Source organism: Allocoprococcus comes (assembly GCF_013300725.1).
GTDB lineage: Bacteria > Bacillota > Clostridia > Lachnospirales > Lachnospiraceae > Allocoprococcus > Allocoprococcus comes_A.
This window is the reverse complement of the sequence record NZ_JAAIMM010000001.1, coordinates 115,344-171,174: the sequence shown is the minus strand read 5'-3', so window position 1 is coordinate 171,174 and position 55,831 is coordinate 115,344. Positions and strand designations below refer to the sequence as shown.

The window sequence follows — 55,831 nt, the reverse complement described above, 5'->3', positions numbered from 1 at the left end:
GCGTGTCAGTTCCCGGTGTCTCTTCACCTCCCTGAGTTCACGGTTCAGCTGTGCGATCCGGTTCTTGATGAGTCTCCGGTCCATCTCCAGCTTCTTTTCTCCCGGTCCTCTGGTTCCGATTCCGCCTCCCAGACGTGACATCGCCCTTCCTGCCCCGGTAAGCTGTGACTGCCGGTACTTAAGCTGTGCCAGTTCTACCTGGATCTTTCCTTCACTTGTAGAAGCCCGTCCTGCAAAAATATCCAGAATGACCATCGTCCGGTCCATTACCTTCACATCCAGAATATCCGTCAGATTGTTCATCTGTGCCGGAGACAGCTCATCATCACAGACGATCCCGGTTGCGTCAAGCTCCCACAAAAGTTCCCGGATCTCCTCAATCTTGCCTTTTCCGACATAAGTTCCCGGATGGACAAGCTCTCTTTTCTGGATCACCCGTCCGACCGCTTCCGCACCTGCTGTCTTCACCAGATCCTTTAACTCATCCAGAGAATCTTCCGTGTCATCATTCTCCCTCGTACTGACACCGACCAGAATTACCCTTTCCTTTTCTTCTTTTATTTCATAAAGTGCCATATTATTCTCCCCTGCCAGATTTCTTTCCATCCCGCATCAGCTCTGCTCATCCGATCCGCTCTACTGCTGATTTCCTTCCGAAATCTGTGTATTTAAAAATTCCTGCTCTTTCAGCGCTTTTTTGTCATCCGGATTTGCTTTCAGATAACTTTCCAGCTTCTTTTTTGCAGTCTGGTAATCCCCTGCTTTTTCATAGGCAACTACCAGATTATATGCCATTTCTTTTAGCAGCTCTTTTCCTGCGCCAGAAAGCTCCTGCCCATTTTCAAAATAATAAACTGCTTTTTCCGGTTTATCCAGTTCCAGATCGCAGATTCCCAGAATATTATAAAGAGTTGCCGTCTCTTCCGTTCCATTCTTCAGTGCTTTTTCCAGTGCCTTCTCTGCCTTTTCATACTTTTTCTGTTCCCAGTAGCAGAGTCCGAGTCCGCGATAAGCCTCTCCCAGATTCTTCTTTTTGTCTACCGCATCCTGGAATTCCACCTCTGCATTTTTATAGTCTTTTTCTTCCAGATACTTCGTTCCTTTTTTTACGGAACCGGCGCATCCCGTTACTGTCATACAAAGTGCCACAAGGATCCCTATGATTACCTTTTTCTTTCTTCCTGCTGTCACTGTTATCGTTTCCTTCCTTCTATATTGATATATCGTCTGTTATTCCAGAATATGTTCCATTCCCTGGTTCATGATGGTCTGGATATGATCATCAGCAAGGGAATAGAACACCGTTTTTCCTTCCCGCCTGTTCTTCACAAGCTTCATCTGCTTGAGCAACCGGAGCTGATGGGAAATCGCGGACTGCGTCATTCCAAGAACTTCCGCCAGATCACAAACACACATCTCAGACTGAAAAAGAACACATAAGATCCGGATCCGTGTAGTATCCGCAAATACCTTAAAAAAATCAGCAAGGTCCTTCAAAACTTCTTCATCCGGTATATGCCCCTCTGCCTTATGTACAAGTTCTTCGTGTATACAAAATGTATCACAACATTCTACTTCTGTCTTTTTCATAGTTACCCCTTTCATATGAACAAGTATTCATATATCTATTATGCCAAATGATCTCTTTACGGTCAACTGTTTCCATTGATTCCGGCATGCAAAGTAAAAACAGACGTTACTGTTCACAGTACCTGTGACCAGCAACGCATCTCGCCATTTTAAATCGCCTTTGGCGATGGGCGAGATGCCATTCAGGATAAAAGTGCATCCTCCGTGCCAATCAGCGTAGTGATTGACACGGGAGTGAACAGAAACAAACAGACTGCAAATAAATCTTCACAGTCTGCCCGAAATCTCTATTTTTATTCTTTACAGTTCATCAATCTGCCAGTCAATCGGCTCTACACCATGCGCCTCAAGGAATTTATTGGTCTGGCTGAACGGTTTGCTTCCGAAAAATCCACGATACGCAGAAAGCGGACTCGGATGCGGTGCTTCCAGGATCAGATGGTTCGGATTGGTCAGCATTCTCTTTTTCATCTGTGCCGGTCTTCCCCACAGGATAAATACGATTGGTCTGTCCTGAGTATTAAGTACACGGATTGCTGCATCTGTAAATTCTTCCCAGCCAATTCCACGATGTGAATTAGCCTGATGCGCTCTTACCGTAAGAACCGTGTTGAGAAGAAGTACTCCCTGCTTCGCCCATTTCACCAGATTGCCATGGCTTGGGATCGTACATCCCAGATCATCATGCAGTTCCTGATAAATATTCACCAGTGACGGTGGAATATCAACCCCTGGTTTTACAGAAAAGCTTAAGCCCTCTGCCTGTCCATCTCCATGATATGGATCCTGACCGAGGATCACAACCTTGACATCCTTAAGCGGTGTCAGATGAAATGCATTGAAAATGTCATCTGCCGGAGGATATACCCGGTGTGTACGGTATTCCTGATTCACTGTCTCAAACAGTTTCTTATAGTATGGCTTGGAAAATTCACCTTTCAGTACATCCAGCCAGTCATTGTTAATTGCTGCCATATTCCCCACCTTTTCTCTACAGACGTACCGATACGCCTTTTTCTCTCAAATATTCTTTTACTTCTCTGATCTCCAGCTCTTTATAGTGGAACAGGGATGCCGCAAGCGCCGCGTCTGCCTTTCCCTCTTCACCAAGTGCTTCGTAGAAATGCTCCAGATTACCTGCTCCTCCAGATGCGATCACTGGAATTGATACATTTTCCGCGATCGTCCTTGTCAGCTCCAGATCGTATCCGGCCTTCGTGCCGTCACAGTCCATACTGGTCAAAAGAATCTCTCCTGCACCAAGCGCTTCTACTTTCTTCGCCCACTCGACCGCATCAATCCCCATATCAATGCGTCCGCCATTTTTATAAATATTCCAACCGCTGCCGTCTGCCCTTCTTTTCGCATCAATCGCGACAACCACGCACTGGCTTCCAAACTTCTCTGCTGCTTCCCGGATCAGTTCCGGTCGGTTGATCGCAGAAGAATTGATGGAAATCTTGTCCGCACCTTCCCGGAGCAATGCCTTAAAATCGTCAACGGTCCGGATTCCACCACCTACCGTAAATGGAATAAACACACACTCCGCAACTTTACGCACCATGTCAACCACCGTGCTTCTGTCGTCCGAAGATGCCGTGATATCCAGAAATACCAGTTCATCCGCACCTGCCTTATCATAAGCCTTCGCAATCTCAACCGGATCTCCTGCATCTTTGAGATCCACAAAATTCACACCTTTTACAACCCGTCCGTTCTTCACATCAAGGCATGGGATAATTCTCTTTGTAAACACTGCCTGCCCTCCTACAATTCTACAAAATTTTTCAGTATCTGAAGTCCTGTATCACTGCTCTTTTCCGGATGGAACTGGCAGGCAAATACATTCCCCTGTTCAACCGAAGCATGAATATGTGTGCTGTACTCGGTTGTCGCTTTTACAATACTTTCATCTGCTGCTTTTAAATAGTAGGAATGAACAAAATATACATACGGCTCTTCCGGAAGATTCTCAAACAGCCGACCATTGTTCTGGAGTTTCAGTGAATTCCATCCCATATGCGGGATCTTAAGGCCCGGACAGTCCGGAATTCTAAGGATCTCTCCTTTTAGAATACCAAGGCCTTCCACACCTGGCGTCTCGTCACTTCTTTCAAACAAAAGCTGAAGCCCAAGACAGATTCCAAGAAGCGGGATCTGTCTCTTTGCTACTTCACGAAGCACTTCATCCAGTCTATATTTTTTCAGATTATACATGGCATCGCCAAATGCGCCGACTCCCGGAAGGATCACTTTATCGGCAGAAAGTATTTCTTCTCTGTCCCTTGTGATAACCGCATCCTCACCGAGATATTTTAACGCTTTTTCTACACTTTTAATGTTTCCTGCATCATAATCAATAATCGCTATCATCCGCATACCCTCACGATTTTATATTCTTTTAGTTATTCAAAAGAGCTTTTGCCGCTCATTGCACAATCTTCTTCCCTGTGTCAGTCAGCAATCAGCTCTTTTATAATGTACCACGTTACAGTGTGAATTGCAAGATTCGCGTTTATTTCATGTCCAGTTCAAACCAGAACTCAACCCCATTGGTATGATTGATCGCACCGTATCCTTTTCCAAAGGAGTCCATGATCGCTTTCACAATGGAAAGCCCGATACCATTTCCACCGTATTCTCTGGTTCTTGCCTTATCGACCTTATAGAATTTCTCCCAGATATGTGGCAGATCTTCCTCCGGAATCGGCGTTCCGGTATTGAATACGGTAATTTTTGCCACATCATTTTCCTGGGTGATCTTGATCTCGATCACCTTCTCACCATCAACATGGTTCAGGGCATTATTGACATAGTTCCGGACAACCTGCTCAACCTTAAACTCATCTGCCCAGACATAAATCGGGTTCTTGTGTCGGAAAATCACCTGCGCTTCCTTCTGCTCGATCAGAATATCCAGACTCTGCAGGACACCCGAAATCAATGAAGTAATATCAAACCGTTCAAACTGTACATCATCCTCGCCAAATTCCAGCTGGTTCAGGGCAAGCAGATTCTTCACCATACGGTTCATCTTGCCTGCCTCGTCCATAATGACTTCACAGTAGAATTCCCGGCTCTCCGGATCATCATTGACGCCTTCTTTCAGACCTTCTGCATATCCCTGGATCAGGGCAATCGGCGTCTTCAGTTCATGGGAAACATTCCCCAGGAATTCGCTTCGCATATTTTCTCGTTTTTCTTTCTGCTCGATGTCTTTCTGCAATTTATAGTTGGCTTCTTTCAGATTGGAAATCGTCTGCTCAAGCCTCTCTGACATCCGATTAAAGTTCTCTCCCAGTACACCGATTTCGTTGCTTCCGCCACTGGTATATTTTGCATCAAAATCCAGATCGGCCATCTTCTGTGAAAGTGTTGCAAGCTCCTTGATCGGCTCCGTGATCCTTTTTGAGAAATACCACGCAAGCAATACACTCACAAGAATCACACATCCGCCGACGACTCCGATAAATCTGTTAAAAATCGTGACTGCCGAACGAATACTCTCCAGTGGGCTTCGCATGATAAAAATATCACCATTGTCAAAGTTTCCCCACATAGTCAGATACTCTGTATTGTTTTGCGGATCAACAGACTTGCAGATATCATAACTGTCTGTTTTTTCCAGAACCTCCTGATGATTCTTATCGTACAGATATCCGAAAAGCTGTACGACCATCATCTGTTTTTCTCTTACATTAGTATAAACCACATTGTATTCTGAATCGATGACTGCAATGGAAATATTATTTTTCTCTGTAAGTCTTCCCAGGTCTTTTTCCGGTGTCTCAGAACTGATTGTCCCGTTCTCCACACCTTCCTGCACCATTGTATAAACCTTTATAAATTCTGATTTCTTATTGGAAATATAATATTTCTCCAGAAAGCTTCCGTTGACGATCATAAATACAACGATCATAAACAGAATCAAACCTACAAAAACGGTCAGCATCTGTCTTTTTATTGAATGTTTCATGACTGTACCTCGAATTTATACCCCATCCCCCAGATAGTCTTGATATAATCTCCTTTATCACCAAGTTTACTTCTCAGCTTCTTTACATGGGTATCAATGGTTCTGGCATCCCCGAAATAATCGTAATTCCATACATTGTTAAGAATCTTCTCTCGCGATAAAGCGATCCCCTGATTCTCCACAAAATAAGTCAGAAGTTCAAACTCTTTGTAACTGAGTTCGATCGGCTTTCCATCGATCTTCACCATATGTGCTGCTTTATCAATCTCGATTCCGTCCGCATGAAGCAGATCATCCGAAGCAAGCGCATTGGTTCTGCGCAAAATCGCAGTAACTCTTGCAACCAGAATCTTCGGGCTGAACGGTTTGGAAATGTACTCATCCACACCGAGTTCAAATCCCTGAAGCTCGTCCCTCTCTTCACTTCTTGCGGTCAGCATAATGATCGGAACCTTGGATTCTTTACGGATCTCACGGCAGGTCTGCCAGCCATCCATATGCGGCATCATGACATCCAGGATGATCAGCGCAATATCTTTTTCCTCATAAAAAATGTCCATTGCTTCCATACCGTCTCCTGCTTCGAGTACAGCATATCCTTCTCTTTCCAGGAAATCGCGCACCAGTTTGCGCATACGGCTTTCATCATCTACTACAAGAATTTTCAGTTTATCCATAACTCTCACGGGCTCCTTTTTATCACTTTATTTTTAATTATACACCAGAATAGCAGATAATTGTGTTCTTTATGTGAAAGAGGAACAACAGGATCATAGTTTCGTATTTATTTTTATCCTAAAAAGCCAAGATGCTCTAACAAAATCTTCAGACCAAGAAGAATAAGGATGACCCCACCGACGATTTCGGCTTTGTTCTTATAGCGGGCTCCAAAGACGTTACCAATCTTTACTCCGGCAAAGGAAATGATGAAGGTCACGCTTCCGATAAAACAGACCGCCGGAATGATATTTACCTTAAGAAATGCAAAGGTAATTCCTATAGCGAGTGCATCAATGCTGGTTGCTACTGCGAGAAGGAACATGGTCTTCACATCCAGACTTGCATCAGCTTCCTCTTCGTCATCACCCAATGCTTCACGAATCATATTTCCACCAATCAGCGCAAGTAATACAAATGCGATCCAGTGATCTATAGAAGCAATTGCTTCCTGGAACTGCGCTCCTAAAATATAACCAATTGCCGGCATCAATGCCTGAAATCCGCCAAACCATAATCCAACAATAGCCGCCTTTTTGAAAGTGCACTTCGGCATAGCAAGTCCTTTACAGACAGAAACTGCAAATGCATCCATGGACAGCCCTACTGCAATCAAAAACAATTCAATTAAACCCATAATTTTTCTCCTTTTTAAAGCTAATCATCTTATCCAATGTGAAAATAATTGTCTGCGGCAGTGCTTTGCCTGCACTTGGCTCATCGTATCTAATCGAGCAGGCTGACTCCTACTCGATTTGTATACTTTGTACACCATCTCGCTTAACAGCTCGATGATGTACATTCGCCAAATGCAGATCCTTGTGCAAGCACAAATCTGCACCTGGCTCATCGTATACACAAAAAAAGACTTATTCGCAGCATAAAAATACTACGAATAAGTCTCATTATTTAAAGCTATGCCAGACAGCCATTGCCGTCAGTATGTTGACAAAGCTACGTCATCGCGCCAACTACTCCCTTATCGATAAAAATTATTATATCGGGCAGGTTCTTTTCTGTCAAGTCTGATTCTCTACAAATTCAGATCAGACTCATTCTCCAAAATCAGCTTTTGACCGCTATGCCATGATTGGCTTTAATGCTTCTGCGAATTTGTCTTTCTTTGCCTGTGCTTCTTCCAGATCTTTTCCAAGTGTTGTGTAATAGATCTTAATCTTCGGTTCTGTTCCTGAAGGACGAACAATAACAGTCTCGCCATCTTCCAGTTTATAGATCAGTACATTAGCAGAAGGAAGTCCGGTTTCTTCTGGTTTGGTGTAATCTGTAACAGATGCAACTTTGATTCCGGCTACTTCTGTGAGCGGATTCTTACGAAGATTTTCCATGATACTCGCCATCTTGTCCATTCCGCTAAGTCCCGGGAATTCAAAGCTGTCTACTTTGTTCAGATAACGTCCGTACTGCGCGTAAATTTCTTCCAGTCTCTGCTTCAGTGAGCTTCCGATGCTTCTGTAGTAAGCTGCCATTTCACAGATCAGCATAGATCCGATTACAGCATCTTTGTCACGTACATATGGTCCTGCAAGATATCCGTAGCTCTCTTCAAATCCGAAGATGAAACGATCTACTTCTCCGGCTTCTTCAAGCTGTGCGATCTGGTCACCGATCCATTTAAATCCGGTAAGTACGCTTCTGAGTTCTACACCGTAATGCTCTGCAACTGCATCTGCAAGCGGAGTAGATACGATTGATTTTACAGCAACTGCTTTCTCAGGCATGGTTCCTTTTTCAATACGTCCTGCACAGATGTAATCGAGAAGCAGAACACCGACTTCGTTACCACTTACCAGTTCGTAAGAACCATCCGGGCACTTCATTGCGATACCTACACGGTCTGCATCCGGGTCTGTTGCAAGCATCAGATCTGCGTCTGTCTCTTTTGCAAGGTTAAGTCCAAGCTCCAGAGCTGCAAAGATTTCCGGGTTCGGATAGCTGCAGGTTGTGAAGTATCCATTCGGATATTCCTGTTCCGGAACGATTGTGATATCTGTGATTCCGATATCTTTTAATACCTGTGTTACCGGTACAAGTCCTGAACCATTGAGCGGGCTGTATACAAGTTTCAGTCCTGCTGTCTTGCAAAGTCCCGGTCTTACCTGACGTGATTCAATTGCTTCATAGAGTGCCTTCTTGCAGTCATCTCCTACAAAACGGATCAGTCCTTTTTCTACACCTTCTGCGAAGGATATGTATTTTGCACCTGTGAGGACATCTGTCTTCTGGATCTCAGCATATACGATTGCTGCTGCATCATCTGTCATCTGGCATCCGTCCGGTCCATATGCTTTGTAACCATTGTATTTTGCCGGGTTGTGGGATGCAGTTACCATAACACCTGCATTACAGTTATAATAACGTGTCGCAAATGAAAGTGCCGGTACCGGCATCAGCGCGTCATAGATTCTGACATTGATTCCGTTTGCTGCCAGAACACCTGCTGCTGTCTTTGCAAATACATCACTCTTCAGACGGCTGTCGTAGCTGATCGCTACAGTCTGTGTGCCACCCTGTGTCTTAACCCAGTTCGCCAGTCCCTGTGTTGCCTGACGTACTACATAAATATTCATACGGTTCGTTCCTGCTCCGAGAACTCCACGAAGTCCTGCTGTTCCAAACTTCAGAGCTACAGCGAAACGATCTTTTATCTCTTCGTCATTTCCTTCAATTCTCGCTAATTCCGGACTCAGATCGGCATCTTCCAGATCTGCTTCCAGCCAACGTTTGTACTCTTCCTGATACATCTTGACCACTCCCTACTATAATTTGTTCTTATTTTTGTACATTTTGACAAAAATATACTTTAAATATACCATATCTTTGACTAACCCGCAATGATTTGGGCGAGAAAAGTCCGTTAAAGCACCGTTAAATTTCAGCTTGAACAATATGTCCAAAATTCATTTCATCTTTAAATAAATCGTACACATAGTCCGGGCTTTCCAAATACAATCCCGTTTCTTTATCTGTAAGTTTTTCGAAGACCTCTGAATTGTAAAATTTATTCATCGCTTCATCATATTCTATTTTTTGATCGGTACTAATCATATCAACAATATCCTGTATCAAATATTCCATTAACAGATCCTTTTTACACATCTTTACTCATCACCTTTCGCAAAAGTTTCACACTTTTTTCTGTATGAAAAGAATATTGTGAAGAAGTTTCTTTATAAATCATTCCTTTTACCAATGTCTCAAAATCTATAATTTCATTCTCATATTGCCGGAACAGTAAAGCCATATTATCATCTGCAACAGGTCCTATAACAATATCGTATTTATTGTCTTTATTACACAAAACATTTTTGATATCAGTAAATACTCTGCTCCTATTATTCATTACAAATCTTGCCCATTCTTCTGTTGTTTGTATCCCGAAATTTTTAATTTTAAGATCTTTGAGATCTTTGAAATCTTTGAAATCATCATCTATTTCATATATATTTACAATCGGCTTTTCCCCATAAATTCTTGCTACTCTTATTGCCATTTTTTCAGCCTGTTTTTCAATATCTGTCAGATAAAATCCCTGTCCAAAATCCTTGTATGGTCTGCACATTGCCAGATTTATATTATCAATCGCTATATTGCTCCCATGATACAATCTCATAATGTACCTCCATTTTTTTTGCATAAAATTCCCAAATCTTCTAATATTGTTTCAAAGTCCAGCGTATGTTCCACATCATAATTTTCTTTGATAAAAGCAATTCCTTTAAACTTGAAAAGATACTGAAATGCCTCTTTGCTACTTATCTGATATTTATGGGCAAATTCATTTACACATGCAATAGTAAAACCAATTTTTCTTTTCTGTTCACTCATCAAAACCACTCCCTTTCGGCATTAAATTTTGTGACACTCTTAATGTTTTACATTTCATCACACTTACCGATGAAATTGTTCTCTCACCATCATCAAAGCATATCCAAGTAAATTCTGACCTCTCCACTTATCCATATCAAATCTGTTCTCATCTTTCATGGATAGACCAATTCCCCATATCTGATCTTTTACTGCACATTCTGCAAGTACCGCATCTTCTGTAGCACTCAGTTTCTCTTTCAATTCTTCATTTTGAGAAAATTTTGCCTTAAGTCCTTCGTAAACAATAATCTGTCTTACTCCATTCCAAACATTTTCATTGTATCCACGAACTTCCCGTCCTAATTTTTTAATTTTTGCCACATCATCTGTACCCAATATTTTATATGCTGTCTCGACATCCTGAAAACAAAGTGCTTTCCGATACATCATGAATTGTTCCATTGATGAAAATTTAATTCCATCCACTTCAAACTCTGATAAATACCAATTTCCTAAATATCCATTTTCTTCATCTGGATTATGAAAACAAATAATCTCCATCACTGTTCACCCAACCTTTCACTACAATCATACCAGATTTACATCTTCCAAACCATCTCCACGCCAACTTTCATCACCCCGGCAAGCACCATCACCCAGATTGGATTCATCTTCACCTTCCTGAGCAAGATCACACATACTACAAATATCCCAACCATCAGCCAGTTGGTACCAGATATCACCATTTTCCCGGAAGATCCCCAGAATGCTGTCTGTAAAATGGAAATCCCCGCCGAACCGATCAGTGCAACCACCGCCGGTCTGATTCCTCCAAGTATTCCCTGCAGCATATCCATTTCCCGGTATTTTAAATACAGTTTTGCAATAATCGTCACAATCACGCAGGACAGTGTGATATATCCAAGTGTAGCCACAACCGCTCCCGGCATTCCGGTCAGTTTCATTCCAACAAAGGTTGCTGCATTGATCGCAATCGGTCCCGGTGTCATCTGGGAAATGGTGATCAGATCCGTAAATTCCGTCATACTGAGCCAGTGATGCACATTTACGACCTGCCCCTGGATCAGTGGAAGTGCCGCATATCCACCTCCAAAGCTGAACAAGCTGATCTGAAAAAAGCTTAAAAATAATTGTATATAAATCATACTCTTTTCCTCCGTCTGTTCCAGATTGTCCGGATTACACCAAAAACTCCACTTGCAATCACAATATAAATCACATTGATTCCCAATACACAGGCTGCTATAAATGCTGCAATCATAACAATCGTTGCCACATTATCTTTCTTTTTTACGATTCCGCATCCCATTTCATAAGTAACCGAGGCAATCACAGCTCCGACACCTGCCTGCATCCCTTCCAGCATCTGACTCACCAGATAATTATCCCGAAATGCATGATAAAAAGCAGATATCACAGAAATGATCACAAATGGCGGAATGATCGTTCCAATAATTGCAACCAGTGCGCCTGTAAAACCCGCAAGCTTATATCCAACCACAATTGCTCCATTTACCGCAATCGGTCCCGGTGATGACTGCGCAATTGCCACCAGATCCAGCATTTCATTCTCTTCAATCCAATGATAATCATCCACAAACTTTTTCTTCATCAGCGTGACGATCACATAACCGCCGCCAAATGTAAATGCACTTAGATATAATGTAGACAGAAAAAGTTTAACCAAAACTTCTCTTTTATTCTCCATAATTTTTCTCCTCCACCCATTAGTATATCTTTGCTTTATACAGATGTAAATTAAAATCCAGGTAAATTTCAAAACCTTTCCAATACAATTTTACAAAACCTTTCCAATACAATTTTACCTCTTGACTTTTCCAGCAATCCCATTTATCATATATAACATATCGATTTAGTAGGTTTATAAAAGGAGTGACACAAAATGAACATCTTATGCTTTGGCGATTCAAACACATATGGCTACAAACCGGACGGAACCGGCAGATTTGATACCGACACACGCTGGACCAGTCTGCTTCAGAAGAAACTTGGTGCTGACCACCGCGTGATTGAAGAAGGGCTGTGTGGAAGAACCACCGTATTTCAGGATGATCTTCGTGAGGGACGCCGTGGACTTGATCTGATCGGCATCACTATGGAAATGCATAATCCCATCGATCTCCTTATCCTTATGCTTGGGACCAACGACTGCAAATCCAGATACAACGCTTCCGCCGGAACCATTGCCAAAGGACTTGCACAGGTCATTCAGAAAGCCCGGAAAAATGCTTCCCAGCCATTTGACTTTCTCGTCATTTCACCGATCCATCTGGGCGAAGGTGTTGGCGAACCTGGTTTTGATCCGGAATTTGATGAGAAATCTGTAGAAGTGTCTAAAAGACTTGCAGAAGAATATCACAAGGTGGCACTTCTGCATCATGCAGCATTTCTGGATGCCTCCGCATTTGCCACTCCGAGCGCGACAGACCGGGAGCATCTGGACGCGGCCGGTCACGCTGCACTTGCTAATGCGATCTATGAAAAAATTATCGATATGCAAAAAGAACTGGAAAAAGCGGTATAGATCACCGATATGCTCCCTCTCAGGCAGACAAGTGAAATAATAAAACTTGTTGTCTGAAAGGGGCATATCACAATCTATACCGCTCTTCACATGCTTTCTTAAATATGAATTCTCATCACATTGATCACAAATCCAATCGCTCCAAGTGCCAGAAACACAAGCGCAGCTCCTGCTGCCTTTTTTCTTGTTTCAATCTTTTCCTGATCTTCAATGCTCATATTCTGAACCGGATAGTTTCTCCTTCCGATCAGATAAAGAATCAGTCCACTTGAATTATTTCCATTCATCGCCCAAAATCCCCAGAACTTCGGGTGCTTTAAGCCTCTTGCTTTTGCATCCAATACCGTCATCTGATAAATCTGCCATGCGGTGCAGATTGCGCCCACCAAAGCGATTGCTCCGCTTGCTACTGCTGCCATTTGATTCCATTCCATAATTATCTGTCTCCTAAATCCGTTTGATAATCTGATAGAGCAGCGCTGATGAGCTCATGATCACCACGCAAAATACAATTACCAGATAATAGGTCCCTTCCGGCAACAGCATATTCAGCGCGATCAAAAGTATCATCAATACAATATTTAAAATAATTGCTCCAGTCAGTTTTTTGTTGCTTTTTACAACGTTAGTACTTTCTGCCAGATGTTCTGTCATCTTCTGATCTCCTTTCAACAGTTCATCAAGACTTACGGAATAAAGATCACTAAGCGCAATGACACTGATAATATCCGGATAGGATTTTTCATTTTCCCAATTGGAAATCGTCTGGCGTGAAACATCGATTTCCTCTGCTGCCTTCTCCTGCGTAAACCCGGCCTTGATCCGTGCATTTTTTAGTTTCTTCCCTATTTCCATAATTCCTGTTTCCTCCTTTCACGGACATCATTCCATATAGAACACCAAAAGTCTATCAAACATCTTTTACAGGTGGCATTTTTGCATGTCAAAATCCTTTTACACCGGCAAATATACCTGTATCTTACCATCTGGTGGCGGTTGTATCAAGAAAACTATGGCACTTTCTCCCCGCATCTGTTAAAATAGGATTTCAGAAACGGAGGTTTTGAAATGCTAAAATCCTATGTCTGTTTTGACCTGGAAACAACCGGGCTTGACCCACTTTATAATGAAATTATTGAAATCGGAGCACTGAAAGTCCGTGACGGAAAGGTTGCCGAACGTTTTATGGAATTCATTCATCCGCAGGAAGAGATTTCCCCGATGATCACGAATCTCACCGGCATTACGAATGAAATGGTTGCAAATGCCAGACCTGCCGATGCTGTGATCAGTGATTTTCTTGAATTCTGTGAGGATGATGTCCTGATCGGTCACAATGTCGGCTTTGATTACAGCTTCATGAAATCAGGTGCTTCCAATTTAGGACTTACTTTTGAAAAATTTGGAATCGACACATTTAAAATCGCCCAACGCACCTTAAAATCACTTCCATCCAAAAGTCTCTCCAGTCTGTGTGAATACTACCAGATTGAAAATAAAGCTGCGCACCGCGCCTACTATGATGCGCTTGCCACAGCAAAACTGTATCAGACACTGGCACACTATTTCGAAAATGAGGATCCTTCTCTTTTCAAGCCACAGCAGCTTACATACAAAGTAAAAAAAGTGCAGCCTGCCACAGCAAAACAGGTCGCACTTTTGCAGAGACTGTGCAGCCAGAAGAAAAAAGCACCGGAATGGAATCCGGATACCATTACCCGAAGCGAAGCATCCCGGCTGATTGATTCTCTATTAAAAGCATAAATCCCAGTCATAGATTTCAATGATTCCAAAAATCAAAAAGATAGAATACGTTTTAAAGAATCTATTTCCTTCTTCTAAACGTACTCTATCTTTTTCTTATCCCAGATATGCGATTGCCTCTTCTCTCGAAAGCCAGACATGAATCCCGCCGCCGGAATCTACAAACCGGTCTGGATTGAAATTCTCTGCATATGCCATCTGCCCTACTCTGTAATAGAAATTTTCGTCCACGTAAGAGTGTGCCTCCGTATAATTTTCTTTGCCATCTATAGAATCAATCGTCAGTACCTTTGCCTTTTCGCAGCGGATCTCCTCTCTCGTTCCCGAAACGCGCCTTGCATCCTCTGGTATCAGAAGCAGGACGATCCGGCATCCATAACAGACCTTCCATCCAAGAAACGCTCCCTTTTCCGGACATGACATCCAGAAATGCTTTGTCGTCTCATCCGCCTGAATTCCAGTCAGATCCGCCTGATAAAAAGCGGCAGAATATACATCTGCTCCCCGGATATCCGCATCTCGCAGATCACAGCCTCTGAAATCTGCTGACTCGAGAATCGCATTTTGCAAATTGCATCCAGAAAGACTGGTTTTCATTTTGGAACCATCCGGGAGAATCAGTTCACCAAAAAGAGCATTCCGCGCCGTTATCCCGGAAAGGTCTGCCCCGTCAAATGTAATTCCTTTAAAATCGCAGTCATCGAAATTGATATTCTGCAGATTCCAGCCACCCAAATCCATATTTTCAAAGGAACACTGGTTTAAATCAAGTGTCTCTCCCGCTACTCTGCTCTCCAGCATACTTTTTAACTCTTCTTCTCTGATCTTTCTCATCTGACTTTACCTGCCCGAAAATAAACTCTCCAAAATCTTACTTATTTACTTTCCAGTTTTCCAGAAGTTTTAATTCTATTTTCGTTCCATTCGGTAATGAAAACCAGTGGTCATTGATTGCTTTTACCGGATAAGCTTTGATCTTTTCCATCGTCTCTTCTACAGAATCTACCGCAATCGAAATATGGTCGTATCCATTTTCTCCTTCTGTATTGATCTCTTCCATTTCGCAGAGCTGGATTCCTTCTTCGTACCAGCATTTTCTTCCCGGCTTTTCACCGATTTCTCTCCACATATGCATTTCAAATACATCTTCAAAAAATTTCTGTGCGTCCTCATAAGATGCAGTTCGGATCGCTGCATGATCGATTTTTGCCATAGTCTATATCCTCCTGTTTTCGCAGTTTGTGTTCTATTTTAGGATAATTCATTTTGTGGTAGGGTGCAAGGAAAATAATGGCATGAGGGAATAGATAAAAGTTATTGACGAATAAGGCTGTAACACCAGTCTTCATGAAACTGGCGTTCAAGGTTATTGGTTGTGGGGGCGATGTGTGGGGATGTTCGTTATTGTATATGTAGAAGCTTTAAGACGTTAGATAATGTAAAACTTTCTGCTATGTAAAAAAAGAAGCCCCACACAAGGACTCCTTCTTTAGTAGCGGGAACTGGATTTGAACCAGCGACACCGCGGGTATGAACCGCGTGCTCTAGCCAACTGAGCTATCCCGCCATATGAAATTTACAACTTATGTTGTAGTGGGACCAATAGGGCTCGAACCTATGACCCTCTGCTTGTAAGGCAGATGCTCTCCCAGCTGAGCTATGATCCCTCATCACATTTATGCGACTTGTTTATTCTACTATTATTTTCTACAAATGTCAATACTTTTTTCAGTTTTTTTACAGATTTTCTCTTTTTCCGTCAGCATATCTCCCCCTTACTTCCTGCTTTCCAGACCATTACCTGTAGATTTCTTCCCAATGCTCTTTTGTCATAACATTCGTATGATCGACCCGCACCTCATGTAAAAGCGGCACAGGAACTTCATTACAGGTATGATGATAAACAAATCCCAGCTTTTCCTGCACTCTTTTTGATTTCAGATTGCCATCATAATAAGCGCACCAGATTGTTGTCATGCCAAGATCTTCAAATCCATGTCTCAATAACTCTCTGGAAGCTTCCGGCATATAGCCTCTTCCCCAGAATGGCTGTCCAAGCCAATATCCAAGCTCGCACTCATCGTCACGCTTTGTTTTATTCGTGTATCCATTCAGTTTCAGTTCCACAGCACCTATCGCAATATTATTTTCCTTTTCACAGATTGCGTAGCACTCTGCTCCATCAAATACATTTTTGATGACAGCTCTGCTTTCCTCCACACTCTTATGCGGCGGCCATCCTGCAGCAGGTCCGATCTCCGGATCTTTTGCATATTCAAACAGACTTTCCGCATCTTCCTCTGTCCATTTTCTCAGTATTAATCTTTCGGTCTTCAGCATACTCTTCCACCTCAGTCTTTATATTTAAATTTTTAATAAATTTGTTTTCTTCAATTCCTATTCTATACGTTAATCTGTTGTTTCAGTATATCATAAGGATTTTATATCTTCAACATTCCACATTTGAATGGTTATACGTAAAACGTATTTCAATAATTCATTTTTTCTATATATCGTCCTAATTATAGTTATTTTACGCATTTCTTCATATGCATTGACTAACTCATTCGTCATTTTGTACAATATTTTATATAGTTAGCAGCAAAATATACAGACACTAACAAATCGTCATTGTATAAAAGGAGGAAATGGAAATGGCTGATTATGTAAAAATGTGGGAAAATCTTGGAATGGATGTCAAAAATCATGACAATCTCTGCCAGGTTCTTCCGACAGCAGTTGGGGATGTATTTATGACACAGGAGAACCGTCCGAAAGCAATGGATTTCTGGGATATGGTTATTGCTGAAGTTCACGGTATCCGCCCGGCTGAACTCATTGAGGAACAAAAAAAGGGACGTAAGGTATTCGGAACCTTCTGCGTATATGTACCGGACGAAGTGATCATTTCAGCAAACGGTATCGTAACAGGACTTTGCGGTGGATCCCAGTTCTGGGTTCCGGATGGCGAAAAAGTCCTTCCGAAAAATGTCTGTCCACTTGTAAAAGCTTCTGTAGGAGCAAGACTTGGACGCACCTGCCCATTCTTCCGTATCGCAGATATGTATGTCGGGGAAACTACCTGCGATGGCAAAAAGAAAGCTTACGAGATTCTCGGAAAAGACGTTCCAATGCATATTATGGACGTTCCACAGATGAAGCGTGAGAAAGATATTATCAAATGGAAAGAAGAAATTACAGATTTTGCAAAGATTGTAGAAGAATTCACCGGAAACAAAATTACACCGGAAAACCTTGCGGAAGCAATCAATATCTGCAATGAGAAGCGTAAAGCTCTTCAGAGAGTTTATGACTGCAGAAAATCAAAATGTCTGCCAATTTCCGGACGAGATGCTCTGCTCATGACCCAGATTTCTTTCTTCGATGATCCGGTACGTTGCGCCCAGATGTGTAACCGTCTGGCTGACGAACTGGAACAGCGAATCAAAGATGGCGTATCCGTTGTACCGGAAGGTACAAAACGTATCCTGATCACGGGAACACCGCTTGCAGTTCCGAACTGGAAATTACATAACATCATCGAGACAAGCGGCGCTGCTGTTGTCTGTGAAGAGATGTGTACAGGAACAAGATATTTTGAAAATCTTGTAGACGAATCCGGTGAAACGCTGGATGAACAGTTCATGAATCTGTCCAAACGTTACATGAAGACAAACTGCGCATGCTTCACACCAAATACCGGACGTATCGACGACATTCTCCGTATGGTAGACGAATATCAGGTAGATGGCGTCATCGACTGCAGTCTGATGTTCTGCTGCCTGTACGACACAGAAAAGCTTGCAGTTTCTGAAGCACTGAAGGCGAAAAATATTCCGGTACTCTCTCTGGAAACAGATTACACCGATAAAGATGCTGAACAGCTTCGTACAAGAATCGGTGCATTTGTGGAGATGCTGAATCAGTAAAATGGAAGAAAAAAATAAACATATCCGTTATTATATTCTCTTTGACAATCACACACAGGGCATGATGCTCCATGAGCTTCTGGATAAGCAAGGTCTTCCTAACCGGATCGCACCTGCCCCACGTGACACTGACGGCAAAGCAGCCTGCGGGATGGCGCTTCTGATCCATCCGGATGACATTGATGCTGTCAGGACATGCATCGAAGAGAATCATGCCGAATATGTAAACATCGTTCCATTGGAAAACCAGTTGCAGAAAAAGAGAGACCGATATTGTTAAATGCAGAGTGTATGATAAATGAGGAGAGAGCATTTCGCTCTCTCCTCAAATTGGTGTTCTTTATTTGGAAAAGGCTTCTTGCTTCTGTATAGCATTTCTTTCACCTTTTGTCTCTTCATTTACATTTACTTGTGTACGTGACATATATTTCCAACATCCTTAATCGTCTCTCTTCTACTTCAATAACTCTGCTATATTTATCCTAAAGCCTGGATAAATTCCCACTGGTATTTCTTCATCGAATGAATACTGCATAAAATCTTCCGGTATTCCAAATGAATAAACCTGAACTCTTTCTTGTGTCGGATCAACAATCCAATATTCCCTTACACCAGCTGTACGATATTTAAACAACTTTGTCATATAATCCATGCGCTGACTACTTGGCGATACAATTTCAATAATCCAATCAGGCGCACCGTTGCATCCCTTATCATCTAACTTATTCGGATCACAAATAACTGACACATCCGGTTCAACATAATTTCTGTCATCTTCATTCAAAAATACTGCAAATGGAGCTGAATATACTTCACATTTTCCATTGTTATCTGAAATATATCTATCAATGATACTTGCTAATCTTGTAGATATTTTCTGATGCAATCTGCTTTGCGGTGCCATATCATAAATCGTCCCATCTATCAGCTCAGCACGCTGTCCTTCCGGAAGTTCATAAATATCTTTTGTTGTGTAAATATGTTCTTTTGGTAATGGCATATTTTCAGCTCCCTTCCTGTTTGAAATGAAAACCCGGTTTCATCGGGAAATTAAGGCTCAGAAGCCCTTATTTTACGGGGGATTTTCGACCTCGATTTTTTGATTTTGCTAAAATTTGCTTATTCTTCGCAAAATTTCCTCTCATACGATAATTCAGGATCTAATTTCACTTCCCAATCCATAATATCCTGTGGCTGGCACTGAAGCAACTGACATAAGTCCTCAATCGTTTTGGTACTTACATCATATATAAATTCTTTTCCATTATCTTTCGGATCATTCTTATAATCTTCAAGTTTCTTTTTTATTTCTTCAGGTGTTCCCGAACACATTTTAAGTTTTGCGAGAGTACTTTGTGGAATCAACCCTTTTTTATTATAATACTCCTTTCTCTTAGCTTCAAATGTTATCATAAAGCACCTACAAGATTTCCTAAAGATTTGAATTTTTGAGTTACAATTTTGACCACAATTTTTCCGATTTCAGGTGACTTCAAACGGTCTGAAACGGCATTTTCACCCCTTTTTAAGTATTAAAAAACCGCCGAAACATCACATTTTCAGCGGTTTTACAGGTATGGACCTGAGGGGAATCGAACCCCTGTCCGAAAGCTCTTCCATAAAGGCATCTCCCATCACAGTCATTCTTTTGACATTCCCTCCATAAGACGCCGAACAACAGGCTGCTTACTTTAGTAGCTTCATAAATTCTTCCATTCCCTCAAAGCTTTGGAAACGAAGTGCCTCATCTGGTCGAAGCCGGTTACTTAAGCGATGAGAGACTCAAGGCCGACTGCTGCAACTAGGCAGCGTACGCTAAATTTTCGTCTGCGTTTATATTTAGTTGGAACTTTTAACGTAGTGTCCCGCTACGGATGGCTTCCTTGACTTCCGTGCCCCCGTCGAAACCAGTACAAGCCCTGGTTCTTGGAAGCCGTATCATCAAAAATACGCTCCTGCAAACAAGATCCGTTCAGAAGTAATTCTTCTGCGCTCCCATTTGCTCTATATATTATATGCGGACATACCGGCTTGTGTCAAGGGATCTCCACATATATTTTACTCAATCTGGCTTATTCTGCCACATTTTATACGGATTATTATGAGCCATATTGTTAATGGAATAACCGTAGATTCCATCTTGTCATTCTAAAAATCATCAAAAATATTTTTAAAGATGTCATCCCCATACTTCTCATACAATTTTGCTGCCAGCTCATAACAATAATTCTCATCTCTCTGTGAGATAACCACAATGTTCATAGCCATTTCTTCGATTACAAGTGTATATACAACCCTTATTCCGATTCCACGATATTTTATTTTGAAAAAGCCCGTCAGGTTGTTTCCATTTTTATTCCCCAGCGGCTTCCCATACCCATTCGGACTTGGAAGTGGTGCTTTTGACACTTTCACAATTCCCGCCAATACCTGCGCCCGTATACTTCCTTCAATCTTTTTATAATCTTTTCTGGCTTCCTCTGTAATTTTTATTGTCCATGTCATTATTCAAACTCCACGCTCTCTGACAATTTCTCCAGTTCTTTCATGGAGAATCCCTCTTCCTTCACAAATTCTTCAAAAGAAGATGTCGGACTATCCACTCTGCTCTCTGCAAGCTTCAGTAATCTTATATTCTCAATCCTGTCCAGCAATTTTTCTAATTTGCTGATTTTTTCCTGTATATCTCTGTATTCGTTGATAGACACTACTACAGCAGTTGGCTGATTATTTTTTAAAACAATATATTCTGTATTATTTTCAGCTACATCATTAAAAATCTTTCCTGCTTTTCCCTGACTAAAATCAGATATTGATACAAGTCTGTCGGTTAAATCTAATAATGCTGTATTCATGAACTCATCCTCCTTAATTAGTTTCATTATACAATTCCTTTATATTATATGCAATATTTTAATTATAATTTACATCATTATTTTAACCTTTAAAAGGTCAAAATCCAACACATAATGCATTTTATTTATCAGAAAGTTCCAACACCGTTTCTTTCTACACAAAAATAGCGGAAAAGCATATTTACAAAATATACCATTCCGCTATTTTTTATACGGCTTATCAATGTATCTCTACATAATTTTACGCTTCTTTTGTCTTTCCCACTTCCAGCATTCCGCTCTTTGCAAGTGCCGGTCTCAGTGCATTGTAGATGATCACTACAACGATCGTAGAAAGAATCGCATTTACAAAGGTAGCAGCTGCGCTCCATTTTGCAAGAACCTCAGCCATCTGCTGCGGCTGTCCCAGAATGTACTGTTTGTAAAAGTATCCGACGATCGGATCTGCAATGACATTAAATGCAAGTCCGGCAACAGATGCCAGCAGGCTCCATTTGAAAATATATTTCTTATCGGTACTTTCATTGATCTTTGCGATCTTATGCGCTACAAGTCCTGTGATCAGTCCGATGCAGAGCTTCAGGATAAATGTCTTCGGTGCTCCGGTAATATAAATCGGATCCATCACATCCGCGATTCCCATTCCGATCGCTCCTGCAAGTCCGCCGTACCATCCGCCCAAAAGAAGTGCGGCAAGCACACAGAATGCATTTCCAAGGTGGATTGATGTTGCATCTCCTCCCGGCATCGGTATTTTAATCTGCAGATACGTAAAGATTACGTAGCAAAGTGCAGCAAACAGCGCTGTCTGCGCAATTTTCATAACGGTTGAATTTGTTTTCATAGTCTGTCCCATCCTTTCTCATTCCTTGTGAAATACTGTAATACATTAATTCATCAGGTTAGTGAACATTGTACCGCGTCACTGTCTCTGTAAAAATATACAATTCTCACTTTTTTCAAGGGGACAGTTTTGTTTTATCCGAAATTGCGGATCTTGAACTCTCTTTCTGCCTCACGCTTCTGGTCTTTTTTCGCGATATCATCACGCTTATCGTATAGTTTTTTACCTTTTGCCAGTCCGATCTCTACTTTGACAAGACTCTTGCTGAAATACACTTTCAGTGGCACGATCGCCATTCCTTTTTCCTTGGTCTTGCCGATCAGTTTGTTGATCTCCGATTTGTGAAGAAGGAGCTTTCTCACACGCAGAGGATCTTTATTGAAAATATTTCCCTTTTCGTATGGGCTGATATGCATTCCATAGATAAACACTTCCCCATCCTCAATACGGATAAAGGATTCTTTGATGCTGCATTTCCCCATGCGGAGGGATTTTACTTCCGTACCTGCAAGTGCAATTCCCGCCTCATAAGTATCCAGGATAAAATAGTCATGATACGCCTTTTTATTGTTCGCAATCATCTTGCCCTGCGCTTTTGCCTTAGCCATCTTCTCTCTCCTCTTTTCTTTCCTTTACAAGTCTAAAATCAATGGTTCTTGATATCTCATCACAATCGATCATCTTCACACGCACCTTCTGCCCCAGCTTGTAGGTCTTTCTGAGATGTGAACCGATCATCTGATAATGCTCTTCGTCGTAGTCATAATGATCGTCCGTCATGTTGGTAACATGCACCAGACCTTCCACGGTATTCGGAAGCTCTACATAGATTCCCCACTTCGTGATACCCGAAATAACTCCTTCAAATTCCTGTCCGAAGAAATTCCGCATATACTGTACCTTCTTCAGCTTCAGCGTCTCTCTCTCTGCCTCATCCGCACGGCGCTCTAAGGAACTTGTCTCCATCGCCACCTCCGGCAGGATTTTTTCATAATGATGCCTCTTTGCATCGTTCATCCTGCCCCTGAGATTATCTTTGATGATCCGGTGGATCTGCAGATCCGGATAGCGCCGGATCGGTGAAGTAAAATGCGTGTAATACTGGGTTGCAAGTCCGAAATGTCCGTCATTATCCGGCGAATATCTTGCCTGCTTCATGGAACGGAGTGCAAGCCTTGAGATCATGGCTTCTTCTGGAGTCCCCTCGATCTTGTCCAGAAGCTTCTGCACTTCTTTGGGACGGATCTCCTGTCCCCCTTGCATGTGCATGGTATATCCGAAATTCTGCAAAAATGTCACAAGCTTTTTCATCTTGTCATCATCCGGTGTTTCATGCACACGGTATAAGAATGGAATCTCCTGCCAGAAGTAATCCTCTGCAACCGTCTCATTTGCCACAAGCATAAAATCCTCGATGATCTTCGTCGCCACGTTGCGGTCGTATGCCTTGATATCCACCGGCTCACCGCTTTCATTTAAAATAATCTTTGCCTCCGGAAAATCAAAGTCGATTGCCCCTCTTCTGTGACGTCTTTCTCTCAAAATGTGTGACAGTTCTTTCATCAGTTCAAACATCGGGATCAGATCATGATACCGTTCGCATTCTGCCTCATCCCGATCCTCAAGAATCTTTTTCACACTGGTATAGCTCATGCGTTCATCCACATTTACCACAGTTTCCGCGATCTGGTGATCAACTACATTTCCCTTCGCATCAATGGTCATGATACAGCTCAGTGCCAGCCGGTCCTCGCCTGCGTTTAATGAACACATTCCATTGGACAGAACTCTTGGCAGCATCGGGATCACACGATCTGCCAGATAGACACTGGTACCTCTTTTCAATGCTTCCCGGTCAAGGGCGCTGTTCTCCTGCACATAATTGGTCACATCAGCGATATGCACGCCAAGAATATAACGGTCTCCCTCTTTTGTCAGAGTGATCGCATCATCCAGATCCTTCGCATCCTCGCCGTCAATCGTCACGGTCTGCCAGCTCCGCACATCCTTACGTCCTGCCATATCAGCGTTCGTCACTGCCTTTGCCACACGCTCTGCCTGATTCAGTACCTTCTCCGGAAATTCGGTTGGCAGATCATATCCTTTGACAATCGACAAAATATCAACTCCCGGATCGGTCACATGCCCCAGGATCTCTACGATCTTTCCTTCCGGCTTCTTTCCATTCTCCCCATAAGAGGTCAGCTCGACCACAACCTTATGCCCGGTCACAGCTCCTTTAGAGCGCTCTGCCGGTACGAAGATATCCTGCAGGAAACGCTCATTATCCGGCACAACGAATCCGAAATTCTTCCGGCTCTGATAATAGCCGACGATCCGCTGGGTTCCCCTCTGTACAATCTTCGTGATCTTTCCTTCTCTTCGCTTTCCTTCCGGTGCTTTGGTGATGACAACCTCTACCTCATCTCCCTGCATGGCACCGTTCATATCATCTTCCGAGATAAAGATATCTTCACTCTCACCTTCCACGGTGACAAAGCCGAAGCCTCTCGCATTTGCCTGGAATATTCCCCGCAGCTGCTTTGCCTCACCTTTAATGTATTTTCCTTTCTGTGTGACATGTACCCTGCCTTCCTTTTCCAGGCTGTCCATGACAGCCTTGAGTTCCCCTTTCTGATCTTTCGGGACCTGAAGCAGCATCGACAGCTCTTTCAGCTTCATCGGCACATAAAATTCATCACAGATAAATTCATAAATAATTTTCTTTCTTTTTTCAAATAATTCGTCCATCTCTTCTCCTGTCAAAAAAGGAACACCCTATAGATACTATAGAGTGTTCCTCATCTTCTTTCAATCATTCGTTATGCAAAAACTTTCAGGTTCAGGACTGCTGCAAGTACGATAAACAGAATTGCTAAAAACTTGGTAGACTTAACAAGTGCGCCTTCCATAGAACGACCTTTGTTCTGTCCCCAATAAGAATCTGCCATACCTGCGATTGTTCCAAGACCTGCTGACTTACCTTCCTGCATCAATACGATTACTGTCAATGCGATACAATCTATTGCAAATAAAATTAAAAGTACTGTTTTTAAAATTTCCATTACTAATCACACCTCCTGATGTTTGAACCACTCATGTATTTTACCATAAATCTACTTCCGATTCAAGCAAATTTCATGGATTTCAGTCTTTATTTTACCAGTTTACTTCCTTTCAGCTTCACAACCCGGTCAATCCGGTTAATGGATGACATTCGGTAGGCATAAGCCCCCGACTCAAAAAGTGCATAAATGCTGCCACCGTCCTGATAGATCTGTTCCAGCCTCTCCGGAAATTTGATCGTCTTATAAGCTTCGGAAGTTGACAAGATTCCATATCTGGAATAGTTGAAGATCTGTACCTCCGATGGCAGGATCCCCCAGGACCTGGTAAGCAGGATCTTATTGTTGTAAAATGCCATTCCCTGCACCTTACCGGAAATTACCTGCATACTGACCGCATAGGCAACCGGATCCGTCACGCCGACCGTCCGTTTCAGGTTCATATCTTCTTTTTCATACAAGGTACCGTCTGCATTGATCAGATATTTTTCAATGACGCTGGCATTATCCTGTGTAAAGAATCCGACAAACAATGCACCGTCATGATACGTCATAAATGACGCCCGCTTGATCTTGTAAAGGTTGTAAGACATATCGAATTCAATCGGATGATATCCGTCATCAAAGGAATAATTCTCCAGATGAGACAGTGTGATCGCATTTGCCTGCGCCCAGGTGGAACCCTGTCCTGTCACCCACAGAATCTGGTTCATCGTATCGTATGCCATCCCGCCCACATGGGCTTTGGTGTTCAGCACAATCTCTTTCACAAACTGTCTGCTTTCTTTGTCGATCACGTAGATCACCGAATCATGTGCCTTTGTCTTACAATAAGCACTGACCAGAATATAATCCTCTGTAATTGCAAGTCCCTGCGGTGTCATGGATGTGCAGACTTCTGCTTCTCCGTCCCCTTTTACTTTCAGCGTCCTTGTTGACTTCAGACCAGGAACAACATAAGTCCCGTAGTCATTGTCCACTTCGGCTTCATCGCAGGCGTATTTATAAACAGTCTGGTTGCGCTTCAGCGTTTTCATATACTGCTCCATCGTGTAAATGGAATCCGTATTCGTCACCTTCCGGTTGGTTTCCGGCTCCACCTCGGCTCTGTACTGGAATGCGTAATACCAGTAGCTTCCTCCGATGATTCCCACAACCAGAAGAATACTGATGATACTGCGGATATGTCCAAGCATGGTCTTCTTTTTCCGGACCTTTTTCTTCTTTGTTTTTTTCTCTTCCTGTCTTACTTCCTCATTCTCAAGCTCTTGTTTATTCATTCATGCCCACTTCGTTTTTATATACTTTCTGTGTTGAAAATCCCCGTCCTCTGACCTCATTTACATTGCCAATGATCATAAATGCGTGCGGATCTATCTCCTGCACGATCTGGTTCAGCCGCATCAGTTCACGGTTAGACACAACGGTAAGGATCATCGGCTGATCCTTTCTCAAATAACCGGTCTGCGTGTAGACCAGTGTGGTTCCTCGGTCAAGCTTCTCCTGGATCAGATGGTTCAGCTTCTCATACTCTCCGGAAATGATCTTGATCTGTGTTCTGGTCGATCCCATCAGAAGCACTTTATCCAGCATCACCGTGTAAATCAGTACCAGAAGGATACCATAGATGATCTCTTCTTTATTGGTAAATACCATCTGGAAGATCAGAATCGCAAAATCAAATACATAGAGCATAACCGATACGGAAAGCCCGAATTTCTTATTCAGTACCAGCGGTGGGATATCCATACCTCCTGTTGATGCTCCGCATCTTATAACAACTCCGATTCCAAGTCCGATCATCAGACCTCCACAGATCGTCGAAAGCATCTTGTCGTCTGTGATGTTCTGTAATACCGGAACATTCTCCAGTATTCCCAGAATGATCGGATAATAAAACGTACTGACCAGTGTAGTAAGTGCAAATTTCATACCAAGCACTGCAGCCCCCAGAAGAAACATCAGTGTGTTGAAGATCAGTACAAATGTATGGATCTGTAATCCAAAATAATGATTCACGGCAATTCCAAGCCCCGTGGTCCCTCCGGTAATGATATCATTCGGCAGGATAAACATTACGATTGCAAGTGCATATACTGTATTCCCCAATAAAATCAGGCACAGATTCTTCATATTTGACATTTTCATATTACTCTCTCCTTGACATATGTATTTTGTCTGCAGATTTCCCCAATTTTCCACAATCCAATACTTTATAGTATACTCGGTGCATGTTTTGTGGACAAGGAATTTTTTTATTTTATTCTCTTTTTTCGTTTCATTTGGTATACTGTGATTAAAAAGACAGGTTTTGATTTTCCAGGAAAAGAGGTTATTAAATTATGGACAAGATCAAACAGTTACAGGACATGATTAACGAGAGCAACAGAATCGTTTTTTTCGGCGGTGCCGGCGTCTCTACCGAGAGTAATATTCCGGACTTCAGAAGTGCAGACGGACTCTACAGACAAAAGTACCGCTACTCACCGGAGCAGATTGTAAGCCACAGCTTTTTCATGCAGCATACGGAAGAATTTTATGATTTTTATAAAGAGAAAATGATGTTCCTCGATGCAACGCCAAACAAGGCACATTTAAAACTTGTCGAGTTGGAAGCCGCCGGAAAACTGACTGCCGTCATCACACAGAATATTGACGGACTCCACCAGGCTGCCGGAAGCAAAAATGTACTGGAGCTTCATGGAAGTATCCACCGCAATTACTGTATGCGTTGCCAAAAGCAGTACAGTGCACGTTTTGTAAAAGAATCGAAAGGAATCCCAACCTGTGACTGCGGCGGAACCATCCGGCCGGACGTGGTTCTCTACGAAGAAGGTCTGGATAACCAGATCATTCAGAAAAGCATCCGCGCCATCTCAGAAGCAGATATGCTGATCATCGGCGGTACTTCTCTTGTGGTCTACCCTGCTGCCGGATTTATCGATTATTTCCACGGCAAATATCTGGTACTCATCAACAAGGATGCAACTGCCCGTGATGTAGGCGCAACCCTGACGATCCATGAGCCGATCGGAGAAGTATTAGACCGTATCCACGTGTAGCCGGAGAATCCAGAAAATTTCCGCTATACCTGTAAGCTGTAATTTCCCGGACAACATGCCATTTTCATGCAGTCCAAAAATCCTCTGCCAGCTCTTTTTATCAAAGAGTGACAGAGGATTTTTCACTTTAACCGTTATACGTCTTAAAAAAATGATACAGATTGTCCAGTGCTTTCGTCAGCACCGGGATTTCTTCTTCATCTAAGGTCTCAACGACCGCTTCTACCATCTTCCTGTGAAACTCTGCGTGATGGTGGTACGCCTTCTCACCCTTTTCCGTCAGCTTGATATTGACGATCCGGCGGTCTTCCTCACTCCGGTGACGGACCGCATACTTTTTATTGACCAGACTGTTCATCGAAGTCGTCAGAGATCCTACGGTAATCCCAAGCTTCTTTGCGATCGTAGACATATTATTCCCGTCACCCAGACCGACTGCCTCAATGATATGCATATCATTGTTCGTCAGATCCTTAAACTCTTCTGTGATCACTGCTTTTTCTTCCAGTCCCCAGATATCATTAAAAAGATGTACCAGTATCTTATTGATGCTCTCGTATGCGTCCAATTCCCCTTCTTCTCCTTGCTGTGTCTTTTTCTAGTTCAATTATACACAGTCACCTAACAAAGAATCAATCACTTCTTTCACGGTTTCTATTTTTTCTGCTTTCCACACGTCCGCTCCGCAGAACAGAAGCGCCTCACCAATCTCACCTTTTGCCGCTTTGATCAGCGCTTCCGTGATACAGTATGGCACTTCCGCCGGGTTACAGTTTTTCAGACACCCAAGACATCTCTTAGGCTTCACCCTCTCTCCTGCCATCACATGACTGATAAATGGATTCTTAATTGCCCTCCCCGGCATTCCAACCGGACTTTTCACCAGAATGACATCCTCCTTCTCCGCATTCAGATAACTCTGCTTGTAACTGAGATCCGCATCGCACTCCCAGGTCGTGACAAATCTTGTTGCCACCTGGACTGCATCTGCTCCTAATGAAAAGGCATGCTCTGCCGCATCTTTATCCGAAATTCCTCCGGCTACTGCCACCGGGATATGCACCTGATATTTTTGGGCGTACTTTCTGACCACTGCCATGATCCTCTCGATTTCATCATCATAGCTTTCCTGTGTGTAAGTTTCCAGCTGCTCCCGGTCAAACCCCAGATGTCCTCCGGCTTTCGGTCCCTCGATCACAACCAGGTCTGCGGTCCTGGAAAATTTTTTATCCCAGTATTTTAAAATAACTTTCGCTGATTTTTCGGTCGATACGATCGGAGCAATCTTGGTACTGCTGCCCTCCACAAGTCCTGGCAGCTCGATCGGAAGCCCTGCCCCGGATACGATCAGATCTGCTCCGGCGTCCACTGCTGCTTTCACATGCTCGTCATAATCCTTCAGCGCAACCATGATATTAAATCCGATCACGCCATCCGTAGCCGTCTCTCTTGCTCTTTGGAATTCAGATCCGATTGCACGGATATTTGCCGCCCTTGTATTCGTTTCAAAATCCGGTTCACGAAATCCGATCTGTGCGGTTGAGATGATCCCGACTCCGCCTTCCTTTGCAACCGCTCCGGCAAGCTGTCCAAGGCTCACACCGACTCCCATTCCCCCTTGAATGACCGGTCTTTTTACTTTCAAATCACCAATCACAAGTTCCGGTAATCCTTCCATTTTTCTTCTCCTCTTTCTACTACATCCTGCGGAATCTGTCATACCGCTTTTCAGTAAGTTCTTCCTTTGTCATTGCTCCATATTTTTTCAAAAAAATGCAGATATAATCATCCATCGGATCTGTCACTTCTGTAAATGTTTCCAGATTGAAGTCTTCCGGCTCCGGAATCACCCGTTCTACGATACCGGCTTTCAGGAGCTGATCAGCTGTCAGCTTCATCACACCTGCCGCCTCTTTTGCACGGCTGCTGTCCTTCCACAGGATACTTGCAAATCCTTCCGGCGAAAGAATGGAGTAAATCGAATTTTCAAGAAGCCACACTTCATCTGAAGTTGCCATCGCAAGGGCTCCTCCGCTTCCACCTTCTCCGATCACAACTGACAGGATCGGAACCTGAAGATTTGACATTTCAAATAAATTCCTTGCGATTGCCTCACCTTGTCCTCTCTCTTCTGCTTCCAGCCCGCAGAACGCTCCCGGCGTATCTACAAAACAGATGACCGGACGGTTAAATTTCTCTGCCTGTTTCATCAGCCGAAGGGCTTTGCGGTATCCGTCCGGTGACGGCATCCCAAAGTTACGCTCGATATTTTCCTTTGTCGTGCGCCCCTTTGCCTGTGCAATTACAGTCACCGGCATTCCGTGAAATCTTGCAATCCCGCCAATGATCGCCTTATCATCCTGGTAATAACGGTCTCCATGAAATTCCATAAAATCTGTAAATAATTCTTCAATGTACTCCGCACCGACCGGACGAGCCTTGTCTCTGGATAACTGCACCCGTTCCCATGGTGTCAGATTCTTCTGTACCGCCTGTGTTTCCTTTTCTTCTACTTCCGGCAAATCGTATGCTCCCTGCTTATGCATTGCTACAATTTCTGCCAGTGTCTCCCTGAGACGCGGACGCTCCACAATCTGATCCACAAATCCGTGCTCCTGAAGGAATTCTGCCCTCTGGAATCCCTTCGGAAGCTTCTGCCCTATGGTCTGTTCAATCACACGCGGACCTGCAAAACCGATCAGTGCCCCCGGCTCGGCAAGAATGATATCTCCGAGCATGGCAAAACTTGCCGTTACCCCACCGGTTGTCGGATCGGTCAGCACGCTTACATATAAACAGCCTGCATCATGGTGTCTTTTCAGTGCCGCTGAAGTCTTTGCCATCTGCATCAGAGAGTGGATCCCCTCCTGCATTCTGGCGCCTCCTGAACAGGCAAATATAATAATCGGAAGTTTCTCACCGGTTGCCTTTTCTACTGCACGGGTAATCTTTTCGCCAACCACTTTTCCCATGCTCGCCATCATAAACCGCCCGTCACAGACTGCAAGAACTACTTCATTTCCCGCGATCATTGCTTTTCCGGTTACAACCGCCTCATCAAGCCCGGTCTTTTCCTGTAGTGCTTCTACCTTTTCTTCATAGCCTTTATAATGCAGCGGATTTCCCGAAGTAAGTCCCTTGTCCCACTCTTCAAAGGTGCCGGCATCTGCTACCATTTCAATCCGGCGCATCGCATGCACACGGAAATAATTCTGACATTTTGGACAGATATAATATCCCTTCTTCACATCCTCTGTCAGAATGGCAGATTTGCAAACGTTACATTTTTTCAGAAGTCCCTCCGGAACCTCCGGTGCCATATGGACAGGCTTTCCTTCGCCAAGAGATATATACCCTCTTCTGCTTGTTTTCTTGAACATATTTGACAGTTTCAAATTGCTTTACCTCCGCTTTTGTAGAGCTAACCTTGCCGATTCTTTGCTTCTCTTTCGGCAATAAATTCAATATCAAAATCTCCTGCCTGATACTTTGGATCATGCAAAATATCATATTGATAATCCACATTAGTATCAATGCCTTCTATAATTACCTCACCAAGTGCACTCTGCATCTTCCGGATCGCCTCGGTACGGTTCTTTGCAAATACGATCAGCTTTGCCAGCATATTGTCATAATATGGCGGTACGGTGTATCCACTGTAAATTGCTGAATCAATCCGCACACCCTTTCCTCCCGGAAGGTACATATCGGTGATCGTTCCCGGACACGGGCGGAAATTCTTTTCCGGATTTTCCGCATTGATCCTGCACTCAATGGCATGACCGGTCAGCTTTACATCCTCCTGCGTAAAGGAAAGCTGCTGGCCGTCTGCGATCCGGATCTGTTCCTTGATCAGATCGATCCCTGTCACCCATTCTGTGACCGGATGCTCCACCTGGATTCTGGTATTCATTTCCATAAAATAAAAATTCCCGCTCTTTTCCAGCAGAAATTCAATGGTTCCTGCATTTTCGTAATGCGCTGCCTTTGCCGCTTTTACCGCTGCTTCGCCCATTCTCCGGCGAAGCTCATCCGAAATCACGGCACATGGAGATTCTTCAATCATCTTCTGATGATTTCTCTGCACCGAACAGTCACGTTCTCCTAAATGCACCACATTTCCATACTTATCCGCCATGATCTGAAATTCGATATGCTTCGGATGCTGCACAAAATGCTCGATGTACATAGTGTCATCCCCAAAAGCTGCCTTGGTCTCTTTCTGCGCGGTATTAAATGCCATGTCAAATCCGGCTTCATTTTCCGCCACACGCATCCCTTTTCCGCCTCCGCCGAGAGCCGCCTTTACGATTACCGGATAGCCGATCTCTCTTGCAACTTCTTTTCCTTTTGACGCATCATAAATCGCTTCCCGGCTTCCCGGAATGATCGGAACCCCGGCATTTGCCATGGTATTTCTCGCCTCGGATTTATTTCCAAGCCTGCTGATCACTTTCGAATCCGGTCCAATAAAAATGATGTTGCACTTCTCACAAAGCTCTGCAAATTTCGTATTTTCAGAAAGGAAACCAAATCCCGGATGGATCGCATCTGCTCCCGACACGATGGTCGCGCTGATGATCTGCTCCATATTCAGATAGCTTTCCGAAGATGGTGCAGGTCCGATACAGATTGCTTCGTCTGCAAGCTGTGTATGCAATGCTTCTTTATCTGCTTCCGAATAAACTGCAACCGTCTCGATCCCCATTTCCCGGCAGGCACGGATGATCCGCACTGCGATCTCTCCACGGTTTGCGATCAGTACTTTCTTAATCATCTGTTTCCGCCTTCCCTATCATCAAAGACAGCTCTGACTTTACTGCAACTTCTCCATCCACTGATGCAACAGCTTCTCCGATTACCAGTGGTCCCTTCTGACGGATAATTCTTGCTTCCAGTTTTAATTTGTCACCCGGAACAACTTTTCTGCGGAACTTACAGTTCTTAATCCCACCAAAATAGCCGAGCTTTCCTTTATTTTCTTCCTGCATCAGAACCGCTACTGCACCGACCTGCGCCAGTGCTTCAATGATCAGCACTCCCGGCATCACCGGCTCCTGTGGGAAATGTCCGGCAAAAAAGTCCTCTCTGTAAGTCACACATTTATAGCCAACCGCATATTCTCCCGGCTCGTAATCTTCGATATAATCTACCAGCAAAAACGGATGTCTGTGCGGAATGATTTTCTGAATTTCCTTGATTCCCAAATGTTTCATGCTTTTCGCCCTCCATCCAGCTACACGATTCGGAATAATGGCTGTCCGTATTCCACAGTTTCTCCATTTTTCACGAGTACTTCCGATACCACACCGTCAAAATCACACTCAATATCATTCATCAGTTTCATCGCCTCTACGATGGCAACCGTCTGTCCTTTTGCCACATGATCGCCAACTGCCACAAATGGTGCTGCCTCTTCCGACGGTGCTGCGTAAAAGGTTCCAACCAGAGGGGATTTGATCAGCTGCCCTTCTGCTTCTTTTCCTTTTTCCGGTCCATCCTCCGGCTTCAGTACTGATGCTGCATTGCTCTGCGCTCCTGGCACGTTTTGTACTGTCGCCATCTGTGCTGCGCCTGTACTGACAACCATCTGTTCTTTTTCTTTCTGTATTTTCAATTTCACACCGTTTTCTTCATACTGAAATCCTGTCAGGTCCGAATCCGAAACGGTCTGAATCAGTTTTACCAGATTTTCTAATTCCATCCTTCTACCTCTATCCTTCATACTTCTTCAAAAGAAGGGTTGCATTGTGTCCGCCAAATCCAAGGGAATTGGTAAGAGCACATTTGATCTCTTTTTCGACCGGTGCCCCGACAGCATAATTCAGATCACATTCTTCATCACATTCTTTTGTTCCGACTGTCTGATGAATAAATCCGTCCTGAATGGATTTTACGGTAACGATACATTCTACTGCACCAGCTGCGCCCAGAAGATGACCGATCATGGATTTCGTTGAATTCACAACCACATCCTTTGCCGCATCGCCGAATGCTTTCTTGATCGCATAGGTTTCAAACAGATCATTGTGGTGCGTGCTGGTTCCGTGTGCGTTAATGTACTGCACTTCTTCCGGCGTCACGCTGCCCTCTTCCATCGCAAGCTCCATCGCCTTTGCCGCACCGCTTCCGTCTTCTGCAGGGGAAGTGATATGATAAGCATCTCCGGTTGCCCCGTAACCTGCAAGCTCTGCGTAAATCTTTGCGCCTCTTGCTCTCGCATGCTCCAGCTCTTCCAGAACTACCACGCCGGCTCCTTCTCCAAGAACAAATCCACTTCTGTCTTTATCAAATGGAATCGATGCACGCAGTGGATCTTCACTGGTAGTAAGTGCGGTAAGTGCGGTAAATCCGGCAATCCCTGTCGGACAGATACAGCTTTCCGTACCACCTGCAAACATTACATCCGCATCTCCGTACTGAATGGCACGAAGCGCATCCCCGATACAATTGGTTCCCGTCGCACATGCAGTAACGACATTCGTGCACTTTCCTTTAAGCCCAAGCTGGATCGATACATTTCCGGCTGCCATATTGGAAATCATCATCGGAACCATCAGTGGTGCTACCCTTCCCGGTCCCTTTTCCAGAATCGTCGTGTACTGCTTCTCGATCTGCTGCAGACTTCCGATTCCCGAACCGATGATCACGCCACAACGGTATGGATCCTCTTTTTCAATTTCAAATCCCGCATCCGCGCACGCTTCCTTCGCCGCTGCAACTGCGTACTGTGAAAATGTCTCCATTCTCTTCGATGCCTTGAAATCCATCCGTTCTTTCGCAACAAAGTCCTTGACCTCCGCTGCGATCTTCACTTTATATTCGGTTGTATCAAATTTTGTGATCGGACCGATTCCTACGGTTCCATTTTTGATACCGTTCCAGAATTCTTCTACTGTATTACCAATCGGGGTGATCGCTCCAAGCCCCGTAATAACAACTCTGCGCTTCATATTGCCTCCTTTTGTGGAAAATGCGGGAAATGTAGGTTGTGTTCGGCTCTGCACAAATATTCCTGTCGGCATTCAAGTTGTGCAAACCATTCCGATGAGCCTCCGAAACCAAGGATTATGTCAGCAAAGGCTTCCATAATCCTTTGAGTCTCCTCTCCATTGCACAAAATAGAATGCCGACAGGAATATTTGTGCAGAGCCGGACTCAAGTCTACTGGCTAAAACGCGTTTTCCACGAAACGTTTTCGGTGTGTTGTTGACTGTTCCACTTTTTGATAAAATTTATCATTTTGTATGTATTTTTAGGTGAATTCTTTAGGTTAATGATCTTATTCAATCAAATCCCTTCAATGCTAATTAAAACCAATTTCTTCCCCCTGCAATTCTCTATTGGTATATTGAACTACTTCACGGATGTAAAATGGTTTTCTCGATAAAGTTGAATGACAAATTGTACAAAAGATGTCATTCAAATTCATTTTTCGAGCAATGGAGATGAGACTCAAAGGATTGTGGAAGCCTTTGCTGACACAATCCTTGGTTTCAGAGGCTCATCGGAATGGTTTGCGAGTCTGAATTTGAAGGACATCTTTTGTACAATTTGTCCCTCAACCTTCTCTGCAACCACTTTTACATCACCATCCCCCCATCGACCTGCAGCACCTGCCCGGTAATGTATGCTGCGCTGTCAGACGCCAGAAACGCCACCGCCTTTGCAACATCTTCCGGCTGTCCCATTCTGGCAAGAGGGATCTGACCTCTCATTTCTTCTTTGAGCTTATCGGAAAGAACTTCTGTCATCTCCGTTTCAATGAAGCCCGGTGCAACCGCATTGACCGTGATCCCGCGGGATGCCAGTTCTTTTGCCGCAGATTTGGTCATTCCGATAATTCCTGCTTTTGATGCAGCATAGTTTACCTGACCGGCATTTCCGCTGATTCCAACTACGGATGCCAGATTGATGATTCTTCCGCTTCTCTGCTTCATCATCTGTCTGGATGCAAAACGGATGCAATGAAAAGTTCCTTTCAGATTGACATCAATGACATCGGAGAAATCTTCTTCACTCATACGCATCAGCAGACCATCCTTTGTGATCCCTGCATTATTTACCAGAATATCGATTCTTCCAAACTGCTCGATCACTGCTTTTATAAATGCTTCACAGCCCTCGTAATCTGCTACATTGCACTGCATACACTGGGCACATCCACCCTTTTCTATGATTTCATGTTTCACTTCATCTGCTTTTACTTCAGAACCATTGTAATTGATCACAACTGTTGCTCCCTGTGCAGCAAGCTCCTTAGCAATTGCCTTTCCAATTCCACGGGATGCGCCGGTAACCACCGCGATCTGCCCTTCCAAATTTTCTCTGTCTGTCATATGCTTTTCCTCTCCATTGCCTGTTTTTTACACCAGTTCAGCAATTACTTTTTCCATATCTTCCCAGGTTTCGATATTGTATACTTTGACACCTTTGTCGATGCGCCGCATAAATCCGGCGAGTGTTTTTCCCGGTCCGATTTCTACGAAAGTGTCCACACCATCTGCAATCATAGTTCTCACACTTTCTTCCCATCGTACCGGTGAAGAAATCTGTTTTGCAAGAAGTGCCTTCGTTTCTTTGATATCCGTCACATATTTCGCCGTAACATTCGTCACATAAGGAATGGTAAGCGGTTCAAAAGTGCGTTTTTCCATTTCTTTTGCCAGCTCTTCCCCTGCGCCCTCCAGCATCTTCGAGTGGAACGGACCACTTACATTTAACAGAACTGCCCTTTTTGCTCCGGCTTCTTTTAAAGCTTCCGCTGCCTGTCCGACTGCCTCTGTTTTCCCGGTAATCACAATCTGTCCCGGACAGTTATAATTCGCTACAGACGCCCCGGGAATTTTCCCGGTCACTTCCGCAACGGTGTCTCCATCCAGTCCCAGGATTGCCGCCATGGCTCCTTCACCTGCCGGAACGGTATTCTGCATCAGAATCCCTCTTTTTCTCACAAGAGAAATGGCGTCCTTCGGCTGCATGCCTCCCGCTGCGCTGATTGCACAGTACTCTCCAAGGCTGAGCCCGGCTGTCACATCCGGTGTAAGACCTCTTTTTTCAATCTCGGCTGTCATGGCAAGACAGGCTGTTACCATTGCCGCCTGTGTATATTCAGTCTGATCCAGCTGGTCATTTTCTTCAAAGCAAAGCTGTTGCATATCTATTCCAAGCTCAGCTGTTGCTGTATCAAAAATTGCTTTTGCCAGACTGCTTTTTTCATAAAAATCTTTTCCCATACCACATTTCTGTGCACCCTGTCCCGGGAAAATGAATGCTGTTTTATTCATAAAATCCTTTGCCTCCGATCAGTGCATCCGTTTCATTTACCAGCTTCCGGATCAGGTCCTTGCAGCTCATAATCTCTTTGACCATTGCCGCACTCTGTCCTGCCATTACGCTTCCGTTTGTCACATCTCCATCTACAACGGCCTTTCTTAAGCCTCCAAGTGTAAGATGTTCAAGTTCTTCAAAGGATGCACCGTTTTTCTCAAGGTCCAGATATTTTTTCGTCATTTGGTTGCGAAGTGCTCTCACCGGATGTCCGGTGCTTCTTCCGGTTACTCTGGAATCAATGTCCTTCGCTTTGATGATCGCGTTTTTATAGTTTTCATGTACGATGGATTCTTCTGTTGCAACAAAATGGGTTCCCATCTGTACGGCTTTTGCTCCCAGCATAAATGCTGCCGCAATTCCTCTTCCATCTGCAATTCCTCCCGCTGCGATCACCGGGATCTTTACTGCGTCTACAATCTGTGGAACCAGCACCATTGTTGTATTTTCTCCGATGTGTCCGCCGGATTCACATCCTTCGGCAACCACTGCATCAGCCCCACACCGCTCCATTCTTCTTGCAAATGCAACAGATGCAACTACCGGAATTACTTTAATTCCTGCTTCTTTCCACATTTTCATATATTTTTCCGGGCTTCCGGCGCCTGTCGTTACAACCTTTACGCCTTCTTCCGCCACTACCTTTGCTACATCCTCTGCATAAGGACTCATCAGCATGATATTTACTCCAAATGGTTTATCAGTCAGCTTTTTTGCCTCTCTGATCTGTTCACGTACCCACTCAGCCGGGGCGCTTGCAGCCCCGATGAGCCCAAGCCCGCCGGCATTTGATACGCCGGCCGCAAGATGATACTCAGCAACCCAGGCCATTCCGCCCTGGATGATCGGATACTCGATTCCAAGTAATTCGGTTACTTCTGTTTTCATATTACAACCTCTTTCTGTATGCGTTTTTTGTGATGCTTATTTTTTCAGTCCTTCGATGTAGGTTACGACACTTCCGATTGTCTTGAGATCACCGATTGCTTCGGTGTCGATCTCCACACCAAATTCATCTTCAAATGTCATGACCATATCCATCAGATCGAGGGAATCTGCTCCGAGGGATTCAAAGGTTGTCTCTGCTGTGAGATCTGCTGCGTTTACGTCAAGTCCTTCTGCTACGATTTCTTTTACTTTTTCTAACATGATTTTTGTCTCCTTATTGTTGATTGATTTTATGTTTACCACTCTATGAGTGTGGCTCCCCAGGTAAGGCCGGCGCCGAAGCCGCAGAGGACGATTTTCTGTCCTTTTTGCAGACAGCCGGTTTTGTTTAGTTCATCCAGGAGGATCGGGATGCTGGCTGATGAGGTGTTGCCGTATTCTTCGATGTTGACCGGAAATTTTGTTATGTCTGTTTTCATTCGTTTGGCTACGGATTCGATGATCCGCAAGTTTGCCTGATGCAGAACGAAAAGATCAATATCTTTCTCGGTCAGATCTGCTTTTTGCAGAAGTTCTCCGATGACTTCCGGTACTTTTTTTACGGCAAATTTGAAAACTGCCTGTCCATCCATGGATACATAAGTCTGTTTTTCATTTTCTTTTTCCTGCCAGTTTTTCTGCTGGCGGCTTTCACAGGCGAGTACCTGTCCTTTTGCTCCGTCGGAATGTGTGACGGATGGAAGGATTTCTCCTTCTTCTGCCCGGATCACAGCAGCTCCTGCCCCGTCACCGAAGAGAATGCAGCTTCCTCTGTCCTGCCAGTTAACAATTCCGGATAGTGTCTCACTTCCGATTACCAGAATGTTCCTGTACATTCCGGCACTTATGTAGGCCTGTGCGGTATTATAGGCATATACGAAACCGCTGCATGCCGCACTGATATCAAAACAGGTCGCATTTACCGCGCCAAGCTCTTTCTGGACCTCACAGGCGGTGCTTGGAATCACGGTGTTTGGTGTGATTGTGGATACCAGGATCAGATCCAGATCGTCTGCATTTAACTTTGCATCCGCAAGTGCATTTCTTGCTGCTTTTACTGCCATACTGACTGTTGTATCTTCTTCTGCAATGTGTCTGCGCACGATGCCGGTACGTTCCCGGATCCATTCATCATTTGTCTCCACCATTTTTGACAGGTCATTGTTGTCATAGTAATGCTCCGGTACATAGGAACCGGTACCGCATATCCTTCCTCTCATGGTTGTTCTCTCCATTTGTTTTGTTTTAAAATCATTTTAGTTTAAAATACTTTTATATTCAAACTATTTGATAATATAACATAGTTGGATCGGTTTTGCAAGAGGAAATTTTTTTGTTTGACGCGAGGGGCAAATTAATGGAAAAGAAGAGTTCCGGTTCTCTTCTTTTCCATTCATCTGCCATTCAAATCGGTACAAAAATGACGTGCTTTAGTCTCTGTATTTTCTGTTCTGAGTACAAAAAATCCTGCGGTTTTGCCAATTCAAAATCGCAGGATTTTTCTTATTCTGTAACTTCCTGATATGCCTCTTTCGTCTGTTCTCCACTCCGGCGGATCCCTGCAAACAAAGATCCGGATATATTATGCCATACACTGAAGATCGCCCCCGGAAGGGTTGCCAGTGGATTTGCCGCGAAATTGGCAGTCGCAAGGGAGATTGCAAGTCCACTGTTCTGCATTCCGACTTCGATAGCAATAGCAGTTGCCTTATCGTACTCAATATGTAAAATTTTCGCTGCACCGAGTCCGATTCCCATTCCGCAGAGATTGTGAAGCATCACAACTCCGAGAACCAGAAGTCCGCAGCTCAAGATTTTTTCTGCATTAACAGCTACGATTCCGCTGATGATCATTACGATCGATACAACCGAGATCAGTGGCAGAACCTCTGATATTTTCTGGATCTGTTTTCCCCAGACCCAGTTGATCAGAATTCCCAGAAGTACCGGAACCAGAACAACCTTTACTACAGAAATTACCATTGCCCAGAAGGATACTTCTACCCAGGCTCCGGCGAGTACATACACCAGAAGTGGTGTTACAATCGGTGCCGCAAGAGTTGATGTGATCGTCATTCCGACAGAAAGCGCCACATCACCTCCGGCAATATAGGTGATCACATTGCTTGCCGTTCCGCCCGGACAGCAACCAACCAGGATCACGCCAAGTGCCAGATCTGTCGGCAGCTGCATCAGCTGACACAGGAGCCACGCGATCACCGGCATGATCGTGTACTGTGCGACGAATCCGATCAGGATTTCTTTTGGTCTGGAAAAGACTCTTTTGAAATCGTCCATCTTAATCGTAAGCCCCATCCCGAACATGGCTACTCCAAGAAATACAGAAGTGTAGCTCGTTGTCCAGGCAAATCCATCACGCCAGAAAAACGCCACTACGGAAAAACAGATAATAATGACCCCGATATATTTTGTAAGAAAAGAGCTGACTTTTCCTACTTTTTTCATTCTGTTTTCCATAGGCTATACCTCATAGCTGAAATTGTCGATCAGCCTTGTCTTTCCGATATAGACTGCCATGGCAACCAGAACATCTTTTTCCACGCTATCGACCGGCTGCATATCCAGTGCATCTACCATGGATACATAGTCGATCTTTGCAAGCGGCTCTGCTTCGATCACTGCGCGCATCTTTGACAGGACTTCTTCTGCCTTAATTCCCTTGCAGATCGCCTCCTGACCGGTTTTAACGGCTCTTGAAAGGCACAGTGCAGCCTTTCTCTCTTCTGCGCTTAAATAGGTATTTCTGGACGATTTGGCAAGTCCGTCTTCCTCACGGATGATCGGGCAGCCTACGATCTGGATATCAAAATTCAGATCCAGCACCATCTTGCGGATGATTGCAAGCTGCTGTGCATCCTTCTGTCCAAAATAAGCTCTGTCCGGTGCTACAATATTGAATAATTTGGAAACAACCGTACATACCCCTTTAAAATGAATTGGTCTTGTCTTGCCACAAAGGGTATCAGATAACGTATCAATACTTACGTAAGCATGTGGATCATGATACATATCCTTCGGTTCCGGATGGAAGATCAGATCTGCTCCAAGGCTCTCGCAAAGCTCGCTGTCACGTTTAAAATCTCTCGGATATGCTTCCAGATCTTCTGTCGGTCCAAACTGAGTCGGATTTACAAAATCGGATACCACAACGATATCATTTTCCTCACGGCATCTCCTTATCAGGCTTGCGTGCCCTTCATGTAAGAATCCCATGGTCGGTACAAGACCTACGGTTTTCCCTTCTTTTTTCCAATTTTTAACTAATTTTCTTGTCTCCTCGACTGTTGTTGTTACCTGCATGATAATTCTCCTCTTTAAAAAATTCGGAGATAGCCTCTTGTTCTGAATTCAACAAATTTCATTTTTGGTTTTACCTTAGCCTACGGATTGCTACGCACTTTGTGCTCCCGCAATCTAATTATGCCATATCTTTCAGCAAACCATGTTTTTCATAGTTTGTCACACGGCTGATCTTATTCTCATCATCCACGAAAACAACTTTTGGTTTATGTTCTTTTGCTTCTTCTGCATCATAATTTGCATAACACATGATAATTACCTTATCACCTGTACTTACACATCTTGCCGCAGCGCCATTTAAGCAGATCATTCCGCTTCCACGCTTACCACAGATCGTATAAGTTTCAAATCGGCTTCCGTTATTCACGTCCACAATCTGAACTTTCTCATATTCCATAATTCCTGCTGCATCCAGCAGATCTTCATCGACCGTAATACTTCCCACGTAATCTAATTCTGCCTGTACTACCGTAGCACGATGAATCTTTCCTTTTAACATCTCAACTGTCATGTCTTACTCCTTTTTCTGTCCGGAAATACAAAAATAAGCATAAATATAGAGTGCAGCCACGCTTTTCTTCCTTAACAAAAAGCTATTATATGAAAAAAAGCATTGTCAAGGCATACTTCTCCCTGCAAATGCTTCTGCTGTTCTTCGTATTCCCTGAGTCTTATTTTACCTCTTAATAAATATAAGCTCCTTCTCCGCCAATTTCTGCCGGAAACGATTTCGATATGAAATTGTTGTGATTCAGTCAGAGTATAGTTTTGTAGTTTCCAAATACTACCTCCGCGGATATTATTGCACCTTGACAAGAGATTGTCAATCCGATGTTCTCATGTATTTAATTCAAGACATCTGTGCGGAAGATGGGGCGCAACTCGTCCGGTGGACGAGTGCTTTGCGCTGACCGTAGCGGAGCGAAGACCTGAACCCTGGGTTCAGGGATCGCTTCGGTACAATAAAAGAAAACCTTAAGCAAATCATCCGAGGTTTCTTTTATTATGCGGAAGATGGGGCGCAACTCGTCCGGTGGACGAGTGCTCTGCGCCGACCGTAGCGGAGCGAAGACCTGAACCCTGGGTTCAGGGATCGCTTCGGTACAATAAAAGAAAACCTCAGGTGAATCACCTGAGGTTTCTTTTATTATGCGGAAGATGGGACTTGAACCCACACGCCCTTGCGAGCACTAGAACCTGAATCTAGCTCGTCTGCCATTCCGACACTTCCGCGTCAACAAAAAGAATCTTATCACATACCAATCGGTTTGGCAAGTGTTTTTTTATATTTTTTTTGACTTTTTTTACATTTCATTAAATTACATCAATTATTTTGACTGCAATTCGCCGCATCAATCGTAATTACAAGAAGAAGTCCCAGTAATTCATCTGTCGGATTTGCAAAATCCAGCACATAAGTATCTCCCCAATGAAGTAATTCTTTTGTAATATGTACCACAGGACTGCATGCTTCATAGATATCATAGTTCCATCCCATGAAGTCCCCCTCTACATGCCACCCGTTAAAATCCACATCATACTTTGGTCTGAATAATGTAAAACGCTTTTCAATCCGTCCAAGTGTCTGTCCATTCACTTCAATTTCAAACACCGGAAGTAAGGACAGAACTTTTTCTTTTATCAATCCAAGTTCGTTCCCTGCCATATCATATACATGCAGCCGGTGTCCGATCGACAGAAACTCTGCTTTTACAAAATATTTTGCATTTCCATTTTCATCATACACATCATAAGAATCTGTCCACGAAAAGACTCTCTGCCTGATCAGTAATTTCATACCCTTCTCCTATTCCGGAAATTCAAATTTCCTCAATTCACAGTTCTTAATTCCAAACGCCGCAAACTCTTCGTTCGTCATATCATAAAAATACGACTGGATCACTCTGGAAATCCCATTGTGTGCAACCAGCAGATACACCTTGTCATCCGCCTCTTCCCGGATATCATCCAGAAGATTGTAAATCCTCTGGCACAAATGCAGCATGGTCTCGCCACCTTCAAAATGACTGATAAAATTCTGTTTTGCCTTTTTGAATTCCTCACCATTTCTCGGTGTAGATTCATATTTTCCAAAATTCTGCTCCTTCAGGCGCATCTCCTCACGCATCGGAATCCCTGTCATTTCCGAAATATGACGTGCCGTCTCTTTCGCACGTACCAGCGGCGAATACAGAATCTCATCGATCTTCACGCCCTCTTCTTTTATCTTTTTCCCAAGCTCCATTGCCTGCTGATGTCCGAGTTCTGTCAGTTCGATATCGGTCGCGCCACAGATTTTATTTTCCACATTCCATACAGTCTGTCCATGTCTTGCAAAATAAAAATATCCCATTATTTTCTCTCCCAGTATTCTTTATTAGCCGAACATTTCCGGACAACTCCCTCCGGTAATCGTTCGTAGTTTCTTCCAAGCTGGTATGCCAGATAACGAACAATGCTGCGTGTCAGCACTTCGCCCAGGTATTCCTCCATATGATTCTGTCTAAGCAGCGCCGAGGTTACACGTACCAGCCGCACTCCTTCTTTACCCAGTTTTGTATTTTCGATCATCTCCGGATGCTCTGCGTGTGCAACCCCAATGTCAAAGTTGCGTTTCCAGAGCCCGTGCAAATCATCGTTCCGGTAATAAATCACTTCAGCTTCCGGCGCATAAACTGCCTGCCAGCCCTTTTCCAGAAGTCTTCTCGCCGCAAGCATATCCTCTCCGGCAATCATCCGTTTTCCAAAACCTTCTGTCTCCAGATATGCTCTTCTTCGGTATGCCGCACAGACATTGGAATTAAAAAATGTCCGGATCCCAAGCTTTCCGGCATCTTCCAGAGACTTTGTCATGCCTTTCGGCGGATAGTTAAACTGTCTCACACAGCACTCGATCGGACTGCATTCCTCATCTGTCATATGCCGTCCATACACGACCGCCGTCCTCTCCTCTTTAAATGGTTCCGTCAGCTTCTCTATCAGATACCGGTTCTGCGGTATCGCCGTCTGTACCATGAAAATCACAATATCCGAATCCAGCTCCCGCAGGATCGTATCTCTGCTTCCTGCCCGGTCATATTCCTCCCTTGGCGTATATCTGACCTCGATCCTTTCATCCATATAAACTTCGGGAATTTCCCTGTCTACCGGGTTCTCATAAAGTACATTCAGTAATATACGATCCGGCATCACACTCTGTCTTAATAATCTTTCGATACACATTTTCAGTCTTCCATCCGGACGGAAGACCGGAATTACAATCACTATGTTCACATCATCATCTCATTTCTTTTTTTCACTAATCAGTATATACAAAATTCTTTTCTGAATCAATCCCAACCTATTCCCTGTTAATAAAAAAGACAGTTCCCATAAAAGAACCGTCTTTCTCATCAGCTCAGCACTGCACTTTCTTCTTTTTTCTTCTTATCCATCGCGGAAAGTTCCTTAAGCTCCCTCACCATGAAATATCCGCAGACGATTGCTGCTGCCGCATCTGCAATTGGTCCTGCATACATAACCCCGTCAATTCCCATAAACAATGGGAAAATTACAATCAGCGGGAGTAAAAAGATAATCTGCCTTGTCAGGGACATAAACACACCCAGCTGAGACTTCCCGATGGAGTTGAAAAAGTTTGATGTGACCGGCTGAATTCCATTTACGATCGTAAGGAACATATAGATCCGGAAATACCGCTCTGAAAACTTGAAATACAGTTCACTTCCTGATCCAAATACACTGATGATCTGTCTCGGGAATACTTGGAAACAGAAGAATGCAATTCCTGAAAGAACGGTTGCGGTTCCAAGTGCAAGCAGGTAGCTTTTCCGCACCCGGTCATATTTTTCTGCGCCATAGTTGAATCCGATGATTGGCTGGATTCCCTGGGAAATTCCAATAACGAACGACATGAAGATCATATTTACCTTGGTAATGATCCCCGCACATGCAAGCGGAATATCACCGCCATACACAGACTGCGCACCGTAATGTGCCAGGGTATTATTCAGCACGATCTGCACGATCGTCATCGCGATCTGGTTAAAGCACGCACTCGCACCGAATTTGAAAATATTCCGGATATATCTGCCAGTCATATGAAAGCTGTCTTTTGTGAGTCGGATCGTTTTAAAATGGAACATATACCGCAAACTGATACAAAAAGAAACAATCTGTCCGATGATCGTCGCAAGTGCTGCCCCACGCATTCCCATATGCAGACCGAAAATAAAAATCGGGTCAAGGACCGTATTGACAATAGCGCCTGCCAGCATGGATGTCATCGAATACCGCGGACTTCCATCCGCAAGAATCAGCTTACTCATTCCTGTATTTGCGATCAGAAACGGAAAGCCAATCGCCGTGATCCGTGTATATTCCTGTGCATATGGAAGTACTTCTGATGTTGCCCCAAAAAATTTCAGCATTGGAGTTAAAAATAACGTAGTCACCGCAAAAAGTGCGATTCCAAAGATCACCATCAGACAAATCCCGTTCCCCGCATATTCTGCAGACTCTTTTTCTTCTCCGGCACCAAGCTTCAAAGAAAAATTGGTCGCACTGCCGATTCCAAGCAACAGAGAAATCGCCGTACAGGAAGTGGAAAGCGGAAATGCAATATTCGTTGCCGCATTTCCAAGCATTCCCACACCCTGACCAATGAAAATCTGGTCTACAATATTATAAAGAGCTGTCACCAGCATAGAAATAATACACGGAATCGCAAATCCGACCAGTAGTTTTGATTCCTTTTCATATCCAAGCGGATTGTCCTGCTCATCTACTGTATTTGTCTTTTTATCTCTCACCTTTATAACCTCCTCCAGATGTTCATAAATAAATGCCGCTGTCTCACTTAGCTTCATTGTTCCATTTATCCGCTCCGCAGCTTCTCCTCTTGGAACAAGTACAAATTCCTCTATTACCTGACGCATTACAAAATTCTGCGTTTTTTATACTTCTATTCCCTCATCTACAATTTACATCTGTTTTCTGACGACTCTATATTCATCTCCAGATCTGTAGTAAGGACACTGATAATGCTGATCCGTCAGAAACCGCATCATCTCATCCTCATCCAGGTCTCTGTCACACGTGTAACATTCATATTCATCATCGTAAATATAAAATGTACAGGTGTCACAACAGCTCGCTGTATTTGCCATAACCTGCCTCCTGTTATTTCTTTTCCTGTTCAAAAATCGGGATCAGCTACAGGTGTCCTTCTTTAAAACAGGTTCCATCTTAGTTCATTCCTTTTTCTCCCACCGGCTTCGCCCAGTTGACAATCAGGATTCCGATGGAAACCAGCACCAGCGCAATCAGGTCTTTCATTCCGAATACATTTCCCTCACGCAAAATAATCGCTGAAAGGATCACCCCGAATACCGGATTTGTAAATCCAAAAATCGATACCTTGGATACCGGATTGTATTTCAAAAGGATCCCCCACAGCGTATATGCAACTGCAGAAATCAGTGCCATATAGATCAGAAGAATCATTGCCGGCATACTTGCCGTATGGATTCTTCCACCCATCAAGAATCCGATCAGAATCATCACGAGCCCGCCTGCTGTAAACTGATATCCGCTTAACATCACCGGATCAGATTTGTCCGAATACTTCTTGATCAGTACAGAAGATAATGCATAAGCGATCGCAGAGATAAAAATAAATCCATCTCCGGTCAGATTAAAGCTCATATCCACATTGCTTCCGCTCAGATTGATCAGAACCACCCCTGCAAATCCGACGATACATCCGATCACTTTTTTCTGATCCAGTTTCTCCTGATGAAAGATCAGGCTTGAAACAAGGATTGCAAGAAATACATTGGATGCCTCAACGATCGATCCTTTGACTCCGGTCGTATGTGCAAGTCCCACATAAAAGAAAAAATACTGGATCACCGTCTGTAAAAGACAGATTTTGCCGATTCTCGGAAGATCTCCCTTCCCCGGTTTCAGAAAACGCCCCTGCAGGATTGATCCAAACAGAATAACCATAATTCCTGCGATCGTAAAACGGCAGCCTGCAAACAGGATCTGTGCGGCAGTATCGGCTGAATCAATCTGAAACAGCCGGTATCCAACCTTAATGCAGGGAAATGCACTTCCCCATAATGCACAGCAGACCATTGCCAGAAGACATACCACCCAGGTTTTCTTCATTGTAGTCTCTTTTAACTTTATCATCTCATTCTATCCATTTCTTACGCAAGAAGTTCATCTGCAAGTTCTTCCATTGCAGTTACATCTGCGTCTTTCATTGTAGATTTGATCGTAACCGTCTTTTCGCAGAGTGTGATCTTCTTCATTTTCTCTACATAGCTCTTCATCACACGTGCTGCTGTCGGAGCCCAGGAACCATTCTCGATAATTGCGATCTTACGGTTCTGGTAGTTTTTATTGGTCAGTTTGTTCAAGAATGTCTCCATGCATGGGAACACACTTGCATCATAAGAAGCTGCTGCAAGAACCAGCTTGTCATAGCGGAATGCATCCTCGATCGCTTCTGCCATATCATCTCTTGAAAGGTCGGTAATTGCTACCTTCTTTGCACCTTTATCTTCCAGGATCTCTTTCATCTTCTCTGCTGCTTCCTTTGTATTGCCATGGATCGATGCATAAGCAACCAGTACCCCGTCATCTTCCGGTTCATAGCTGCTCCATGTCATATATTTTCCAATATAGTATCCCAGATCTTCCTTCAGGATCGGTCCGTGAAGCGGGCAGATTGTCTGAATGTCCAGAGTCGCTGCTTTTTTCAGAAGAGCCTGTACCTGTGCACCGTATTTTCCTACAATATTGAAATAGTATCTTCTTGCTTCACATGCCCAGTCTTCATCTGCATCCAGAGCACCGAATTTTCCAAATCCGTCTGCCGAGAACAGAATCTTCTCAGACTTTTCGTATTCGACCATAACCTCCGGCCAGTGAACCATCGGAGCCATAAAGAACTGAAGGGTATGACTTCCGAGGGAAAGCTCTTCGCCTTCTTTTACCGCAACTGCACGGTCTGTCAGATCTGCAATTTCAAAGAACTGTGGAAGCATTGCAATAGCTTTTGCACTTGCCACGATCTTTGCTTCCGGGTATTTGTCTGCAAATTCTTTGATACTTCCGGCATGATCCGGTTCCAGATGAGATACGACCAGATAATCCGGTGTTCTTCCATCCAGTACTCTCTCCAGATTCTCTTTCCATTCATCTGTCTTTCTTGTATCAATGGTATCCATAACAGCGATCTTCTCATCCAGGATCACATAAGAGTTATAAGATACTCCGTTCGGAATGATGTACTGGCTCTCGAAAAGATCCAGATCCTTATCATCAGCTCCGATATATTTTACTGCATCTGAAATTACTACGTCTTTCATGTTAGTTCCTCCTTGTAATTGGTGATTGAAAATATGTTGGGGCAAAAGGTATTTTGACCCCTTTGATACCAGATTGCTACGTGCTTTGCATTCTCGCAATCCTCAAAGTATACTCCGGCACGTAGTGCCTTTTATTTAACAGGAAGTTCCTTCGGAATCTTCTGTTAAATAAGAAAGCTGGAAATATTACATTCCAGCCCTCTTAATTTCCACTCTTAATAATACTATGGAAATAACACACTTTCAATAAAAAAAGCGTTTAATTTTTTCATATCTGTTCTCATTTTTTACGTTAACCGGCACACACCATCTGTTCCTGCTCGTAAATGTGAAACGGCGCATCAATCGGATTTTTCATATCCCAGAGATAATATCCACCCTCTTTATAATACACCGGAAGAGTCTCGCATCGTTTTACACTCCGGATCAGTTCCTGTACCGAACGGATCTCTCTTGGAAAATACGTTGCATAAAGTCCCAGCTTCTCCGGCACATGGCAATCACTTGATCCAACTGTTGCAAGTCCAAGCTCAGCCGCATATTCTGCCGCCTTTCGATTTGCCTCGTAAAGCGTGCTGCCGTTCAGCACTTCGATTCCATCAAGTCCCTTTACAATCTTCAGGTTCTCTTCCAGTCCCCTGTTATTATTGCGGAATGGATGGGCACTGAAACACATCCCCCCCTGTGCCTGTACCAGATCTACAAACTCCTGTGCCGGGATTCTCTCTTTGGGATAATCCTCAATTCCAAATGCTACAATGTCTCCCTGCAGGGAATAAAATTCAATTCCGACAAAAATCGGAAATCCTGTTTTCTCCGAATACTCTGCCGCAAATTCCTTCAGTCCCATACTGTCATGATCCGTAATACAGATTCCATCAAGTCCTCTGCGCTTTGCGATCTCTACCATATTCTCCAATCTTAAAAAGCTGTCCCCCGAATAACGCATCTCATGCATATGCATATCAATTATCATCTGGCATAACCTCCTGTTAAAATGCCTTTTCATTTCTCTTTTCTTCATTTTAACATGTTGTTTTACAAAAAAATAATTGATAATTTACATGCAGAAATTCAATTATAGGGTTTTCCGATAAACACTCTATTGCTCAAATACCTGCATAAGACACGCACAAAGTCCGTCCCACGAAATCTGCTCCAGATACTCCTTCTCCGGCTTTGATCCAGGAGCTTTTGCGATCCCTTCGATGGCCCCGGCAAGTTTCTTTTCAAATACCGGAAGTTCTTCTTCCACAGGTTCATCTTCATTCACTCTTCTTGGCGGCTCTACAAAAACCACACCATTATCCGGAAGATTCTGATCGATCCAGTTCCTGATCCCCGGAAGATCTGTACAGATCACATAGGTACCACATGCCAGCGCCTCAATGATCACAAGCGGAAGACCTTCATAAAAAGAAGGCAGTACAAAGACATCACTCCGATTCATCTTCTTCGCCAGCTCCTGCTGTGTGATCTTCCCGGCAAAGGTAACTGCAAACGGACACTTTTCGGCAAGCTCCCGGATCTCCTGATACTCGCCCTCATCTCCGGCGCCTCCTGCCAGTTCCAGAGAAATAACAAGACCGGAATCCTTCAGATAATTCAGCGAACGGATCAGACTTTTCACACCCTTTTTCTCTGAGATCTTTCCGGCAAAGATTAATCTCAGCTCTTTTTCTTCTCCCTGTAAAGCCCCCGTCTCCTGCCGGAATATATTCTGCCGGAAAACATCACTGTTATAGCCGGTTCCGATCACCCGTACCTTCTCTCTGATCTGCTCCCCATAAATTCCACAAATCATCTCTTTCTGCTCTTCATGCAATGCAAAAATCCCATCCAGCGCAGGAATTCTCTGTAAAATATATTCCCGGTTCTGTTCTGTCTTGCGGATCTGCCGCAGGTCGGATCCATGGGATACTCCATATACCTTTTTATCAGGAAACAGTTCTCTTACGATTGCTGTAAGGAGATACAGATGGTGACACAGGATCACATCCGGATCCAGCTCCTCTACTGCTTTTTTCAGTACCTCGCCAAATGCTTTCCGGAACGTTTCCGTCATCTCCTCTGTCAGGTCTGAATACCTGGTACTCGGATACGGCATCTCGTCCGACATTCCCGTGATCGGATACGGTAACTGTTCCGATTCAAAATATACCGGATAAAAGCTTACCCCCTCCGGAAGACATACCTGATCAGCTTTTGTAACTCCCGCGATCACTGACTGGGTGATTCCCTTTTTTTCAAATCCTCTGACCAGTTCCGTCAGATAGATGCCGCTTCCGGTACTGTCCGGCTTCTGGGCTGTGACACTTAATATTTTCATTCTTTCGTCCCTCTTACTTTGTTAAAATTTCCCTGTTATATGTATTTATTGTCGTAATGTGATCAATAAAAGCGGTACTCACCGTTTATCATTTATCCATACTTTTTTTCTCCGGTTTCTTTTTCACCTGTTTTTGAGGATTGCGAGAGTGCAAAGCACGTAGCAATCTGGTATCAAAGGAGTCAAAATACCTTTTGCCCCCAACCTCTTCATATGATTATATTAACATATAGTTGGAATCTGTAAAAGAGACGATCTCGATCCGGATATTTTCAACAGAGAAATCTGAATACTGCTTCTTCTTTTCTTCTTCTTCGTGCGAGTGCGCATCTCCGGCACGCAGTGCCTTTTTTCATAGGAAGTTCCTTCGGAAGTTCCTATAAAAAAAAGAAACCTTTTTGGGTAAAGGTTCCTCTATTACTTCTATATATAATTGGTTTTGTTATATTTAACTAAATGCGGATGACAGGACTTGAACCTGCACCTCGTAGAGACTAGATCCTAAGTCTAGCGCGTCTGCCAGTTCCGCCACATCCGCATTTTTTTAGTCCCACAGAAGACCATGGGACTAAATGAGTGAGCGTGCGGGGATTCGAACCCCGGACAACTTGATTAAAAGTCAAGTGCTCTACCACCTGAGCTACACGCCCGTAACTGGGCCAGCTGGATTCGAACCAGCGAGTGCAGGAGTCAAAGTCCTGTGCCTTACCGCTTGGCGATGGCCCATTATCTTTATGTCTTAACATAGAATGCGCCATGGCACATTCCCGCGCCTGCGACAATCGCTTAACTTATGGCATCCTGTAATCTGCCAAAGCTCTCATATCCTGCCGAAGACTTTTATGATATCCACTCTTACAATGTCTATCATAAAAAAAATGCGAGCATTTCTGCTTGCCATTTCTTTCAAATATTATAGATTAAAGGGTGGATACAGGGATTCGAACCCTGGGCCTCCAGAGCCACAATCTGGCGCGCTAACCAACTGCGCTATACCCACCATATAAACGTGCTTGGAGGGATTCGAACCCCCGACCCACGGCTTAGAAGGCCGTTGCTCTATCCAACTGAGCTACAAACACACAACACTGAATTCTCAGTGTAAGCGGGTGATGGGAATCGAACCCACGTATCCAGCTTGGAAGGCTGGTGTTCTACCATTGAACTACACCCGCAGATCACATCGGGGTGACAGGATTCGAACCTGCGACCTCCTGGTCCCAAACCAGGCGCTCTAGCCAAGCTGAGCCACACCCCGTTGTTTATCTGTTTGTCATCTCCGTGACGACAAAAGTTATTATATTACAAGGTTTTCAAAAAGTCAACATGTTTTTTAAATTTTTTTAAAGAAATTTTTATTTTTCTTTTTCTTGTAAAAGACACGCATTTTTGCCCTTTTTTCAGCAGAAATACGTGCCACCTACTCTAATCCAGATAATGAATCGAAAACTCTGTATTCCCGTCCTGATCCATCTCCATAATGATATAACTGCCTTTTCTGCCTTCCTGCCGTGGAAATGACAGACTGCCCGGATTCAGCACTGTAATATCCCCAAACTTTTTCAGATACGGTCTGTGTGTGTGCCCAAACATCACGATATCTGCATTTCTCGATCTTCCCTCATCCAGGATCCGCTCTACACCAAGAGACACGGAATACTGGTGTCCATGTGCCATAAATGCTTTTTTCTTGCCAAAATAGATCTCCATCTCACGAAGATTTCGCGAAAAGAAATCATTGTTCCCTGCCAGGATATATGCCGGGCATCCACAGAATGCCTCAATATAGTCTTCTCCACCCTCTGTATCCCCGAGATGAACCAGATAATCGATCTTTCCAGCTTCCATGATTGCCCGGTCAAATGCAGTATGTCTTCCATGTGTATCACTAATGATCAATACTCTCATAACTTTTTCTCCATGATCTGTCTCATCATCCGAAGTGCTTCTCCTCTGTGGCTGAGTTCATTCTTCTTTTCCGGTGCAAGCTCTGCCGAGGTGCAACCGTATTCCGGCAGGAAAAAGATCGGATCATAGCCAAATCCATTTGCTCCGGCGATTTCGTAACCAATACATCCTTCCATCGTTCCACGGACAACCTCTTTGTCCCCGTTCGGGAATACTGCTGCCACCGCACAGACAAACCTTGCTGTACGCTGATTATCCGGTACGCCCTTCATTCTTGAAAGCAGGAGACTGTTCTTGATATCATACGAAGTATCGGTTCCTGCATAACGTGCAGAATAGATTCCCGGCTCTTTATTCAGATAATCGATTTCCAGTCCGGAATCATCTGCCAGTACAATCGCATCCATTGCCTTCACTTCCGGCAGCTCTGCGATCGCTGAGGCTTTGATCATCGCATTTTCCTCAAAGGACTTTCCATCCTCTACGATATCAATGTCAATCCCCGCTTCCTTCATAGAAAGGATCTCCATCCCCAGATCCTGCAGGATCTGACGGATCTCTGTCATTTTATTCTTATTACCCGTTGCAAAAATAATTTTCATCTGTAAATTCTTCTTTCTCTTACTGTCTTGGTTCTCTTGGGCGTTTCGGTGGCTTCGGACCTAAGAACTGATAGAAATAGGTCTTCAGCATACCGTTATATATCTTCCGGTTCTTATCTGCTTTTCTTCCGAAATAACGCTCTGCATCCTCGTAACTGGTGATCATATATGCAGACCAGCTGTCCAGCTTTTTAAAACTCTCACCAAATTCTCTGTATAACTGCGGCAGATCCTTTTTATCCTCCAGTCGCTCGCCATACGGCGGATTGGTAATGATAAAACCATACTTCTTCGGGTGGCTTAAGTCCTTTACTGCTCTTTCCTGAAAATGGATCAGATGGTCAACGCCTGCATCTTTGGCATTCTGCCTTGCTGCTTTTACTGCCTCCGGATTCAGGTCATATCCCTGAATATCAACCTGTACCTCCCGGTCGATCACATCATTTGCCTCATCCATCGCATCATACCATGCTTTTTTCGGAATCAGGTTCACCCATTCTTCTGCTGTAAAGGAACGGTTCATACCCGGTGCAATATTGGCTGCCATCATAGCCGCTTCAATTGGAAATGTTCCACTTCCGCAGAAAGGGTCTACCAGGATCCGGTCCTTGTGCCACGGTGTCAGCATGATCAGTGCGGATGCCAGTGTCTCTGTGATCGGTGCCTTTACGGTCATCTGACGATAACCTCTCTTATGTAACGATACGCCGGAGGTATCAATTCCGATCGTCACGATATCTTTCATCAGAAATACACGGATCGGGTAAGCCGGTCCATCCTCCTGGAACCATTCTATCCCGTAGATCCGTCTCAGCCTTTCTACCATAGCTTTTTTCATGATCGACTGAATATCTGACGGGCTGAACAGTTTACTCTTTACAGATGCAGCCTTCGTCACCCAGAACTTTCCGTTCTTCGGAATATAATTCTCCCACGGAAGTACTCTTGTTTTCTCAAATAATTCATCAAATGTCTCTGCTTTAAATGAACCAACCTTAAGAAGGATTCTCTCTGCTGTCCGTAGGAACACGTTCGCATCGCAAATCGCCTGTGCATCTCCCCAGAAGCATACTCTTCCGTCTTCTACTGTTGATATCTCATATCCTAAATCCAGCACTTCCCGCTTCAGAACAGCTTCCATTCCGAAATGGCAGGGTGCTATCAGCTCCATCTTTTCCATTCTTATTCCTTTCTCTACTCCACAATCTGTTATAAACTATATTACGTTTTCTGTCTGCCTTTTGTCAAGGGGCGTAGCTCGCGAAAAAGCAGCGGTTTGGATTCCGCTGCTTTTCCCCTCTTAACTGTTTTGCACTTTTTAATACTTGTCACTTTCGTTATGGCAGGACTTTGAGCTGTCATATGCATTACGATCTGATTCATATGCATTCTTTGCATTCCGGTTAGTCATATTCTTGCCGGATGCATTTTTATTGCCTGAATTTTTATTTGACTGGTTCTTGCCGGATGCATTTTCATCATACGCATTCTTGTTGGATCCATATGAATTTTTGTTTGTACTGTTTTCTGAAGCATTATAATTTTTTGCCATTGATAATTCCTCCTGACATTTTTTTTGTACAAACATAGTATCTATCCTTTTCGTATTTTTATACATTTTTATTTTTTTCTTGATTTTCAAATCGGTTTATATTATACTTTGTCGTGTAGAGATTTATTTTCTACAACCCCTTATTAATTATTTATACTCCCCTCAAACGCTCGATAGCTCCCCTATCGGGCGTTTAACGTTATATAGACAGATTCTTTTCATGTACTTGAACCTAACATATAGAACATATAACCAAAAAGCCGGAGACATAAGCTTCTTTCCAT

The 55,831-nt window shown here is 43.7% G+C and carries 63 protein-coding genes, 10 tRNA genes, 1 other RNA gene and 1 pseudogene (1 of these 75 running past the window's edge); 5 read left to right on the top strand and 70 right to left on the bottom strand.

What is annotated here, in order from left to right; all coding sequences use genetic code 11:
- The 16 genes from hflX to G4407_RS00885 all read right to left on the bottom strand — a co-directional run.
- Positions 1–576, bottom strand: partial view of a GTPase HflX gene (hflX, locus tag G4407_RS00960; protein WP_022220997.1) — the beginning only. Its footprint begins 666 nt before the window's first position; only the first 576 of its 1,242 coding nucleotides appear in the window; it begins with the start codon at positions 574–576; its stop codon lies off the left edge, out of view.
- A 60-nt stretch (positions 577–636) separates the two neighbouring features.
- A complete protein-coding gene (locus G4407_RS00955) occupies positions 637–1,191 on the bottom strand; it encodes a tetratricopeptide repeat protein (RefSeq protein WP_173687398.1) in 555 nt (184 codons plus the stop codon).
- A gap of 39 nt (positions 1,192–1,230) precedes the next feature.
- Entirely contained in the window at positions 1,231–1,590 is a 360-nt protein-coding gene (locus G4407_RS00950; RefSeq protein WP_173687397.1) for an ArsR/SmtB family transcription factor, read from the bottom strand.
- A 300-nt stretch (positions 1,591–1,890) separates the two neighbouring features.
- A complete protein-coding gene (locus G4407_RS00945; RefSeq protein ID WP_173687396.1) occupies positions 1,891–2,565 on the bottom strand; it encodes a uracil-DNA glycosylase in 675 nt (224 codons plus the stop codon).
- A 16-nt stretch (positions 2,566–2,581) separates the two neighbouring features.
- Positions 2,582–3,346 (bottom strand): imidazole glycerol phosphate synthase subunit HisF, encoded by a 765-nt coding sequence (gene hisF, locus G4407_RS00940; RefSeq protein WP_117823503.1) that lies wholly within the window; start codon positions 3,344–3,346, stop codon positions 2,582–2,584.
- An 11-nt stretch (positions 3,347–3,357) separates the two neighbouring features.
- Positions 3,358–3,963 (bottom strand): imidazole glycerol phosphate synthase subunit HisH, encoded by a 606-nt coding sequence (gene hisH, locus G4407_RS00935; protein WP_173687395.1) that lies wholly within the window; start codon positions 3,961–3,963, stop codon positions 3,358–3,360.
- A gap of 142 nt (positions 3,964–4,105) precedes the next feature.
- Positions 4,106–5,566: a HAMP domain-containing sensor histidine kinase gene (locus G4407_RS00930; protein WP_173687394.1), complete on the bottom strand. Its 1,461-nt coding sequence runs from the start codon at positions 5,564–5,566 to the stop codon at positions 4,106–4,108.
- The gene (locus tag G4407_RS00925) at positions 5,563–6,243 is read right to left on the bottom strand and encodes a response regulator transcription factor (protein ID WP_022220129.1); all 681 of its coding nucleotides are present in this window, start codon (positions 6,241–6,243) and stop codon (positions 5,563–5,565) included. Before G4407_RS00925 ends, G4407_RS00930 begins: the two co-directional genes overlap by 4 nt.
- A gap of 113 nt (positions 6,244–6,356) precedes the next feature.
- A complete protein-coding gene (locus tag G4407_RS00920; protein WP_173687393.1) occupies positions 6,357–6,920 on the bottom strand; it encodes a manganese efflux pump MntP in 564 nt (187 codons plus the stop codon).
- Between the two features lie 442 nt (positions 6,921–7,362).
- Positions 7,363–9,045 (bottom strand): phospho-sugar mutase, encoded by a 1,683-nt coding sequence (locus G4407_RS00915; protein WP_117834946.1) that lies wholly within the window; start codon positions 9,043–9,045, stop codon positions 7,363–7,365.
- Positions 9,046–9,169: 124 nt separating this feature from the next.
- Positions 9,170–9,349, bottom strand: a complete 180-nt coding sequence (locus G4407_RS00910) for a hypothetical protein (RefSeq protein WP_243259238.1) — start codon at positions 9,347–9,349, stop codon at positions 9,170–9,172.
- 43 nt (positions 9,350–9,392) lie between these two features.
- Positions 9,393–9,914 carry a DUF3990 domain-containing protein gene (locus G4407_RS00905; RefSeq protein ID WP_173687391.1) on the bottom strand — a complete coding sequence of 174 codons (522 nt, stop codon included), beginning with the start codon at positions 9,912–9,914 and terminating at the stop codon, positions 9,393–9,395.
- On the bottom strand, positions 9,911–10,129 hold the full coding sequence (locus tag G4407_RS00900; protein ID WP_173687390.1) for a DUF3791 domain-containing protein: 219 nt from the start codon (positions 10,127–10,129) through the stop codon (positions 9,911–9,913). Before G4407_RS00900 ends, G4407_RS00905 begins: the two co-directional genes overlap by 4 nt.
- 63 nt (positions 10,130–10,192) lie before the next feature.
- Positions 10,193–10,672 carry an NADAR family protein gene (locus tag G4407_RS00895; protein ID WP_173687389.1) on the bottom strand — a complete coding sequence of 160 codons (480 nt, stop codon included), beginning with the start codon at positions 10,670–10,672 and terminating at the stop codon, positions 10,193–10,195.
- A 38-nt stretch (positions 10,673–10,710) separates the two neighbouring features.
- The gene (locus G4407_RS00890) at positions 10,711–11,277 is read right to left on the bottom strand and encodes a chromate transporter (RefSeq protein ID WP_173687388.1); all 567 of its coding nucleotides are present in this window, start codon (positions 11,275–11,277) and stop codon (positions 10,711–10,713) included.
- Positions 11,274–11,840, bottom strand: coding sequence for a chromate transporter (locus G4407_RS00885; RefSeq protein ID WP_173687387.1), 567 nt, complete (start codon positions 11,838–11,840; stop codon positions 11,274–11,276). Before G4407_RS00885 ends, G4407_RS00890 begins: the two co-directional genes overlap by 4 nt.
- Before the next feature lie 195 nt (positions 11,841–12,035).
- Between G4407_RS00885 and G4407_RS00880 the strand changes: the two genes are divergently transcribed.
- Complete coding sequence (locus G4407_RS00880; RefSeq protein WP_173687386.1) at positions 12,036–12,677, top strand: GDSL-type esterase/lipase family protein; 642 nt, start codon at positions 12,036–12,038, stop codon at positions 12,675–12,677.
- 98 nt (positions 12,678–12,775) lie between these two features.
- Here G4407_RS00880 and G4407_RS00875 read toward each other — a convergent pair whose 3' ends face one another.
- On the bottom strand, positions 12,776–13,111 hold the full coding sequence (locus G4407_RS00875; RefSeq protein WP_173687385.1) for a hypothetical protein: 336 nt from the start codon (positions 13,109–13,111) through the stop codon (positions 12,776–12,778).
- 13 nt (positions 13,112–13,124) lie between these two features.
- Positions 13,125–13,532, bottom strand: a complete 408-nt coding sequence (locus tag G4407_RS00870) for a helix-turn-helix domain-containing protein (RefSeq protein ID WP_173687384.1) — start codon at positions 13,530–13,532, stop codon at positions 13,125–13,127.
- A gap of 213 nt (positions 13,533–13,745) precedes the next feature.
- Between G4407_RS00870 and G4407_RS00865 the strand changes: the two genes are divergently transcribed.
- Positions 13,746–14,441: a 3'-5' exonuclease gene (locus G4407_RS00865; RefSeq protein ID WP_173687383.1), complete on the top strand. Its 696-nt coding sequence runs from the start codon at positions 13,746–13,748 to the stop codon at positions 14,439–14,441.
- Positions 14,442–14,537: 96 nt separating this feature from the next.
- On the opposite strand, the gene G4407_RS00860 is transcribed toward G4407_RS00865, so the two are convergent.
- The 5 genes from G4407_RS00860 to G4407_RS00840 form a co-directional block, all read right to left on the bottom strand.
- Positions 14,538–15,275, bottom strand: a complete 738-nt coding sequence (locus tag G4407_RS00860) for a pentapeptide repeat-containing protein (RefSeq protein WP_173687382.1) — start codon at positions 15,273–15,275, stop codon at positions 14,538–14,540.
- Positions 15,276–15,312: 37 nt separating this feature from the next.
- The gene (locus tag G4407_RS00855) at positions 15,313–15,654 is read right to left on the bottom strand and encodes a VOC family protein (RefSeq protein ID WP_173687381.1); all 342 of its coding nucleotides are present in this window, start codon (positions 15,652–15,654) and stop codon (positions 15,313–15,315) included.
- Between the two features lie 280 nt (positions 15,655–15,934).
- Positions 15,935–16,008, bottom strand: a tRNA-Met gene (locus G4407_RS00850).
- Between the two features lie 27 nt (positions 16,009–16,035).
- A tRNA-Val gene (locus G4407_RS00845) sits at positions 16,036–16,108 on the bottom strand.
- A gap of 130 nt (positions 16,109–16,238) precedes the next feature.
- Positions 16,239–16,781 carry a GNAT family N-acetyltransferase gene (locus G4407_RS00840; protein WP_173687380.1) on the bottom strand — a complete coding sequence of 181 codons (543 nt, stop codon included), beginning with the start codon at positions 16,779–16,781 and terminating at the stop codon, positions 16,239–16,241.
- A 314-nt stretch (positions 16,782–17,095) separates the two neighbouring features.
- On the opposite strand from G4407_RS00840, the gene G4407_RS00835 reads away from it, so the two are divergent.
- Together G4407_RS00835 and G4407_RS00830 are read left to right on the top strand one after the other, a co-directional pair.
- Positions 17,096–18,370, top strand: coding sequence for a double-cubane-cluster-containing anaerobic reductase (locus G4407_RS00835; RefSeq protein WP_173687379.1), 1,275 nt, complete (start codon positions 17,096–17,098; stop codon positions 18,368–18,370).
- 1 nt (position 18,371) lies between these two features.
- Positions 18,372–18,650 (top strand): DUF3343 domain-containing protein, encoded by a 279-nt coding sequence (locus G4407_RS00830; protein WP_055156326.1) that lies wholly within the window; start codon positions 18,372–18,374, stop codon positions 18,648–18,650.
- 174 nt (positions 18,651–18,824) lie between these two features.
- Here G4407_RS00830 and G4407_RS00825 read toward each other — a convergent pair whose 3' ends face one another.
- The 11 genes from G4407_RS00825 to G4407_RS00775 form a co-directional block, all read right to left on the bottom strand.
- Positions 18,825–19,370, bottom strand: a complete 546-nt coding sequence (locus G4407_RS00825; protein ID WP_173687378.1) for a Uma2 family endonuclease — start codon at positions 19,368–19,370, stop codon at positions 18,825–18,827.
- Positions 19,371–19,489: 119 nt separating this feature from the next.
- Entirely contained in the window at positions 19,490–19,783 is a 294-nt protein-coding gene (locus G4407_RS00820; protein WP_173687377.1) for a helix-turn-helix domain-containing protein, read from the bottom strand.
- A gap of 161 nt (positions 19,784–19,944) precedes the next feature.
- Positions 19,945–20,290: a transfer-messenger RNA gene (ssrA, locus tag G4407_RS00815) on the bottom strand.
- Positions 20,291–20,518: 228 nt separating this feature from the next.
- The gene (locus tag G4407_RS00810) at positions 20,519–20,875 is read right to left on the bottom strand and encodes a type II toxin-antitoxin system RelE family toxin (protein WP_173687376.1); all 357 of its coding nucleotides are present in this window, start codon (positions 20,873–20,875) and stop codon (positions 20,519–20,521) included.
- On the bottom strand, positions 20,875–21,225 hold the full coding sequence (locus tag G4407_RS00805; protein ID WP_173687375.1) for a type II toxin-antitoxin system Phd/YefM family antitoxin: 351 nt from the start codon (positions 21,223–21,225) through the stop codon (positions 20,875–20,877). The genes G4407_RS00810 and G4407_RS00805 overlap by 1 nt, the downstream gene beginning before the upstream one ends.
- A 241-nt stretch (positions 21,226–21,466) precedes the next feature.
- Complete coding sequence (locus G4407_RS00800) at positions 21,467–22,069, bottom strand: ECF transporter S component (protein WP_044999095.1); 603 nt, start codon at positions 22,067–22,069, stop codon at positions 21,467–21,469.
- A 134-nt stretch (positions 22,070–22,203) separates the two neighbouring features.
- The gene (gene smpB / locus G4407_RS00795) at positions 22,204–22,677 is read right to left on the bottom strand and encodes an SsrA-binding protein SmpB (RefSeq protein ID WP_055156322.1); all 474 of its coding nucleotides are present in this window, start codon (positions 22,675–22,677) and stop codon (positions 22,204–22,206) included.
- Positions 22,670–24,820, bottom strand: a complete 2,151-nt coding sequence (rnr, locus tag G4407_RS00790; protein ID WP_173687374.1) for a ribonuclease R — start codon at positions 24,818–24,820, stop codon at positions 22,670–22,672. Before rnr ends, smpB begins: the two co-directional genes overlap by 8 nt.
- A gap of 71 nt (positions 24,821–24,891) precedes the next feature.
- A complete protein-coding gene (gene secG / locus G4407_RS00785) occupies positions 24,892–25,134 on the bottom strand; it encodes a preprotein translocase subunit SecG (RefSeq protein WP_008372776.1) in 243 nt (80 codons plus the stop codon).
- An 89-nt stretch (positions 25,135–25,223) separates the two neighbouring features.
- Entirely contained in the window at positions 25,224–26,414 is a 1,191-nt protein-coding gene (locus G4407_RS00780; RefSeq protein WP_173687373.1) for a YncE family protein, read from the bottom strand.
- Entirely contained in the window at positions 26,407–27,282 is an 876-nt protein-coding gene (locus tag G4407_RS00775) for a YitT family protein (RefSeq protein ID WP_173687372.1), read from the bottom strand. The genes G4407_RS00780 and G4407_RS00775 overlap by 8 nt, the downstream gene beginning before the upstream one ends.
- A gap of 194 nt (positions 27,283–27,476) precedes the next feature.
- Here G4407_RS00775 and G4407_RS00770 point away from each other — a divergent pair, with 194 nt between their 5' ends.
- Entirely contained in the window at positions 27,477–28,196 is a 720-nt protein-coding gene (locus tag G4407_RS00770) for an NAD-dependent protein deacylase (protein ID WP_173687371.1), read from the top strand.
- A gap of 127 nt (positions 28,197–28,323) precedes the next feature.
- On the opposite strand, the gene G4407_RS00765 is transcribed toward G4407_RS00770, so the two are convergent.
- The 36 genes and pseudogenes from G4407_RS00765 to G4407_RS00590 form a co-directional block, all read right to left on the bottom strand.
- Positions 28,324–28,764, bottom strand: coding sequence for a MarR family winged helix-turn-helix transcriptional regulator (locus G4407_RS00765; RefSeq protein WP_173687370.1), 441 nt, complete (start codon positions 28,762–28,764; stop codon positions 28,324–28,326).
- 39 nt (positions 28,765–28,803) lie between these two features.
- Positions 28,804–29,874, bottom strand: a complete 1,071-nt coding sequence (locus G4407_RS00760; protein WP_173687369.1) for an NAD(P)H-dependent flavin oxidoreductase — start codon at positions 29,872–29,874, stop codon at positions 28,804–28,806.
- A 19-nt stretch (positions 29,875–29,893) separates the two neighbouring features.
- Positions 29,894–31,591 carry an acetyl-CoA carboxylase carboxyltransferase subunit alpha gene (locus G4407_RS00755; protein WP_173687368.1) on the bottom strand — a complete coding sequence of 566 codons (1,698 nt, stop codon included), beginning with the start codon at positions 31,589–31,591 and terminating at the stop codon, positions 29,894–29,896.
- A 26-nt stretch (positions 31,592–31,617) separates the two neighbouring features.
- Positions 31,618–32,973, bottom strand: coding sequence for an acetyl-CoA carboxylase biotin carboxylase subunit (locus tag G4407_RS00750; protein WP_173687367.1), 1,356 nt, complete (start codon positions 32,971–32,973; stop codon positions 31,618–31,620).
- A complete protein-coding gene (gene fabZ, locus G4407_RS00745) occupies positions 32,966–33,412 on the bottom strand; it encodes a 3-hydroxyacyl-ACP dehydratase FabZ (protein WP_173687366.1) in 447 nt (148 codons plus the stop codon). The genes G4407_RS00750 and fabZ overlap by 8 nt, the downstream gene beginning before the upstream one ends.
- Before the next feature lie 20 nt (positions 33,413–33,432).
- A complete protein-coding gene (gene accB / locus G4407_RS00740; protein WP_173687365.1) occupies positions 33,433–33,900 on the bottom strand; it encodes an acetyl-CoA carboxylase biotin carboxyl carrier protein in 468 nt (155 codons plus the stop codon).
- 10 nt (positions 33,901–33,910) lie between these two features.
- Positions 33,911–35,149 (bottom strand): beta-ketoacyl-ACP synthase II, encoded by a 1,239-nt coding sequence (fabF, locus tag G4407_RS00735; RefSeq protein WP_173687364.1) that lies wholly within the window; start codon positions 35,147–35,149, stop codon positions 33,911–33,913.
- Between the two features lie 630 nt (positions 35,150–35,779).
- A complete protein-coding gene (gene fabG / locus G4407_RS00730) occupies positions 35,780–36,535 on the bottom strand; it encodes a 3-oxoacyl-[acyl-carrier-protein] reductase (protein WP_173687363.1) in 756 nt (251 codons plus the stop codon).
- Between the two features lie 27 nt (positions 36,536–36,562).
- On the bottom strand, positions 36,563–37,483 hold the full coding sequence (fabD, locus tag G4407_RS00725) for an ACP S-malonyltransferase (protein ID WP_173687362.1): 921 nt from the start codon (positions 37,481–37,483) through the stop codon (positions 36,563–36,565).
- Positions 37,476–38,420: pseudogene (gene fabK, locus G4407_RS00720) on the bottom strand (enoyl-[acyl-carrier-protein] reductase FabK); the annotation flags it as partial. The pseudogene fabK and the gene fabD, both read right to left, overlap by 8 nt.
- A 30-nt stretch (positions 38,421–38,450) precedes the next feature.
- Positions 38,451–38,675, bottom strand: coding sequence for an acyl carrier protein (locus G4407_RS00715; protein ID WP_173687360.1), 225 nt, complete (start codon positions 38,673–38,675; stop codon positions 38,451–38,453).
- Positions 38,676–38,710: 35 nt separating this feature from the next.
- Positions 38,711–39,673 carry a beta-ketoacyl-ACP synthase III gene (locus tag G4407_RS00710; protein WP_173687359.1) on the bottom strand — a complete coding sequence of 321 codons (963 nt, stop codon included), beginning with the start codon at positions 39,671–39,673 and terminating at the stop codon, positions 38,711–38,713.
- A gap of 283 nt (positions 39,674–39,956) precedes the next feature.
- Entirely contained in the window at positions 39,957–40,931 is a 975-nt protein-coding gene (locus G4407_RS00705; RefSeq protein ID WP_173687358.1) for a bile acid:sodium symporter family protein, read from the bottom strand.
- A 3-nt stretch (positions 40,932–40,934) separates the two neighbouring features.
- Positions 40,935–41,774: a pantoate--beta-alanine ligase gene (gene panC / locus G4407_RS00700; RefSeq protein ID WP_173687357.1), complete on the bottom strand. Its 840-nt coding sequence runs from the start codon at positions 41,772–41,774 to the stop codon at positions 40,935–40,937.
- A gap of 118 nt (positions 41,775–41,892) precedes the next feature.
- Positions 41,893–42,285 carry an aspartate 1-decarboxylase gene (panD, locus tag G4407_RS00695; RefSeq protein WP_173687356.1) on the bottom strand — a complete coding sequence of 131 codons (393 nt, stop codon included), beginning with the start codon at positions 42,283–42,285 and terminating at the stop codon, positions 41,893–41,895.
- Between the two features lie 639 nt (positions 42,286–42,924).
- Positions 42,925–43,007 (bottom strand) — tRNA-Leu (locus tag G4407_RS00690).
- A 91-nt stretch (positions 43,008–43,098) separates the two neighbouring features.
- Entirely contained in the window at positions 43,099–43,572 is a 474-nt protein-coding gene (locus G4407_RS00685) for an LURP-one-related/scramblase family protein (protein WP_173687355.1), read from the bottom strand.
- Positions 43,573–43,581: 9 nt separating this feature from the next.
- Positions 43,582–44,127, bottom strand: coding sequence for a histidine phosphatase family protein (locus G4407_RS00680; RefSeq protein ID WP_055261755.1), 546 nt, complete (start codon positions 44,125–44,127; stop codon positions 43,582–43,584).
- A complete protein-coding gene (locus G4407_RS00675) occupies positions 44,127–45,047 on the bottom strand; it encodes a glycosyltransferase (RefSeq protein ID WP_173687354.1) in 921 nt (306 codons plus the stop codon). The genes G4407_RS00680 and G4407_RS00675 overlap by 1 nt, the downstream gene beginning before the upstream one ends.
- 119 nt (positions 45,048–45,166) lie before the next feature.
- On the bottom strand, positions 45,167–46,711 hold the full coding sequence (locus tag G4407_RS00670) for an MATE family efflux transporter (protein ID WP_243868732.1): 1,545 nt from the start codon (positions 46,709–46,711) through the stop codon (positions 45,167–45,169).
- A gap of 45 nt (positions 46,712–46,756) precedes the next feature.
- Positions 46,757–46,942, bottom strand: a complete 186-nt coding sequence (locus tag G4407_RS00665; protein ID WP_008372704.1) for a DUF6472 family protein — start codon at positions 46,940–46,942, stop codon at positions 46,757–46,759.
- Between the two features lie 79 nt (positions 46,943–47,021).
- Entirely contained in the window at positions 47,022–47,948 is a 927-nt protein-coding gene (locus tag G4407_RS00660) for a DMT family transporter (protein ID WP_330585902.1), read from the bottom strand.
- A gap of 41 nt (positions 47,949–47,989) precedes the next feature.
- Positions 47,990–49,156 carry an FprA family A-type flavoprotein gene (locus G4407_RS00655; protein ID WP_173687352.1) on the bottom strand — a complete coding sequence of 389 codons (1,167 nt, stop codon included), beginning with the start codon at positions 49,154–49,156 and terminating at the stop codon, positions 47,990–47,992.
- A 292-nt stretch (positions 49,157–49,448) separates the two neighbouring features.
- Positions 49,449–50,132, bottom strand: a complete 684-nt coding sequence (locus tag G4407_RS00650) for a PHP domain-containing protein (protein ID WP_022220161.1) — start codon at positions 50,130–50,132, stop codon at positions 49,449–49,451.
- Between the two features lie 126 nt (positions 50,133–50,258).
- Positions 50,259–51,485 carry a glycosyltransferase family 4 protein gene (locus G4407_RS00645; protein ID WP_173687351.1) on the bottom strand — a complete coding sequence of 409 codons (1,227 nt, stop codon included), beginning with the start codon at positions 51,483–51,485 and terminating at the stop codon, positions 50,259–50,261.
- Positions 51,486–51,942: 457 nt separating this feature from the next.
- A tRNA-Leu gene (locus G4407_RS00640) sits at positions 51,943–52,023 on the bottom strand.
- 39 nt (positions 52,024–52,062) lie between these two features.
- A tRNA-Lys gene (locus G4407_RS00635) sits at positions 52,063–52,135 on the bottom strand.
- A gap of 4 nt (positions 52,136–52,139) precedes the next feature.
- Positions 52,140–52,211: transfer RNA gene (locus G4407_RS00630), tRNA-Gln, on the bottom strand.
- 200 nt (positions 52,212–52,411) lie between these two features.
- Positions 52,412–52,485: transfer RNA gene (locus G4407_RS00625), tRNA-His, on the bottom strand.
- 8 nt (positions 52,486–52,493) lie between these two features.
- Positions 52,494–52,567 (bottom strand) — tRNA-Arg (locus G4407_RS00620).
- 22 nt (positions 52,568–52,589) lie between these two features.
- Positions 52,590–52,660 (bottom strand) — tRNA-Gly (locus tag G4407_RS00615).
- A gap of 8 nt (positions 52,661–52,668) precedes the next feature.
- Positions 52,669–52,743: transfer RNA gene (locus G4407_RS00610), tRNA-Pro, on the bottom strand.
- A gap of 167 nt (positions 52,744–52,910) precedes the next feature.
- A complete protein-coding gene (locus G4407_RS00605; protein WP_173687350.1) occupies positions 52,911–53,393 on the bottom strand; it encodes a metallophosphoesterase family protein in 483 nt (160 codons plus the stop codon).
- Positions 53,390–53,995: an RdgB/HAM1 family non-canonical purine NTP pyrophosphatase gene (gene rdgB / locus G4407_RS00600; RefSeq protein ID WP_173687349.1), complete on the bottom strand. Its 606-nt coding sequence runs from the start codon at positions 53,993–53,995 to the stop codon at positions 53,390–53,392. The genes G4407_RS00605 and rdgB overlap by 4 nt, the downstream gene beginning before the upstream one ends.
- A gap of 19 nt (positions 53,996–54,014) precedes the next feature.
- Positions 54,015–55,175, bottom strand: coding sequence for a THUMP domain-containing class I SAM-dependent RNA methyltransferase (locus G4407_RS00595; protein WP_173687348.1), 1,161 nt, complete (start codon positions 55,173–55,175; stop codon positions 54,015–54,017).
- Positions 55,176–55,313: 138 nt separating this feature from the next.
- Positions 55,314–55,547 carry a hypothetical protein gene (locus tag G4407_RS00590; RefSeq protein WP_173687347.1) on the bottom strand — a complete coding sequence of 78 codons (234 nt, stop codon included), beginning with the start codon at positions 55,545–55,547 and terminating at the stop codon, positions 55,314–55,316.
- Between the last annotated feature and the right edge of the window lie 284 nt (positions 55,548–55,831).

Excerpts from the sequence above, each read along its gene's own strand:
- G4407_RS00950 (WP_173687397.1), bottom strand. The coding sequence starts at position 1,590 with ATGAAAAAGACAGAAGTAGAATGTTGTGATACATTTTGTATACACGAA.
- G4407_RS00945 (WP_173687396.1), bottom strand. The coding sequence starts at position 2,565 with ATGGCAGCAATTAACAATGACTGGCTGGATGTACTGAAAGGTGAATTT.
- hisH (WP_173687395.1), bottom strand. The coding sequence starts at position 3,963 with ATGATAGCGATTATTGATTATGATGCAGGAAACATTAAAAGTGTAGAA.
- G4407_RS00930 (WP_173687394.1), bottom strand. The coding sequence starts at position 5,566 with ATGAAACATTCAATAAAAAGACAGATGCTGACCGTTTTTGTAGGTTTG.
- G4407_RS00925 (WP_022220129.1), bottom strand. The coding sequence starts at position 6,243 with ATGGATAAACTGAAAATTCTTGTAGTAGATGATGAAAGCCGTATGCGC.
- G4407_RS00920 (WP_173687393.1), bottom strand. The coding sequence starts at position 6,920 with ATGGGTTTAATTGAATTGTTTTTGATTGCAGTAGGGCTGTCCATGGAT.
- G4407_RS00915 (WP_117834946.1), bottom strand. The coding sequence starts at position 9,045 with ATGTATCAGGAAGAGTACAAACGTTGGCTGGAAGCAGATCTGGAAGAT.
- G4407_RS00910 (WP_243259238.1), bottom strand. The coding sequence starts at position 9,349 with ATGATTAGTACCGATCAAAAAATAGAATATGATGAAGCGATGAATAAA.
- G4407_RS00905 (WP_173687391.1), bottom strand. The coding sequence starts at position 9,914 with ATGAGATTGTATCATGGGAGCAATATAGCGATTGATAATATAAATCTG.
- G4407_RS00900 (WP_173687390.1), bottom strand. The coding sequence starts at position 10,129 with ATGAGTGAACAGAAAAGAAAAATTGGTTTTACTATTGCATGTGTAAAT.
- G4407_RS00895 (WP_173687389.1), bottom strand. The coding sequence starts at position 10,672 with ATGGAGATTATTTGTTTTCATAATCCAGATGAAGAAAATGGATATTTA.
- G4407_RS00890 (WP_173687388.1), bottom strand. The coding sequence starts at position 11,277 with ATGATTTATATACAATTATTTTTAAGCTTTTTTCAGATCAGCTTGTTC.
- G4407_RS00885 (WP_173687387.1), bottom strand. The coding sequence starts at position 11,840 with ATGGAGAATAAAAGAGAAGTTTTGGTTAAACTTTTTCTGTCTACATTA.
- G4407_RS00880 (WP_173687386.1), top strand. The coding sequence starts at position 12,036 with ATGAACATCTTATGCTTTGGCGATTCAAACACATATGGCTACAAACCG.
- G4407_RS00875 (WP_173687385.1), bottom strand. The coding sequence starts at position 13,111 with ATGGAATGGAATCAAATGGCAGCAGTAGCAAGCGGAGCAATCGCTTTG.
- G4407_RS00870 (WP_173687384.1), bottom strand. The coding sequence starts at position 13,532 with ATGGAAATAGGGAAGAAACTAAAAAATGCACGGATCAAGGCCGGGTTT.
- G4407_RS00865 (WP_173687383.1), top strand. The coding sequence starts at position 13,746 with ATGCTAAAATCCTATGTCTGTTTTGACCTGGAAACAACCGGGCTTGAC.
- G4407_RS00860 (WP_173687382.1), bottom strand. The coding sequence starts at position 15,275 with ATGAGAAAGATCAGAGAAGAAGAGTTAAAAAGTATGCTGGAGAGCAGA.
- G4407_RS00855 (WP_173687381.1), bottom strand. The coding sequence starts at position 15,654 with ATGGCAAAAATCGATCATGCAGCGATCCGAACTGCATCTTATGAGGAC.
- G4407_RS00840 (WP_173687380.1), bottom strand. The coding sequence starts at position 16,781 with ATGCTGAAGACCGAAAGATTAATACTGAGAAAATGGACAGAGGAAGAT.
- G4407_RS00835 (WP_173687379.1), top strand. The coding sequence starts at position 17,096 with ATGGCTGATTATGTAAAAATGTGGGAAAATCTTGGAATGGATGTCAAA.
- G4407_RS00830 (WP_055156326.1), top strand. The coding sequence starts at position 18,372 with ATGGAAGAAAAAAATAAACATATCCGTTATTATATTCTCTTTGACAAT.
- G4407_RS00825 (WP_173687378.1), bottom strand. The coding sequence starts at position 19,370 with ATGCCATTACCAAAAGAACATATTTACACAACAAAAGATATTTATGAA.
- G4407_RS00820 (WP_173687377.1), bottom strand. The coding sequence starts at position 19,783 with ATGATAACATTTGAAGCTAAGAGAAAGGAGTATTATAATAAAAAAGGG.
- G4407_RS00810 (WP_173687376.1), bottom strand. The coding sequence starts at position 20,875 with ATGACATGGACAATAAAAATTACAGAGGAAGCCAGAAAAGATTATAAA.
- G4407_RS00805 (WP_173687375.1), bottom strand. The coding sequence starts at position 21,225 with ATGAATACAGCATTATTAGATTTAACCGACAGACTTGTATCAATATCT.
- G4407_RS00800 (WP_044999095.1), bottom strand. The coding sequence starts at position 22,069 with ATGAAAACAAATTCAACCGTTATGAAAATTGCGCAGACAGCGCTGTTT.
- smpB (WP_055156322.1), bottom strand. The coding sequence starts at position 22,677 with ATGGCTAAGGCAAAAGCGCAGGGCAAGATGATTGCGAACAATAAAAAG.
- rnr (WP_173687374.1), bottom strand. The coding sequence starts at position 24,820 with ATGGACGAATTATTTGAAAAAAGAAAGAAAATTATTTATGAATTTATC.
- secG (WP_008372776.1), bottom strand. The coding sequence starts at position 25,134 with ATGGAAATTTTAAAAACAGTACTTTTAATTTTATTTGCAATAGATTGT.
- G4407_RS00780 (WP_173687373.1), bottom strand. The coding sequence starts at position 26,414 with ATGAATAAACAAGAGCTTGAGAATGAGGAAGTAAGACAGGAAGAGAAA.
- G4407_RS00775 (WP_173687372.1), bottom strand. The coding sequence starts at position 27,282 with ATGAAAATGTCAAATATGAAGAATCTGTGCCTGATTTTATTGGGGAAT.
- G4407_RS00770 (WP_173687371.1), top strand. The coding sequence starts at position 27,477 with ATGGACAAGATCAAACAGTTACAGGACATGATTAACGAGAGCAACAGA.
- G4407_RS00760 (WP_173687369.1), bottom strand. The coding sequence starts at position 29,874 with ATGGAAGGATTACCGGAACTTGTGATTGGTGATTTGAAAGTAAAAAGA.
- G4407_RS00750 (WP_173687367.1), bottom strand. The coding sequence starts at position 32,973 with ATGATTAAGAAAGTACTGATCGCAAACCGTGGAGAGATCGCAGTGCGG.
- fabZ (WP_173687366.1), bottom strand. The coding sequence starts at position 33,412 with ATGAAACATTTGGGAATCAAGGAAATTCAGAAAATCATTCCGCACAGA.
- accB (WP_173687365.1), bottom strand. The coding sequence starts at position 33,900 with ATGGAATTAGAAAATCTGGTAAAACTGATTCAGACCGTTTCGGATTCG.
- fabF (WP_173687364.1), bottom strand. The coding sequence starts at position 35,149 with ATGAAGCGCAGAGTTGTTATTACGGGGCTTGGAGCGATCACCCCGATT.
- fabG (WP_173687363.1), bottom strand. The coding sequence starts at position 36,535 with ATGACAGACAGAGAAAATTTGGAAGGGCAGATCGCGGTGGTTACCGGC.
- fabD (WP_173687362.1), bottom strand. The coding sequence starts at position 37,483 with ATGAATAAAACAGCATTCATTTTCCCGGGACAGGGTGCACAGAAATGT.
- G4407_RS00715 (WP_173687360.1), bottom strand. The coding sequence starts at position 38,675 with ATGTTAGAAAAAGTAAAAGAAATCGTAGCAGAAGGACTTGACGTAAAC.
- G4407_RS00710 (WP_173687359.1), bottom strand. The coding sequence starts at position 39,673 with ATGAGAGGAAGGATATGCGGTACCGGTTCCTATGTACCGGAGCATTAC.
- G4407_RS00705 (WP_173687358.1), bottom strand. The coding sequence starts at position 40,931 with ATGGAAAACAGAATGAAAAAAGTAGGAAAAGTCAGCTCTTTTCTTACA.
- panC (WP_173687357.1), bottom strand. The coding sequence starts at position 41,774 with ATGCAGGTAACAACAACAGTCGAGGAGACAAGAAAATTAGTTAAAAAT.
- panD (WP_173687356.1), bottom strand. The coding sequence starts at position 42,285 with ATGACAGTTGAGATGTTAAAAGGAAAGATTCATCGTGCTACGGTAGTA.
- G4407_RS00685 (WP_173687355.1), bottom strand. The coding sequence starts at position 43,572 with ATGAAATTACTGATCAGGCAGAGAGTCTTTTCGTGGACAGATTCTTAT.
- G4407_RS00680 (WP_055261755.1), bottom strand. The coding sequence starts at position 44,127 with ATGGGATATTTTTATTTTGCAAGACATGGACAGACTGTATGGAATGTG.
- G4407_RS00670 (WP_243868732.1), bottom strand. The coding sequence starts at position 46,711 with ATGCGTCAGGTAATAGAGGAATTTGTACTTGTTCCAAGAGGAGAAGCT.
- G4407_RS00665 (WP_008372704.1), bottom strand. The coding sequence starts at position 46,942 with ATGGCAAATACAGCGAGCTGTTGTGACACCTGTACATTTTATATTTAC.
- G4407_RS00660 (WP_330585902.1), bottom strand. The coding sequence starts at position 47,948 with ATGAAGAAAACCTGGGTGGTATGTCTTCTGGCAATGGTCTGCTGTGCA.
- G4407_RS00655 (WP_173687352.1), bottom strand. The coding sequence starts at position 49,156 with ATGAAAGACGTAGTAATTTCAGATGCAGTAAAATATATCGGAGCTGAT.
- G4407_RS00650 (WP_022220161.1), bottom strand. The coding sequence starts at position 50,132 with ATGATAATTGATATGCATATGCATGAGATGCGTTATTCGGGGGACAGC.
- G4407_RS00645 (WP_173687351.1), bottom strand. The coding sequence starts at position 51,485 with ATGAAAATATTAAGTGTCACAGCCCAGAAGCCGGACAGTACCGGAAGC.
- G4407_RS00605 (WP_173687350.1), bottom strand. The coding sequence starts at position 53,393 with ATGAGAGTATTGATCATTAGTGATACACATGGAAGACATACTGCATTT.
- rdgB (WP_173687349.1), bottom strand. The coding sequence starts at position 53,995 with ATGAAAATTATTTTTGCAACGGGTAATAAGAATAAAATGACAGAGATC.
- G4407_RS00595 (WP_173687348.1), bottom strand. The coding sequence starts at position 55,175 with ATGGAAAAGATGGAGCTGATAGCACCCTGCCATTTCGGAATGGAAGCT.
- G4407_RS00590 (WP_173687347.1), bottom strand. The coding sequence starts at position 55,547 with ATGGCAAAAAATTATAATGCTTCAGAAAACAGTACAAACAAAAATTCA.